Genomic DNA, 56,229 nt, shown 5'->3' on the forward strand with positions numbered 1-56,229 from the left:
CCGGATCAGGCGCCCGCAACAAGGCGAAGCCCAAGCTGCGGGACAAAAAACCCAATCCCGTCCCCCGCAAACCAATCTGCACCAAGCAACAGTCCCCCAGGCACCAGCCAGCGGGCCGTTCGCATTCGGGGGACTGCCGAAGCTTCTCGGAATACGCCGGATGGTCCGAAGGCTGCCGTAAGCCGACGCAGCAGCAGACTTCTTGGCTAAGCGACATGGAGAGCGTCACGCCGCGCCCGGAATAGATGCTATCAAAGACAAGATCGTGGCTTCACGCGATAAAGACGCGGCCGGCGGGAGGGCACCACGCGAGCTCCTGGGTGCCGATACTCTAACCACACTCTCCGCGGTTCGCGGCCAAAGGCCGGAAAGGCCCCGCCTACCCCGTACGGCACCTTGGCGGTCCGCGCCCAGCTTCGTCGATCGGAGCGTATAGGTCCCCGAAGGAGGTCGTGAAATATATTTCAATATGTGAATTATATTGACAACATGCGCCGAGGCTGTAATGTCCCGATCGTCGGCTTTCGGAGGAAGGTCGGCATCATCAAATCCATACGGCAGCGCTCGCCGAGTGCCTGCGACGGTCATTGAGGATGGCTTCGGCCAAGGGAGGAAACTTGCGCAAATTTCTGAGCACGCTCGCAATCGCGGCGGCTGCATCGACCTGCTTTGGGTCGATGCAGGTACGCGCCGAAACCCCCAACCCGTTCAAATGCGAGCCGGGTGAAAAATACGTCATGAACGTCATGGTCTCGGGCGTCGAATACTGGTTCCCGGTCTATGAAATGTTCAAGCAGGCCGGCCAGCAGTTCGGCTGCGAGACCGCCTATACGGGTACGCCGGAATACGACGTCAACAAGCAGATCGCGACCTTCGACCAGGCGCTGGCGCAGAAGCCCGCCGGCATACTGGTACACCCGATGAATTCCGATCCGTTCATCGAGCCGATCAACCGCGCCATTGAACAGGGCACCGCGGTGGTGACCTTCGCCGCCGACTCGCCGAATTCCAAGCGCGTCTCCTACATCACTTCCGACAACAATGCCGAAGGCACCTATGCCGCCGACGCCGTTGCCAAGGCGATGGACGGCAAGGGCGAATATGCGGTGCTGGAGAATCCCGGCCAGGACAACCACGACAAGCGCGTCAACGCGTTCGTTGCCCGCATGGAAGCCAAATGGCCTGACATGAAGCTCGTCGGCCGCGCCGCTTCGAACCAGGATCCCACCAAGGCCTATCAGGCGGTTCTGAGCCTGGCGCAGGCGCATCCTGATCTTGGCGCCGTGTTCATGCCGGAGGCCAACTCGGCCATCGGCGCTGCCCAGGCCGCCAAGGAAGGCGGTGGCAAGATCCGCGTCATGCTCGCCGACGTTAATGCCAAGATCCTCGACATGATCAAGGCCGGCGAGATCTTCGGCTCGGTCAATCCAAACCAGGGCATGCAGGGCTATATGGGCTTCATGCTGTTGTGGATGGCCAAGCATCCCGGCCTGATCGACCCGATGAACGACGCCAAGCGTTCGGGTTTCAACCCGATGAGCGTGCCCTTCGTCGACAATGGCTTCTCCATCGTCTCCAAGGACAATGCGGACGACTTCTACTGGGACAAGTACCTCAAGCGTCGCGGCACCAAGGGCATCGAGGAATAGTCTCGATCTCGCCGCCCGGCCTCGGCATGGCCGGATTAACCGGGAAGGAGGCTTCGGCCTCCTTCCTCCCCGCAGGTTCATCGCAGGAGCACGGCGTGACCCAGGCGCCCATTCTTGAAATCCGTGGCCTGTCCAAGGCGTTCGGCCCGGTCAAGGCGCTGAGCGACGTACGGTTCGAGCTGCGGCGCGGCGAAATCCATGCACTGTGCGGAGAGAACGGCGCCGGCAAGTCGACGCTGATGAACATGATCGCCGGTGTATTGCAGCCCGACGAGGGCGACATCCTGATCGATGGTGAGCGTATTTCGATCCACTCGCCCGCGGCCGCCCAACGCCTCGGCATTGCGCTTGTTCACCAGGAAATCGCGCTCTGTCAGGACGCGACGGTTGCCGAAAACATCTACATGGCCGCGATCAACAGCCGGCGCGCGCCGCTGATGAATTTCCAGAGGCTCTACGCCGATGCCCAGAAGGTCATGGATCTGCTCGCGCCCATTCCGGTGCGAACCAGGGTCGCCGACCTTTCCATTTCCAACCAGCAACTCGTCGAGATCGCCAAGGCGCTGACGCTCGACTGCAAGGTGCTGATGCTCGATGAGCCGACCGCGGCGCTGACCGAAAGCGAAGCGCAGCGGCTGTTCTCGATCGTGCGCGGGCTCAAGGAGCGTGGCATTTCGGTGGTCTATATCAGCCACCGCATGGCCGAGATATTCTCGCTGTGCGACCGAGTCACCGTCTTCCGCGACGGCCGCTACGTGGCGACCGATCAGGTCGCCGCCGTCTCACCGGACGATGTCGTGCGCAAGATGGTGGGCCGCGAAATCACCCAGCTCTATCCCGACAAGCTGGCGCCGCAGGTGCCTGGGCGCCTGCTCCTCTCGGTCGAGGGGCTTTCCGATGGGCGCCGCTTCGCCGACGTCGATCTGCAGCTTCGCGCCGGCGAAATTCTGGGCATTGGCGGCCTGATCGGCGCCGGCCGCAGCGAGATCGCACAGACGGTCTGTGGCCTCAGGCCAATGACGGCAGGAACCGTCGCGCTCGACGGAAAGCAGCTCCGGCTGCGCGGCTATGGCGATGCGGTCAAGGCGGGGCTGGTCTATCTCTCTGAGGATCGCAAAGGCTCCGGCGTGTTCCTCGATCTGCCGATCGCCGCGAACATCTCGGCGCTCGACCTCGGCCGGCTCACCGGGCGCCTCGGCCTGCTCGACCGCAAGGCCGAGGATCGTCAGGCGAGGGAACTGACCGGCAGGCTCGGCGTGCGCATGGCCGGCATCGAGGCCGCCGTCTCGACGCTGAGCGGTGGCAACCAGCAGAAGGTTGCCATCGCCAGGCAGCTGTCCGTCAGTCCCAAGGTCATCATCATGGACGAGCCGACGCGCGGGATCGATGTCGGCGCCAAGGTCGAGATCCACCGGCTGCTGCGCCAGCTTGCCGGCAGCGGTGTCGGCGTCATCGTTATCTCGTCGGAACTGCCGGAGCTGATTGGCTTGTGTGACCGCGTTCTCGTGGTGCGCGAAGGCAGGATCGCCGGCGAACTCACCGCCGACGAGCTCGGCGAGGAAGCCATCATCATGCTCGCCTCTGGCGTTCAGGATAGTTCAAATCAAAGGCAGGCCCAGAATGTCGCCTAGGGAATCAGGAGAAGCGCTCGTGCACGCCGAGATCAAGGCCGCCGGGCGGCGCATCAATCTCGCTCAGCTCGCCTCGATGCGCGAGGCCGGGCTGATCGTCATCATCCTGGCGCTGTGCATCGCCATGAGCTTCGCCTCGCCGCACTTCCTGACATGGGGCAATTTCCGCGCCATGCTGATGAGCTTCTCCATCGAAGGGATCGTCGTCGTCGGCATGACGATCCTGCTCATCGTCGGCGGCATCGACCTTTCCGTCGGCTCGGTCGTATGTTTCTCGATGGTGGTCTCGGGTGCGCTGTTCCTCGCCGGCCTCGACCCCTGGACGGCAAGCCTGATCGGCATCGGCGTCAGCGCGCTGATCGGCGCGGCGATGGGCTTCTTCGTGACCGTGATAGGCCTCAATCATTTCATCACGTCGCTGGCGGCCATGGTCATCGTGCGCGGCATGTGCCTGGTGGTCACCAAGGGCACGCCGCTGTCGCTGTTCACACTGCCGCCGGCTTTCAAGGCCATCGGCCAGGGCAGTTTCAACAACATTCCCTATGTCATCCTGATCTTCATCGTCGTGGTGGCCATCTTCGACTTCCTGCTGCGTCGCGCCACGGCCTTCCGCAAGGTTTTCTACACCGGCTCCAACGAGAAGGCCGCGCAGTTCTCCGGCATCAGAACCAATCAGGTGAAGTTCTGGGTCACGGTGCTGTGCTCGACCCTCGCTGGACTGGCCGGCGTCATCTACATGGCGCGCTTTGGCGCGGCGACGCCGACCTTCGGCGCCGGCATGGAGCTCAACATCATCGCCGCGGCCGTCATCGGCGGCGCCTCGCTGAATGGCGGCTCGGGCACCATCTTCGGGGCAATCCTCGGCATGGCGCTGCTCTCGGTGGTGACGAGCTCGCTTATCCTGCTCGATGTCTCGGTCTATTGGCAGGACATGATCAAGGGATGCATCCTGCTGGCGGCGGTGTCGATCGATCACTTCCTGCACCGCAAGAAGTCCTGAACCTCAAAGGCGGCGAAGCAAGACCATGGCCCCTCCCAACACCCGCGACGACATCGCCGCTGTCCGCCAGATGCACCAGGCGCTTGTCCTGCATTATGTCGAAGGAAAGACCCAGGCCGAGATCGCCGGGGAACTCGGCCTCTCGCACGCGACGGTCAACCGGCTGATCAAGCGCGGCCACCAGCTCGGCCTCGTCGAGATCAAGATCAAGTCGCCGATCGACCATCTGGTCGACCTGGAAGCGCGGCTGGTTGCGCTGGGCGGCATCGAGCGGGCGATGGTGGTTCCGTCGGTCTCCGAAAATCCGCACACGGCCCTGCAGCGCGTCGGCGAGGCGGCGGCTGGGCTGCTGCTCGACACCATCAAGGATGGCGACACGATTTCGATCACCGGCGGCAAGGGTGTCAGCGCGCTGGTCGCCGGTCTCAAGCCGGGGCGCCGCTACGACGTCGAAATCATTCCCGCAACCGGCCTGGTGCAGGGCAAGCACTACACCGACGTCAACCACGTCGCCTCGCTGATGGCCGACAAGCTCGGCGGCCGCGCCTATCAGATCCATGCGCCGCTGTTTGCCGATACCGCGCAGCAGCGCGAGATGCTGATGGGCATCAGCTCCGTCGCAGACGTGTTTCGCAAGGCGCGCGAGGCCGATGTCGCGGTGGTGGGTGTCGGCTCCATCCTGACCGACGATTCCAGCTACTACGACCTGCATCCATCCTCGAATGCCGATCGCCAGGCGATCGAAAAGTCCGGGGCGACAGGCGAGCTGCTCGCCCATCTCATCGACCGCCAGGGCAAGCTCTGCAATTATTCGCTCAACCGTTCGCTGGTCTCGTTGACGCTGGACGAGTTCGCGACCATCCCGCGCTCGATCGGCATTGCAAGCGGCCCCAGCAAGGTCGCACCGATTCTCGCCGCCCTGCGCGGCAACCATCTCGACACCATCGTCACGGACGAGGCCACGGGGCTCCAGATCCTCGAACTGGCCGAACAGGAGGCAGCATGAATTCTCGACAACTCCAGCGGCAGATCGGCAAGTCCGGCATATCGGCGTCGGCCGTGGGCTTGGGCACCTGGGCGATTGGCGGATGGATGTGGGGCGGCACCGACGAGAAGGAGTCGGTCAGGGCTATAGAAGCCTCGATCGATGCCGGCCTCAGCCTGATCGACACAGCGCCGGCCTACGGTCTTGGCCGCAGCGAGGCGATCGTCGGCACCGCCATCAAGGGCAAGCGCGACAAAGTGGTGATCGCGACCAAATGCGGGTTGAACTGGCATTCCGGCAAGGGCGGCCATTTCTTCGATCAGGACGGCAAGCCTGTGCATCGCTATCTCGGCGCCGCCGGCATCGCCTATGAGGTCGAGCAGAGCCTGCGCCGTCTGGGTACCGACTACATCGACCTCTACATCACCCATTGGCAGGACCCGACGACGCCGATCGCCGAGACGATGGCAGTGCTGGAAAGGCTGAAGGCGGACGGCAAGATCCGCGCCATTGGCGCCAGCAATATCAGCGCCGAGGATCTCGGCCGCTATATCGACGCCGGCCAGATCGATGCGATCCAGGAGCGCTATTCGATGATCGATCGCGAGATCGAAGGCAGCCTGCTGCCGATCACTCGCCGCCATGACATCGCCACCCTCAGCTACTCGTCGCTGGGGTTGGGACTGCTCACCGGCACGGTTGAACCCGGCCGCACATTCGGCGGCGACGACCAACGCAAGGACAACCCACGCTTCTCCACGGCCAACCGGCAGAAGGTGGCTAAGCTGAAAGAGGCCATCGCCCCGATCGCGGAAAGCCACCAGGCGTCGATGGCGCAGATCGTCATCGCCTGGACGCTCGCCCAGCCGGGCATCACCTTCGCCCTGTGCGGCGCGCGCAATCCTGAACAGGCGCTCGACAATGCGCGGGCCGGCGAGATCACGCTTGCGGCAAGCGAGCTAGCGGCAATCGACGCCGCGGCAGCCGCGCATCTCACCGCGATGGATGCCTGAGCAAAAAAGGCAACAGCCCCGATGAAGCGTAGTCATACAATCGCCGGTCTGCGCGACCGGCCGGACATCGCCGTGCTCGTCATTGGTGGCGGCATCAACGGCATCAGCGTCTTTCGCGAACTGGCCTTGCAAGGGGTCGATGTCGTGCTGGCGGAAAAGGGCGACTATTGCAGTGGTGCCAGTGCCGCCCTGTCGCGCATGGTGCATGGCGGCCTGCGCTACCTCGAAAACGGCGAATTCAAACTGGTGCGCGAATCGCTGCTCGAACGCGACCGGCTGCTGAGGAATGCGCCGCACTATGTGGCTCCGCTGCCGACGACGGTGCCGGTCTTCGACATTTTCTCCGGTCTCGCCAACGGTGCGGTGCGTTTCCTGGGGCTGACGCGGCGGCCCAGCCGGCGCGGGGCGCTGGTCATCAAAGCCGGGCTTGCCATGTATGACCTTTTCACCGCTGCACGGCGTTTGATGCCGACGCACCGGTTCAGGGGCCGCGCCGAAACCCTGAAGACATGGCCGGCGATCAACCCGGCGATCCGCAATTCGGCGACCTATTACGACGCCTGGGTGAGCCGGCCCGAGCGCCTCGGCCTGGAGATGCTGCTGGACGCCACGACGAGCGGGGCGAACGCGCGCGCCCTGAACTACGCTCAGGCGTCGTCGACCGGCGACGGCCTTGCCATTACCGACACGTTGACCGGCGAGAAGTTGCCGGTGCGGGCGCAACTGGTCATCAACGCCACCGGTGGCTGGATCGACCTGACCAACAAGGCCATCGGGGCGACGGCGCAGACGATGATGGGCGGTACCAAGGGCTCGCATCTGATCGTCGACAACAGCGAACTGTTCGACGCGCTCGGCGGCCACATGGTCTATTACGAAAACGAGGACGGTCGCATCTGCATCCTGTTTCCCTATCTGGGCAAGGTGCTGATTGGCTCGACCGACATCCGGGTCGATGATCCAGACCTAGTCCGTTGCGAGGAGGACGAGCAGCGCTACATCCTGCAGTCGCTCGCTTTCGTCTTTCCCTCGATCAAGGTTACCGAAAACCAGATCGTGTTCCGCTTCGCCGGCGTGCGTCCTTTGCCGGCCAGCGAGGACAGTTTTACGAGCCGCATACCGCGCGATCATTTTTGCGAGTTCGTGGAAGCGAGCGGGCATCTGCCGGCGACGTTGTGCATGATCGGCGGCAAGTGGACCACCTTCCGTTCGTTTGGAGCGCTGGCCGCCGACATGGCGCTGAAGCGGCTCGGCCTCGCGCGCAGCCAGGGAACGCAGGACATGGCCATCGGTGGCGGCCGCGATTTTCCCACCGATCCGGACGCCTGGTGCGCATCATTCGCTGCCGAGCATGGCCTGCCGGTCGAGCGCGCGCACACACTTCTGCAACGCTATGGCACGTCGGCCAGGGATTTCGTTTCGCACCCGGCGGGCGAACAGATGCTGCCGCGGTCGGACTATTCGGCAAGCGAGATAGGGCGCATCATCGAGCGCGAGCAGGTCGAGTGCCTCGCCGACCTGTTCCTGCGCCGCACCACCATCGCCATTTCGGGCGGTCTCAGCTTCGACCTCGTCAATGCCGTTCTCGACATGCTGGCGGCGCACAAGGGCTGGAGCGCCAGCGAGGCCGCCATTGAGCGCTCGACCTTCCTCACCTTGCTGGCCTACCGGCACGGCATCGATCTCCAGACGCATCAAAGGAGCGCCCTATGCGCGTAAACAAGAAAGTCCGCATGAACCGTCTGTTCGGCGGCGGCCGCTGTCTCGACGTCGCCATCGATCACGGCGTCTGCAACGAGCCGAGTTTCCTTGCCGGGCTGGAAGACATGGCCAGCGTCGTCAACCAACTGGTCAAGGCCGGCCCCGACGCCATCCAGATGAACTACGGCCAGGCCGACCTGCTGCAGGCCGTGCCTGGCAAGGACAAGCCGGCGCTCGTGATGCGCATCGACATGGGCAATCCCTACAACAGGATACGCCACCGAGCGATGTGGGCGGTGCTGCAGAACGAAGCCGAGCCCTTGCTTGGCGCCATCGAGATGGATGCGGCTTGCGTCGTGGTCAATCTGTTCATGCTGCCCGACGAGCCGGACCTGTTCCGGCAATGCGTGCAGAACATCGCCCGCGTGCGCGCCGATTGCGAGAAATACGGCCTGCCGCTGATGATCGAGCCGCTGGCCATGCTGCCGGTCGCAGAGCATGGCGGCTACATGGTCGACGGCGATGCCGAAAAGATCGTCACCTTGACCCGGCTTGCCCGCGAGATGGGTGCCGATATCGTCAAGGCCGATCCGACCACCGATCCCAACGACTTCCACCGCGTCGTCGAGGCGGCGCGCTGCCCGGTGCTGGTGCGCGGCGGCGGCAAGGAGGATCTGCGTGCCGTGTTCGACAAGTCGGCTGCCTTGATGGCACAGGGTGCGCTTGGCATGGTCTATGGCCGCAACATCTACCAGCATGCCAACCCGAGCGCCGTCGTGCGCGGGCTGATGGCGATCATTCATGACGATGCCAATGGCGGCGTGGCCTGGGATCTGTACAACCAGGCATAGGCTGCGGCCTCGGGAGGCGCCAATGGCAAGCTACATCCTCGGCCTCGATGCCGGCAACACCGTCATCAAGGCCATCCTCTTCGACTTGTCCGGCCGCGAGCTGGCATTCGCCGCCCGTGACGGCCGCTCGTCCATGCCAAAGCCCGGACATGTCGAACGCGACCTCGACGAACTCTGGCGCAACGCGGTTTCGGTCATCGGTCAATGCATTGCTGAAGCCGGTATCGACGCCGGCGAGATTGTTGCCATCGGCTGCGCCGGCCATGGAAACGGGCTCTACGCGCTCGATCGCGATGGTGCGCCATTGATCGGCATCCAGTCGCTCGATACACGCGCGGTCGGCATCGTTGCCGAATGGGCAAAAGAGAATGTCGGCGACCGCACTTATGCACACTGCCTGCAACGGCCGTGGGCGGCGCAGACGCCAACCCTGCTTGCCTGGCTCAAGCGCTTTTCGCCGGCCTTGTTCGCCAGCATCGGCACCGTCTTCCTGTGCAAGGATTTCGTCGTCAACCGCCTGACAGGTGCGCGCAGCAGCGATACCTCCGACATGTCGGGCTGCGGCCTGCTGCAGATGCGGGATCGGCGTTACGAGCCGGACCTGCTTGCCGCCTATGGGCTCGGCGACTGCGCGGACCTGCTGCCGCCAGTGCTGGAATCGGCCGACATTGCCGGTCATGTCAGCGAGGACGTGGCGGCCCTGACGGGACTGCGCGCCGGCACGCCTGTCGTCGCCGGGCTGTTCGATGTCGTCGCCAGCGCGGTCGGTTCGGGCGTGACCAGAACCGGTGCCGCCTCGGTCATCGCCGGAACCTGGAGCATCAACCAGGTCATCACCGACGAACCGATCCGCGACCCTTCGATCTTCATGCTGTCGACTTTCGATCGCCAGCGCTATCTGGCGATCGAATCCAGCGCGACCTCGGCCGCCAATCTCGAATGGATCGTTCGCGAATTCCTCGAACATGGCGGCGAAGCCGGCAAGTCGCCGTTCGAATTGTGCAGCGAACTGGTGGCGTCAGTCGATCCTAACAGTGACATCCCGATCTATCATCCCTTCCTGTACGGCTCGCAGCAGAATGGCCATGCGCGCGCCGGCTTCTACGGTATCGCCGGCTGGCACAGCCGAGCCCATCTGCTTCGTGCGCTGTTCGAGGGCGTCGCCTTCGAGCATAAGCGCCATGTCGAGACCTTGCACAAAGCGGGCGCCGATTTCGACCAGGTGGTGCTGTCTGGCGGCGGCTCGCGCAGCAGCGTCTGGCCGCAGATATTCGCCGATGTGCTCGGCGTGCCCGTCACTGTGGCGCGCAGCCGCGAAACCGGCGCGCTGGGAGCGGCGATCGCGGCGGGCACCGGGGTCGGCATCTTCGCGGACTACAGCGCAGGTGCCGCCGCCATGACTGCGGCCGCTCGACACTTTGTGCCTGACGAGGCGGTTGCCGACGCGTATGCACGGCGGTATCGACTGTACGGCGAGATCAACCAGGCGATGACCCCGATGTGGGAGCGCATCGCCGGACAGCAGGCGCGCACGTGACCGAAGCTCCACCGTCCCCGTTCGGCAGTTACGACTACGTCATCGTCGGGGCCGGCTCCGCCGGCTGCGTGCTCGCCAACCGGCTCTCCGCCGATCCGCGCAACAATGTGCTGCTGCTCGAGGCCGGGGGCAGCGACCGCTATCACTGGGTCGATATCCCGATCGGCTATCTCTTCTGCATGGGCAACCCGCGCACCGACTGGATGATGAAGACCGAGCCGGAAGCCGGTCTCAATGGACGCAGCCTCAACTATCCGCGCGGCAAGGTGCTCGGCGGCTGTTCATCGATCAACGGCATGATCTACATGCGAGGCCAGGCTGCCGACTATGATTGTTGGCGGCAGGCCGGCAATGCCGGCTGGGGCTGGGACGACGTGTTGCCCTATTTCCTCAAATCGGAAGACTATCACGGCGGCAAGAGTGCCATGCACGGCGGTGGCGGCGAGTGGCGGGTCGAACGGCAGCGGCTGTCGTGGCCGATCCTCGACGCCTTTCGGGACGCTGCCGAGGAACTCGGCATTCCGCGCACCGAAGACTTCAACACCGGCACCAATGAAGGCTCGGGTTATTTCGAGGTCAACCAAAGGAAGGGCGTGCGCTGGAACACGTCGAAGGCGTTTTTGCGCGGCATCGCGGGGCGCAAGAACCTGCGCGTGGTGCTCGGCGCGGAGACCGAACGGCTCGAATTCGACGGCCGGCGCGTCACCGGACTGGTTTTCCGCCAAGGCGGCCGCCTACACCAGATCCGCGCTGGACAGACGATCCTTGCGGCCGGTGCCATCAACTCGCCGAAGCTGCTCGAACTGTCGGGGGTGGGCCGCCCCGACCTGCTTTCGAGCATCGGCCTGGATGTTCGTCATGCCTTGCCGGGCGTTGGAGAAAACCTGCAGGACCATTTGCAGATTCGCACCGTCTTCAAGGTCGCCAACACCGCCACGCTCAACCAGCGCTACCACAATCTGGTCAGCCGTGCGTCGATGGGGCTGGAATACGCGCTCAAGCGCAGCGGGCCACTGTCGATGGCGCCGAGCCAGCTCGGCATCTTCGCCAGGAGCGATCCACGCCTCGCAACGCCCGATCTCGAATATCACGTGCAGCCGCTGAGCACCGACCGTCTGGGCGAGCCGCTGCATCGCTTTCCCGCGGTCACCGTCTCGGTCTGCAATCTGCGTCCGGAAAGCCGGGGCAGCGTGCACATGGGTTCAGCCGATGCGCGGGAGGCGGCGAAGATCCGCCCGAACTATCTTTCCACCGAGGGGGACCGCAGCGTGGCCGTCGCGTCGTTGCGCCATGTCCGCAGTCTGATGAAGGCAAAAGCGGTGGCGCGCTTTGCGCCGGAAGAGATGCTGCCCGGCACGCAGTATGACAGCAACGAAGAGCTCATCCGCAAGGCCGGCGATATCGGCACGACGATTTTCCACCCCGTCGGCACCTGCAAGATGGGTTCGGATACGATGGCGGTGGTCGACGAGGCCCTGCGTGTTCACGGGCTTGGCGGGCTGCGCGTGGTCGATGCCTCGATCATGCCGACAATCGTCTCGGGCAACACCAACTCGCCGGTCGTCATGATCGCGGAAAAGGCAGCCGAGATGATCCTGCAAGAGGCCCGCTGACCGCCATCGGCTTCAGGCCGCGGCAACACCGCGCGATCGCCGTCTCTCGGCCGCCGCGAGCAGATCGACGAAGGTGCGCACCTTGGCGGGCCGGAACCTGGCCGGCGGAAAGACCGCGTGGATGCCGCCTGACGGCAGGCTCCAGTCGGCAAACACCGGCACCAGTCGCCCCTCGGCGATATCGTCGCTGACGCTGTAGTCCGGAAAGACGCCGAGCCCGATGCCGGCGAGCACACAAGCCAGGGCGGCGGGGCTCTTGTCGCACATGACGACCGGATTGAGTTCGGTCAGCACCGTTTCGCCGTCCCTGGAAAACAGCCATTGGCCGATGCCGCGCAACTGGGTGTTGCCGACCCAGGCCAGCGATCTTGCCTGGCGCGGCGTCACGTCGGGCGGCAGGCTCGCCGCGAAGCCAGGGCTCGCCACCACGATCTGCCGGATCGTCCCCAGGCGCCGCGCCTGGTTCGAGGAATCGGTGAGCCAGCCGACGCGGATGCCGAGATCGATCTGCTCGTCCACCAGATTGCTGACGGCGTCGTCGAAGATCGCCTCGACGCGCATATGCGGATAGGTTCTGAGATAGGCCGCCATGACCGGAGCCACCATCTTGGTGCCGTAGTCGAGTGGCGCCGTGAGCCTCAGCGTTCCGCTCGGTTCGACGGCTCCGCGCGAGATTTCGCCATAGGCCGCCTCCGCTTCGCGCAGGATGATCATCGCGCGGTCATAAAAGAGGCGACCCTCTTCGGTCGGCGTGACACGCCGGGTCGTGCGCTGCAGCAGCGTTGCGCCCAGCTCCTCTTCGAGCTTGCCGATCTGATGGCTGACCACGGCCTTGGCGACGCCAAGCCGGTCGGCCGCGGCAGTGAACGAGCCGGTCTCCATCACCGTGGTGAAATAAGCCAGCCGATTGAGGTTCAGAAGTTCGGCCAAGCTGGCTGCCCTTTGTATGATCAGATCAGACAGTTTGTATAATTGGGCGCCATTTATCGCAAGGCCGCCGTCTGCCACATACGAGCGACGGCCTCGATGAGTCCGGTGGCCGGACAGGAATGGCAGCGACTATGAGCAATTCAGAAGTGACCTATCTTTTCGATCCGCTCTGCGGCTGGTGCTATGGCGCCACCCCGATGCTCGACCGGTTGCCGGCCGCCGGCCTGAACGTCGAACTGCTGCCGACCGGCCTGTTCTCCGGCGCCGGCGCGCGTCCGATGGATGAAGGTTTTGCCGCCCATGCCTGGGCGAACGACCAGCGCATCGAGCGCCTGACCGGACAAGTGTTCACACCGGCCTACCGGCACAATGTCCTTGGCGTCCGCGGAACCCTGCTCGACTCGCATGCCGCCACGCTCGGTATCAGTGCCGCCGGCCTGGAAGATCCCAGCCGCCGGCTTGCCGCGCTGAAGACGATCCAGCGGGCGCGCTACGTGGATGGACGCGATGTCGTGACGATCGGCGGTGTGGCCGAGGTGCTCGCCGCCGCCGGCATGGCGGACGCCGCCGAGATGCTCAAGGCGCCGACCGAAACATTGCTGACGGCCTACCGCGAGATGGTCGGCCGCGGCCGCGCGCTGTTACAGCGCCTGCATGCCGATGGCGTGCCTTCGCTGGCGGTCATCCGCAACGATGCGCCCCGGCTCATCGGTTCGAACGCACTGTTCGGCAGCTTCGACAATCTCGTCGCCCATATCGCGGCGGCGTGATCCCCAGCAAATCTTCAACAAGGGAACTGAAAGACATGGCAAAAGTCGCTCTCATTGGTGCATCCGGCGCAGTTGGTTCGCGCCTTCTCAAAGAACTCTCCGATCGCGGCCACACCGTCACCGGCATTGCGCGCAACCCGGAAAAGATCGCGGCGCTGCCACGCGTGACGGCCAGGAAGGGCGACGTCTTCGACGAGCAGGGTCTTGCCGATCTGATCCGCGGCCATGATGTGGTGATCAGCACGGTGCATTTTCTGGACAGCGACGCCGACACGCTGATTGCCGCTGTGCGGGCCTCCGGCGTGAAGCGCTATCTCGTCGTCGGCGGCGCCGGCAGTCTCGAAGCCGCACCGGGCAAGCGGCTGGTCGATAGCCCCGACTTCCCGGCGATCTACAAGGCAGAAGCGCAGAAGGGCGCCGACTTTCTCGACAGATTGAAGACGGTCAGCGACCTCGATTGGACGTTCCTGTCGCCATCCGCGATGTTCGTGCCGGGCGAGCGCACCGGCAAATTCCGCCTCGGCAAGGACACGCTTCTCGCCTCCGACAAGGGGAGCAGCATTTCCTTCGAGGACTACGCGATCGTCATGGTCGATGAGATCGAGAAGCCGGCCCACATCAGGCAGCGCTTCACCGTCGGCTATTGAGCGAACGGGTGGTGGCGGCCGGAACTCAATCGAGGCCGGCCGACGCCAGCCGCATCAAGATTTCGCGGGCGGCGACGCCCCGGTAGGTCATCGGTGCCGACGCCGTCCCGTCTCGGTGCCTTGGGCAAAGCAAATGCTGGGCTGTCATGCCTGCGATCTCACTTTTCGGGATCATGGTCCGGCCCGGTTCAATCTTGGCGCGGCCGCCACCAGCGCCTTGCCGATGGCTGATTGCGGCGCGCCGATGACGGTTTGGGCATCGCCGTTTTCGGCAATTCGGCCGGCGTCGAGAAGGATGACGCGGTGGGCGACCGACCTGATGACGCCGAGATCATGTGAAATGAAGAGATAGGCGATCTTTTCCTGGCGTTGCAGGTCGAGCAAAAGCTCGAGGATCTCCCCGCGCACGGAGACGTCAAGCGCCGACACCGCCTCGTCGAGCACGATCAGCGACGGCTTCGTGACGATGGCGCGGGCAATGGCGACACGCTGCCGCTGGCCGCCGGAGATTTCATGAATGGCGCGCGGCGCGAGATTAGCCGTCAGCCCGACGCGCTCCAGCAACGCGGCGATGCGGCGCGGGCGCTCGGCGCGGGAGGCGATGCCATGGATGCGCAAGGGATCGTCGAGCACACGCGCCACCGTGGCGCGAGGGTTGAAGGCGGCCAATGGATCCTGGAACACCATTTGCAGGCGTGCGCGGCGTGCTCGCAGCGCGGCGCCGCTCAAGGCCAGGAAATCGTCGCTTTCGAATTCGATGCGTCCGTCGTCCGGCTCGATCAATCGCAGCACCAACCGCGCGATCGTCGACTTGCCGCTGCCCGAAGGTCCGGCCAACGCCAGCGTCTCACCGGGGTCGATGTGAAAGGAGACATCGTCGACGGCAGCGATGGTCTTGCCGCCGCGACGGTAGCGCTTGGTGAGGTTGGACACCGCCAGCAGGCTCATGCGTGGAGCCTGGCTCGGTTCAGCAACGGCCTGGTGTCGAGGCCTATATGGGCGTCGAGCAATGCACGCGTATAGGGCTGGGCCGGGGCGCCGACAATCTGCGCCGTCATGCCAAGCTCGACCAACTGGCCATGACGGAAAACGGCGATGCGCTCGGCAAGCTCGGCCGCCAGCGCGATGTCATGGCTGATGAACAGCAGCGTCATGCCGTCCTCGTTCACCAGTCGTCTGATCAAGGCGACGATCTCGGCCTGCACGATGGTATCGAGCGCGCTGGTCGCTTCGTCGGCGATCAGCAACTTCGGACCGGCCGCAATGGCGGCGGCGATCGCCACACGCTGCTTCTGGCCGCCGGAGAGCTGATGCGGGAAGGCGCGCAAGGCCGAGTCCGGATCTGGCAGGCGGACGCGCTCGAGCAGGCTTTTGGCCCTGGCATAGGACTGGGACCAGGTGAGGCCGAGATGCGTGCGCGCCACTTCGGCGATTTGCTTGCCGATGGTCATCACCGGATCGAGGCTGGCGGACGGGTCCTGGAAGACGAAGCCGATGTCGCGGCCGAGGCGGGGGATTTTGTTGAGTTCGGGTTTGAAAGGCTGGCGTTCCGTCACACCCCCCTCTGTCCTGCCGGACATCTCCCCCGCAAGGGGGGAGATCAGCAGCTTCGCCGACCGCTCCCCTTCCGCGACATTGGTGATTGGCGAAGGCAGAGGTGAGAGCGTAATCTCCCCCCTTGCGGGGGAGATGTCCGGCAGGACAGAGGGGGGTGCCTTGGCGCCCGATGAGGACAAAAACCAATCGATGCGACCTCCAACCTTGGCAGAAGCCGGCAGCAGCCCGGCAATGGCCAGTGCCAGCGTGCTCTTGCCCGAGCCGCTTTCGCCGATGATGGCGAGGCGTTCGCCAGCGGCGATGTCGAGGCTGACGCTCTTCAGTGCCGCCACCTCGCTGCCGTCGCGGCGGTAGGTCACCGTCAGGTCGCGGATCGTAGCCAGGGCGGTCACGAAAGGCCTCTCCTGACTGCCGTCGTCTCGACGATGCCTTCACCAGCGAGATAGACGCCGAGCACGGTCAGAACCAACGCTATGCCCGGGACGATCGACAGGAAGGGCGCGGTGCGCAGCACGGCGCGGCCTTCTGCTATCATGCCGCCCCAGGTGACCCGGTTGGGGTCGCCCAAGCCGAGGAAAGACAAGGCCGCTTCGGTGAGGATCGCGGCGGCGACGATCACCGACGACATCGCCAGCACCGGTGGCAAGGCGTTGGGCAGCACCTCGCGAAAGGCGATCGCCAGCGGGTGCATGCCGATGACCCTGGCCCCGGCGACATAATCGCGTTCGCGAATGGAGAGGACTTCAGCGCGGGCTACTCTAGCCGGTCCGGTCCAGGTGCCGAGAGCGATGGCAATCACGACGACGCCGAGCGACGGTCCGACGACGCTGACGAAGGCCAGCGCCAACAGGAAGCTCGGCACGGTCTGAAAGGCGTCGGTGACGCGCATCAGCACCTCGTCGACGAGGCCGCCGGCAAAGCCGGCCAATGTGCCGACCACCGCGCCGACGACAAGTGCCGCCGCCGCGGCCGCGAGCCCGACGGCCAGCGACGTGCGGGCGCCATGAAAAAGCTCGGCCAGCACGTTGCGGCCAAGCCGGTCGGTGCCGAGCGGCAGCGACCAGTCCTGGAACGGCGGCAGCAGTGCGGGGCCGGCGATGGCTTGGGGATCGCCTGGGAACAGCAGCGACGCCGACAGCGCCATGGCAATCAGCGCCGCGAGGAGGATGGCACCGGCAACCGCCTCAGGCACGCGCAGAAAGCGGCGGAGCGGGCTCATGCGCGGGCCTCGCTCGCGCCGACGCGCGGATCGAGGAAGGCGTAGGCGATGTCGACGAGCAAATTGATAACGATGACCAGGACGGCGCTGGTGAGGATAATGCCGAGCAGAAGCGGGGTGTCGCGGGAGGCGACCGCCTCCTGCGCCAGCCGGCCGAGGCCGGGCACGGAAAAGACGCTCTCGATGACGACGCTGCCGCCGAGCATCTGCGCCGACTGCAGGCCGAGCATGGTGACCAGCGGCAGCAGCGCATTGCGGGCGACGTGGGCGAGCACGATGCGACGGCGTGACAACCCTTTGGCGCGTGCGGCCAGGACGAAATCCTGCCGCCAGACCTCGGCCATGCCGGCGCGCATCATGCGCAGATAGAGCGCCAGATAGATGAAGCCGAGGGCGGAAACGGGCAGGATAAGATGGACAGCGATGTCGGCGACGCGATCAAGGCCGGTCTTGTCAGAGGCCAACGTCTCGATGCCGCCGATCGGCAGCCAGCGCAGATCGACGGCAAAGACGACGATCAGCACCAGTCCGAGCCAGAACCCAGGCACGGCATAAAGCGCCAGCGAACCGATCGACAGGAAGCGATCGCGAAAACTGCCCGGCCGCGCGCCGGCATAGATGCCGAGTGCCGAGCCGAGCCCGAAGGAAAGCGCGGTGGCGCTGACCATCAACAGCAGCGTGTTGGGCAGGCGCTCGAGGATGACGTCGCGGATCGGCCGGGAGAAGGTCACCGACTGGCCGAGGTCGAGATGCAGCAGCGCCCAGAGGTAATTGGCGAGCCGCGTCAGCTCCGACTGGTCGAGACCCCAGCGATGACGCAACAGCTCGATCATGCCGGCGTCGCCGCCGGTCGAGACGATATAGGCGTCGACCGCGTCGCCGGGAGCTGCTTCGAGCAGCAGGAAGGTGCCTATGACGACGATCAGCAGCACGAAGATGCTGCCGACGAGGCGACGGCGGATGAGCGTGAGGGCGCGGGTCATGGGAAAAGGACGCCGGCCTGATCGTGAGAGGTGCGGTGTCTGGGCACCCCCCTCTGTCCTGCCGGACATCTCCCCCGCAAGGGGGGAGATTGGATGTCACCGACGGCTTCGCCAATTTTCGAGGTTGCATAATTGGCGGGGCGGACAAATAGCCGATCTCCCCCCTTGCGGGGGAGATGTCCGGCAGGACAGAGGGGGGTGTGAAGGAACTCGGCCTTCGGCCAAATTCCCCTTTTCTCGCGAACTTTCATCCGCGCAATTCTGTCACGATTCCAGATACGTGTCCGCCCAGTTCGACACCGCCCAGCGCGGGTTGTTTGCTATGTTGCCGACAGTGTCGCGCGCGACGCTGATAAAACTCCATTCGGCGACGTTGATCAGCGGCAGGTCGGTGGCCACCTCCTTCTGGAATTCCTTGTAGAGGTCGGTGCGGGCTGATGTGTCGAGCGTTTCTGATGCCTTGGCGATGAGCGCGTCGAGCGCGTCGTTCTTGTAGCCGCCCTGGTTGGAGAACGGCACGCCGTCCGGAATGCCGCTCTGCACCAGGATGGTGGTGGAGATCGCCGGGTCGCCGCGGAACACCGGCGGGCCGACCGCGAGGTCGAAGGCGTGGTCGGTGTAGACCGCCTTGATGTGCGCGGCCGAGTCGTTGTTGACCAGTTGGGCGTCGATGCCGATGGCGGCGAGCGCCTGGCGCAGATAGTCGCCGAACTGCTTGGTCTCGTTGAAATAGGGCGCAGGCAGCAGTTTTAGCGTGAAGCGCTTGCCGTCCGGACCTTTCTTGTAGCCGGCCTCGTCGAGCAGCGCGTTGGCCTTGGCGACGTCGAAGGCATAGGTCGGCACATCGGCGGTGTAGAATTGCGGATCGTTCTTCGGCACCGGACCGGTGGCCGTGGCGGCATAGCCGAGGAACACCGTCTTGACGACGAAATCCTTGTCGATGGCGTGCGCGATCGCCTGGCGCACTTTCAGGTCGGCCAGTTCCTTGCGGCGATGGTTGATCTCGACGACGAGCTGATAGGTCAGCCCTTCGTAACCCTTGGAGATCACCTTCAGGCCTGGCACCTTGGAGATGCGGTCGAGGTCGGCCAGCGGCACGGCGGAGAAGGCCGCCAGTTGGATCTCTTCAGCCTCCAGCGCGCTCGCCGCTGACGTGCGATCCGGCAGCACCTGATAGATGATCTCGTCGAGATAGGGCTCGTCCTTGCCCCAGTAGTCGGTGTTTTTGGTCAGCCGGTAATATTGGCCGGCCTTGTACTCGCCGAATTTGAACGGCCCGGTGCCGACGGGCGCGTTGTTGGCCGGGTTTTCCTCGATCTTGCCGACCTCGTAGATGTGCTTCGGCACCACGCTGCTCAGCGCCGGCAGCGCGTTGCGGATCAGCTGGAACGGCGTCGGCTTGGCGAATTTGAAGACGGCGGTGAGATCGTCAGGGGTGTCGACGTTGGCCAGATCCTTGAACACAGTGCGGCCGAGATTCTGCAGCGGCTTCCAGATCTGCAGCGCCGAAAAGGCGACGTCGGCCGAGGTGAACGGCTTGCCGTCATGCCATTTGACGCCGTCGCGCAGTTTGAACGTCGCCGAGAGCCCGTCGGCGGCACCTTCCCAGCTCAGCGCCAGCCGTGGCGCAAGCCCGTCCTTGCCGTCGAATGAGGCTTCGGCCAGCGTTTCGACGATCTTGCTGGAGATGAAGAACACGCCGTTGGAGGCGACGATCGCCGGGTTGAGGTTGCGCGGTTCGGAATCGGCGGCAAGCACCAGCCGCCCGCCCTTCTTCGGCGTCTGCGCCCAGCCCGATGTCGGCATGGCGGTGGAGGCCAGCAGCATTGCCGAGCCGGCAAGCATCGTGCGTCTGGAAATCGTGAAACCTGACATGATCGAACTCCGTCCTCTCCGCGACCCGGTCGGGTGCGCCAATACCCCTCGGACGCCGGCAAGCCCGCCAGCATCCCTTGCGGCGGTGATTATGAGCTTTGCCGAGGGTTTCGCCAGAGACGGAATTGGCGCATCCTCGCTTGGCTTTGAAATTTTCGTCCGCTGGACCAGTTTGGAGGGCGTGGCTCATTTGATCATTCTGGTAGGACCAGATTGATTGAATATGCGACGAATGACAACAAAGAGACATAGAGAGACGACATTTCATCTCTTTCTGGCTGGACCAGAACGGGCAAAATGGTGCAGATTTGACCACTGCCAAGGGATCGGGAGCGGAACAGCGGCGATCCGGCTATTCAGGGAGAGAGAGATGAACATTGCTCCGGGCAAGAATGCGGTCGGCAATATCCCGTTCGACCAGGCAAGGGTCGACCGGCTGATGGAGGACGCCGGCATCGATGTGCTGCTCGCCACCTCCAAGCACAACACGCAATACCTGCTGGGCGGCTACAAGTTCATCTTCTTCGCCGCCATGGATGCGATCGGCCACAGCCGGTATCTGCCGATCGTCGTGTACGAAAAGGGCGGGCCGGACCATGCCGCCTATATCGGCAACCGCATGGAAGGCGGCGAACATCAGAACAACCCGTTCTGGACGCCGACGCTGCACGCCGCCTGCTGGGGCACGCTCGACGCTGCCAATCTCGCCGTCGAACATCTGCAGAAGATCGGCAAGGCCGGCGCCCGCATCGGCATCGAGCCTGGCTTCCTGCCGTCGGATGCCTATACGCTGATCCGCAAGGCGTTGCCGGACGCCAGACTGATCGATGCGACCGATATGCTGGAGCGCATGCGCGCCATCAAGACCGATGCCGAACTGGAGAAGCTGCGCACGGCCTCCGAACTGATCACCGATTCCATGCTGGCGACCATTGCCTGGGCACGCGAAGGCACGACCAAGGCCGAGATCATCGAGCAGCTGCGGCGCGAGGAAACCAATCGCGGCATCCATTTCGAATATTGCCTGCTGACGCTGGGTTCCAGCCACAACCGCGCCGCTTCACCGCAGGCGTGGAAGCAAGGCGAGGTGCTGTCAATCGATTCCGGCGGCAACTATCACGGCTATATCGGCGACCTCTGCCGCATGGGCATCCTCGGCGAACCGGATGCCGAACTTAGAGATTTGCTGGCCGAGGTCGAGACGGTGCAGCAGGCGGCCTTCTCAAAAGTCAAAGCGGGCACGCTGGGCGGCGACATGATTTCCCATGCCGAGGGCGTGCTGAAGGCTTCGAAGGTCGCGCCCTACACGGATTTCTTCGCCCATGGCATGGGCCTGATCACACATGAGGCGCCGTTCCTGATGACCAACCACCCGGTGACCTATGAAGGCACCTATGCGGCCAAGCCGCTGGAAAGGAACATGGTGCTGTCGGTGGAGACAACCATGCTCCACCCGACGCGTGGCTTCATCAAGCTGGAGGACACGCTGGCGGTCACCGAAACCGGCTATGTGATGTTCGGCGACCGTGGCAGGGGCTGGAACAGGGGTGGTGCGGCCTAGCTGGTACTGAAGGGCGCTGCCCCCTCACCCGGATTGCTATCCGAATTGCGAAGAGCAATTCGGGGCAATCCTCCTCTCCCCGAGGGGAGAGGAGGATTGCCGGCGATGATGCTCGTCTCTTCTCTCCTCGGGGAGAAGGTGGCCGCGAAGCGGCCGGATGAGCGGGCCTCCCAGCAAACGCGGGAACGGAGGAAAGATCACTGCCCCGCCGGAATCAGCCTGAAATCCGGTAATTCCCGCAAAACCAGTTCGGGCCCTGCCGGCGAATAGACGACGAAAAGCTGCATCGGCCCGTCGCCGGTGTTGAGCGTCGAATGGAAGCGGCCTTCCGGGACATAGATGGTGCAGCCGGGGCCGACTTTTGCGACCACCGGATTGCCCTTTTCGTCCTCGACCATCTGCTCGCCATGACCTGATATGACGAAGATGATTTCCTCGGCGCCCGGATGGTTGTGGCGCGTGTGGCCCTTGCCGGAAGGCAGGTCGACGACACCGCCGGAAAAGCGCGTCGCGCCATTCACTTCGGGCGCCACCGTCAGCGCCAATTTTCCCCAGTCGAAGCCGAAGGCGCTGACGTCCTTCGGGTAGACAAACATTTTGCTCTTGTCGGTCATCTCTCTCATCCCTTCTTTTTCTTCGTGGTCTTCTGGCCACCAAGCGTCACCGATTTGAAATCAGCGGTCTGTCTGGCGATCGCAGCTTCCGCCGGCAGCCGTTCCATCGAGCTGGCGCCATAGAAGCCGTGCAGACCCTTGGCCTGGGAGAGGATGTAACGGGCGTCGTCGGGCATCGAAATCGGGCCGCCATGGCAAAGCAGGATGACATCCTTGCGCACCGAGCGCGCGGCATTGGCGATGGCGTCGATCTCCTGAACGCAGTCGTCGAGCGACTTGGCTGACGTGGCGCCGATCGAGCCGCCTGTCGTCACACCCATATGGGCGACGACGATGTCGGCACCGGCCTTGGTCATGGCGCGGGCCTCGTCGGGGTTGAAGACATAGGGCGTGGTCAAGAGATCGAGCTTGTGCGCCTCGGCGATCATGTCGACCTCGAGGCCGAAGCCCATGCCGGTTTCCTCGAAGCTTTGCCGCATGCTTCCGTCGAACAGACCGATGGTGGGAAAGTTCTGCACGCCGGAAAAGCCCATGGTCTTCAACTCGGCCAATAGCAGCGGCATGATGACGAACGGGTCGGTGCCGTTGACGCCGGCCAGCACAGGCGTGTGTCTGACCACCGGCAGCACCTCATAGGCCATTTCCTTGACGATCTCGTTGGCATTGCCATAGGCGAGCAGGCCGGCGGCCGAGCCGCGCCCGGCCATGCGGTAGCGGCCGGAATTGTAGATGATGATGAGGTCGATGCCGCCGGCTTCCTCGGCCTTCGCCGACAGGCCGGTGCCGGCGCCGCCACCGACGATCGGCACGCCCTTGTCGATCATTCCCCTGAATTTCTTCAATATGTCCTTGCGCGGTATGGCGGGCATCTTTGAGATCTCTCACTGTCTGGCGATGTCGAGGAAGGCTGATGTTGCAGCCTTTGCGAATTCCGGGTCGTTGATGTGCAGCGGCAGGCGCGTCACGCGGCGCTTGCTGTTGGGCTTGATGGTGCGCTCGATGGCATCGAACAGAACGGCGTCGGCTTCCGGGTCGAAGAAGGCGCCGCCTTCGATGTCGAGCGCCGAGACGCCTTTTCCCGGGATGAGAAAATGCACCGGCCCCCCGCAGCGGGCGAGCCTGGTGCCGATCCACTCGCCGATCGCACGGCATTCGTCCGCCGTGGTGCGCATCAGCGTGACATTGGGATTGTGTTCGTAGAACAGCCGATCGCGATAGTGCTCCGGGATGGTCGAAGGCGCCCAGAAGTTCACCATGTCGAGCGCGCCGACGGAGCCGACATAGGGCAGCCCCGTGCGAGCGATGGCGCCGAAACGATCGTCAGTCGCCGGCAGCACACCGCCGAATAGCAGGTCGCAGACTTCGGTCGTGGTGATGTCTACGACGCCGGACAGCAAGCCGCTGTCGGCCAGCTTTTCCATGCTGCGGCCGCCTGTGCCGGTGGCGTGGAAGACCATGCAGTCATATCTAGAACGGAGCTGGTCGGCGATGGCGGTCACGCAAGGTGTGGTGACGCCGAACATGGTGAGGCCGATCGACCGTCTGCCGTCGGGCGGCGGCGCTGGTCTGGCAGCCATACCCGATATCGCTTGAGCCGCATTATGCAGCACGACACGGGAGAGCCGGTTCAGTCCGGCCATGTCTGTCACCGCTGGCATCATGATGATGTCGGAGACATCGACGTAGGGTGCGGTATCGCCGGAGGCGAGCGTCGAGACCATGATCTTGGGCAAGCCGAGTGGCAGGGCGCGCATGCCCGACGTGATGATCGATGTGCCGCCACCGCCGCCGATGCCGATCATGGCTGCGATGTCGTTGCGCGATTGGGCAAAGCGGGCGAAGGCGATGCCCATCGCGGCGACCGCGGCGCCACGATCATTGCCGCCGAGCACGGCGTCACGGCCGCCGGGATGATGGTCGGCGATTTCCCTCGCGCTGATATCGACAGGTATGGTTGCGCCGCGCGTTCCGACATCGACACGGCTAACGAGGGCGCCCGCAGCAGCGATCGCATCGGCCAGGAAGGCGAGTTCCTCGCCCTTGGTGTCCGCGGTACCCACCACATAGATACGCTTCATTGCGCTCCCCCAATCCTGGCAGGCGCGATGCCGCCTCCATCGCTCATTGCCCGGGCCACTCGACGATGCGGACGCCATTGCAAATTTTTGAGACGAGCGTATCGTATTGGCATGAATGTCTCACGTCAACAATCCGCTGCGATCGACCACGCTGAACGGGCAACCGGTCCAGTGCCCGAACGTGGGCCGCGCGCGCGGACGAAACGGCTGATGCTGGAGACGGCAACAAGGCTGATGCAGGCGGGCGTCACACCCTCGGTCAGCGAGGTCGCCGAGGCCGCCGAGGTTTCCCGCGCCACCGCCTATCGTTACTTCCCGAGCCAGTCGGCACTGGTGCAGGCCGTCGTCGACGAGGGGCTGGGGCCAATCCTCACCTGGCAATCCACCTCCGCCGATGCCGAGCGCCGGGTCGCGGAGCTGTTCGACACGGCCATGCCGCGCATCGAGGCCTTCGAAGCCACGTTCAAGGCAGCACTGAAGCTGTCGCTCGATCAATGGGCGCGACGTCAGGCCGGCACGCTGGGCGGTGAGCCCGCCTTTACGCGCGGCCATCGCATCGACTTGCTGAAAGATGCGATCGCGCCGCTCAAGGGCCGTTTGCCGCCGCGCGACTTCAAGCGGCTGGCGCAGGCGCTGTCGCTGATCTTCGGCGTCGAGGTGCTGATCGTGCTCAAGGATATCTGGGGGCTGGACAGCCGCCGGACGAGGGCGGTCGCACAGTGGGCGGCCGGGGCGCTGGTGCGTGCGGCAGTCGCGGAATCGGTCGATGAAGGAGGCAGCCTCGATCCGAAGGCAGTCATGAAATAGAGCCTAACTGGTTCGACCAGATTGGCATGCACACTACCGATCTTAGCCGTTGGGTGGAGTATCGGACAATACCCAATCATATCACTGAGTAGGAAAATCTTGGTAAAACAGGCAGATAAAGCGGGAATCCCATGGCAATGGCCATGTCAAGCTGCCAAGAAAGGGCTTGACGTGCATGCAAAATTGGTAATACCAGATTGGATCAGAAAAGCGGATCGAAAGTGAGGGCTGCGATCCATTTTCCGGCGGGGCGAGGAGGCCCGAAACCGGAAAGGTGCGATCACGGGAGGAACTACCAGGGCCGGCCACGTCGCCGGCTCGCACGATAAGGTAGAACGCGCACAAGGGAGGAAATCATTATGCGCAAGTTAGTGACCAGCGTACTTGCTGGTATCGGCTTAACGCTTGCCTGCGGAACGTCCGTTTACGCGCAGGAAAAGTCACTCACCATCTTCTGGGCTGAATGGGATCCCGCAAACTATCTGCAGGAACTCGGCAACGAGTACGAGAAGCAAACCGGCGTCAAGATCACGGTGGAAACCACCCCGTGGGCCGATTTCCAGACCAAGGCCTTCACCGAGTTCAACGCCAAGGGCAGCGCCTATGACCTGGTCGTCGGCGACTCGCAATGGCTTGGTGCCGCCTCCGAGGGCGGTCACTATGTCGACCTCACGGACTTCGTCAAAGAGAACCAGGTTCTCGACAAGATGGCTCCGGCGACGGTCAAGTTCTACTCCGAATATCCCGGCAACAGCGGCAAATACTGGTCTATCCCGGCCGAGGGCGACGCAGTGGGCTGGGCCTACCGCAAGGACTGGTTCGAGGACCCGAAGGAAATGGAAGCGTTCAAGGCCAAGTATGGCTACGAACTTGCCGTTCCCAAGACCTTCAAGGAAATGACCGACATCGCGGAGTTCTTCAATAGGCCCGACCAGAACCGCTACGGCATCGCCATCTACACCCAGAACCAGTATGACGGCCTGGCGATGGGCTTCGAGAACGCGCTGTTCTCGTATGGCGGTGAGCTCGGCGACTTCGGCACTTACAAGGTCGACGGCATCATCAACTCGGACAAGGCGGTAGCCGCGGCAGAAAACTACCGCAAGCTGTTCGGCTTCACGCCTCCGGGCTGGACCAACGCCTTTTTCGTCGAGAACAACCAGGCCATCACCGAAGGCCTGGCGGCGATGAGCATGAACTACTTCGCCTTCTTCCCCTCGTTGATCAACGAGGCGTCGAACCCGCATGCCAAGAACACCGGCTTCTTCGCCAACCCGGCAGGTCCAGGTGGTGAGCAATTCGCCGCGCTCGGCGGCCAGGGCATTTCCGTCGTCTCCTATTCCAACAACAAGGAAGAGGCGATGAAATTCCTGAAGTGGTTCATCCAGGACGATACGCAGAAGAAGTGGGCAGCCCTCGGCGGCTACACCTGCAACAAGGCCGTGCTGGAATCGGCCGAGTTCCAGAACGCCACGCCCTACAACAAGGCCTTCTACGACACGATGTTCAAGGTCAAGGACTTCTGGGCGGTGCCGGAATATGCGGAACTGCTGCAGCAGCTCAACCAGCGTGTCTATCCGTACATCGTAAACGGCGATGGTACGGCCAAGGATATGCTGGATGCGCTGGCGAAGGATTGGGACGCCACGTTCAAGAAATACGGCCGCGGCCAATAACCGACATGTAGTGCGGAGGAGGCCTGTGCCTCCTCCGTTTTCTTTTTCAGGAATGGGAGCAGGTCTTGGCGACCACAATGATCACACCGCTGAATACCTCCTCCAGAGCCGCCTCTCGCGGCCTCAGCGACATTTCGATACGCAACCTCTTCATCATCCCGACGATCGTGTTCCTGATCGTCTTCAACATCTTTCCGTTGATCTATTCGCTCGGCTATTCCTTCACCGACTTCCGCGCATCGACCAATGCGCCGGCCAATTTCGTCGGACTGAAGAACTATCGCGAGCTCCTCAGCGACCCTTATATCTGGAACAATTTCGCGGTGACCGCGAAATACGTCATCGTCTCGGTCGTCGGTCAGGTTGTCGTCGGCTTTGGAACGGCGATGCTGCTCAATCGTACCATTCCGCTCAAGGGCCTGATCACGACATTGCTGCTCTTGCCGATGATGCTTTCGATGGCGGTGGTCGGCCTGTTCTGGAAACTGCTCTACGATCCGTCCTGGGGTGTCATCAACTACGTGCTCGACCTCGGCAAATTCCAATGGCTCGGCGATCCGAAGATGGCGCTCTACGCGGTCGCGTTCACAGACATCTGGATGTGGTCGCCCTTCGTCATGCTGTTGTCGCTCGCCGGGCTTTCGGCGGTGCCGAAGCATCTTTATGAAGCTGCCGCGATCGACCGCGCCGGGCCGTTCTATACCTTCTTCCGCATCACGCTGCCGCTGGTCGCGCCGATCCTGATGATCGCGGTCATCTTCCGCACCATGGAAGCCTTCAAGACTTTCGATCTTGCCTATGTGCTGTCGACGCAGCCGAGCACCGAGGTGATTTCCATCCGTCTCTACAAGATGGCTTTCCAGGAATGGCAGACAGGGCGCTCCTGCGCGCTTGCCTACATCGTGCTGATCATGGTGCTGGCGATCACCAACATCTATGTGAAATACCTCAACAAAGTTAAGGAGCGCTGAGATGGCGGCCGTCCAGACTTCGGGTGAACGGGCGCTCAACAAGGTCGCTATTGTCGCCGTCCTTTTGGTGACGATCATCTTCCTGGCGCCGATCTACTGGATCGTGGCGACCTCGTTCAAGCCACGCAACCTGGCCACGACGATCCCGCCGACCGTGATGTTCGAGCCGACCATCTCGCCTTTCGTCAAACTTTTCACAAAGCGCTCGCAGTTGCGCAGCCCGCCGTCGGCCGAAGAATATGCCGCCGCCCCATGGTGGGAGCGCGTCGTGTTCGACGGCGGCGAGAAGATCGTGCGCGACGGCAAGGGCCAGGTGCAATGGTCGGGATATCCGAGCCGCTTCCTGAACTCGCTCATCATCGCCATCACCTCGACGGTGTTGGCGGTCGGCATGGGGACATTCACCGCCTATGGCTTCTCGCGCTTCAAGGTGAAAGGGGAGGCGGACCTGCTCTTCTTCATCCTGTCGACGCGCATGTTGCCGGCGGTGGTGGTCGCCATTCCGATGTTCCTGATGTACCGGGCAGTCGGGCTCAACGACACGCATCTGGGCCTGATCATTCTCTACACCGCCTTCAACCTGTCCTTCTCCGTGTGGCTGATGAAGGGTTTCATGGACGAGATCCCGAAGGAGTATGAGGAGGCAGCGCTTGTCGACGGCTACACGCGCATGGAGGCGTTCTTCAAGATCGTGCTGCCGGAGGCCGCCACGGGCATCGCCGCCACCGCCGTGTTCTGTTTCATCACCGCGTGGAACGAATACGCCTTTGCGCTGATCATGACCAACCGCCGCGCCCAGACCGCGCCTCCCTTCATCCCGAGTCAGGTCGGTTCGGGCCTGCCGGACTGGACGGTGATCGCCTCCGGAACCTTCCTGTTCCTGCTGCCGGTCGCCATCTTCACCTTCCTGCTTCGCAACCATCTGTTGCGCGGCATGTCCTTCGGAGCGATCCGCAAATGAGTTTTCGCGCCATCAACCAGAAATACCTCGAGCCCGGATCGCAGATCCTGATGGTGCTCGGCATCATCGCGCTCTGCCAGCCCTGGAGCATGCTGCTGCACACCTATGGCCTGACCATCATCCTGATCGGACTCGTCGGCTTCAACGTAACCTCCAAGATCGCGCCCGAGGAAAAGGCCGGCACCGGCCAGGTGCGCAATCCGGGAGCACAGCATTGACCCAGATCGAGCTTCGCGGCGTCCAGAAATTCTTCGGCGCCGTCCAGGTCATCAAGGACCTGAACCTCAAGATCGCCGACAACGAGTTCATCGTGCTGCTGGGCCAGTCGGGCTGCGGCAAGACGACAACGCTGCGCGCCATCGCCGGGCTGGAAACCATCGACGAGGGCGACATCTTCATCGACGGCAAGCCGGTACAGCATTTGAAGGCCGCCGACCGCGACATCGCCATGGTGTTCCAGTCGTTCTCGCTCTATCCGCATATGAGCGTCTACGAGAACATCGCCTTCCCCTTGCGTGCCACGCGCAAGAGCAAGACGGAGATCGACAGCGAGGTTCGCTCCGTCGCCAAGACGCTGCAGATCACCGACCTGCTGGACAAGAAGCCGTCGGCGCTCTCGGGTGGCGACATGCAGCGCGTCGCCATCGGCCGGGCGCTGGTGCGGCGGCCGAAGGCCATGCTGATGGACGAGCCGATCGGCGCGCTCGACGCCAAGCTGCGCGAGGAGATGCGCGCGGAAATCAAGCGGCTGCACATCAAGCAGGGCTCGACCACCATCTATGTCACGCACGACCAGATCGAGGCCATGAGCCTGGCCGACCGCATCGTCATCATGCACGCAGGCGTCTTGCAGCAGGTCGGCACGCCCGACGAGGTCTATTCGCAGCCGGCAAATCTGTTCGTGGCGCAATTCGTCGGCAGCCCGGTGATGAATGTCACCGATGCCGCAGTCGCCGAGACCGGATCCGCGGTCTCGGTAACGGTCGGCGGCGCGGCTTCCGGCTTCGAATTTCCGCAGGCATTGCTGTCGAAGCTCAACGGCCATGCCGGGCGGCAGCTCGCGCTGGGCATCCGACCGGAGGGCGTGCTCATTCGGCGCGAGGCGACCGAGGGCTTCGTTGCTGTCGACACACATATCGTCGAGCCGCTCGGCTCCTTCGACATCGTCGATCTCAAGGTCGGAACCGAGTTGCTGCGGGCTCGCACCAAGAGCGGCTTTGTTGCCGGACCCGGTGAAAGGGTCTTCGCCAGGATCGACCCGACCCAGGCGCACTTCTTCGACAAGGCAAGCGGCAAGTCGCTTGAGGTGAGACTCTGATGGCCCATATCCAGCTCAAGAACATCTCGAAGACCTTCGGCAACCACACTGCGCTCACCGGGCTCGATCTCGATATTGCCGATGGCGAGTTCTTCGTGCTGCTGGGCGAGACGGGCGCCGGCAAGACGACGACGCTGCGGCTTATCGCCGGGCTGGAAAAGCCGAGCGAAGGCCAGGTCTTCATCGACGGCGTCGATGTCGCCGACTGGGGTGCGGCCGAGCGTGACGTGGCGCTGGTGCTGCAGCAATATTCGCTCTATCCGCGCTACACGGTGCGCGAAAATCTCGAATTCCCACTGAAGCCGAAAATTCGCCGGCTGCCCGACGCCGAGATCAAGGATCGCGTCGACCGTGCCGCCCGTACGCTGCGGATCGAGCATCTGCTCGACCGCAAGACGGATCGGCTGTCCGGCGGCGAGATGCAGCGCGTCTCGATCGGCCGCGCCATCGTGCGCAAGCCGCGTGTGTTCCTGATGGACGAGCCGCTGTCGGCACTCGACGCCAAGCTGCGCGAGGCGCTGCGGACTGAACTGAAGAACCTGCAGATGCAGCTCGGCGCCACCTTCCTGTTCGTCACCCACGACCAGATCGAGGCGATGTCGATGGGCGACAAGGTCGGCGTGCTCAACCATGGCCGCATCGTCCAGACGGGTACGCCGCACGAGATCTACAACAATCCGCGCGACACCTATGTGGCGAGCTTCGTCGGCTCGCCGCCGATGAACCTCATCGACGGCAAGCTTGTGAACGGCCGCGCGGTGATGGCTCCGTTGAATTTCGAACTGCCATTTTCAGGGGGAGCCAAGATTTTCGGGGGGCTAAAGGCGGGTGCGGCGACCGACGGTCGCCCGCTCGTCTTCGGCATTCGTCCCGAGGACGTCTATCTCGAGAGCGGCGCGCCGGTCGAGGCGCGCGTCCACGACGTCGAGAACCACGGCGTCGAAAAGATCCTGACGCTGCGCGTCGGCGACGCGACGCTGCGTGCCACCGTGCCGGCCAGGACCGACGTCGCCATCGAGCAGGCGGTGCGCTTTGCCTGGAACCCCGACAAGGTGGTGCTGTTCGACAAGGGCAGCGGCGTCAGCTTGCGACACGCCTCATAGGCTGCATCCCAGCCTATTTCTGGAAGTAGGTTTCGTAGGGCGTGTCGTTGATCAGCAGGATCACGCATTCCGTGTCGGAGACGCAGGCGTCGTCATGCATCTCATCGGCCTTCTGGGTCCAATAGGATCCAGGAGGCAGTTCGACCTTGGTCGCCTCGCCGCCATCCATCTGCCAGTGCGCCCACAGCCCCTTTATGACCACCGCGCGATAATCCGCGGTGTGCGCATGGACCGGTGCACGCCAGTTGCCGGGAACCTTCAGCAACGTGCCTGCCGGGCCCTTGGCCCGCTCGCCCCACAATGGGCCAAGACGATGCGGCTGGTCGGGTACTTCCGCCACATAGGGGATCTTGTCGGCCGGCAGGTAGCTGTCCTCGAGGGCAAAGGCGCGCCCGGGAACCGCAAGCATGACGGCGAGTGCGATGACCTTCGGATGATTTGGCATTGGTTCTCCTCTTCGGACCGACTGGCCGCCGGCCTCTCGCTGCTTGGTTCTGGCAAGCTATTGCATGCGGGTGGCCCGGCAATGGCATTGCGTCCGGAAGGCTTGGCAATTCATCCAGACCCGGCAATTCATCCAGACCCGGCAATCCGCGGCCGCGGATCCGGGATCGCCTCAGCGGTTTCCGGAGGTACCGTCGACAGTGCGCAGGTGGCTGGGCGCGATGCCTATGATGCGCTTGAACGCCCGGCTGAACGACGCTTCGGAATCGTAACCCAGTCTGGCGGCGACCACTGATACCCGCATCCGATCGTCGATCAGCCATTGCCGCGCCTGGTGCATGCGTATGCGGGCGACATATCTCGCCGGTGTTTCGCCGACGATGGCCGTGAAGCGTTCGGCGAAGGCCGATCGCGAGGCGCCCATTTCGCGCGCGAGCGCTTCGACGGTCCAGTTCCTGTCGGGTTGCAGATGAATGGCGGCAAGTACGCGGCCGATGTCGCGATCCTTGATCGCCGCGATCCAGCCTCTGGTGTCGCCGCCACTGTTTTCTACCCAGGAACGGATGATGCTTGCAGCCAGCACGTCGGCCAGTCGCGCCAGCATGCCGCCAGAGCCGGCCCGGTTCATGGTGATTTCGGCGGCCATGGCTTCCAGCAGATGCGGAATACCTGGCTCGCCAGCCATCAATTCCTTGGCGCGCATCATGTCCGGCATCATGCCCAGCAAGGGGTGCGACCCGTCCAGGTTGAAGTGCATGCTGCCGCAAAACAGCAAGGTTTTCGGGCCGTGGCCGCCGTTGGAGACATTGAAGACATTGTCCTGCAAAGGCTCGACAGTGTAGCTTTCGATCGGCACGGCCGGAATGCCAGGCGCGCTGGCAACGACATGCTCGGCACCGCGCGGCAAGAGCAATGCATCGCCGGGTGTCAGCTCAATCCATTCCCCGGCTGGCGAAAACAGCCAACATTGGCGGCGGCCGATAAAGTGAAACCTTGCTGCCTTCTGGGCAGGAAACAACACGGCCCATGGGTCTGAAAGTTCGCAGCGGCCATAGTCGACGCCATCAAGCCGCAATCCGCGCAAGATGTCGGTTAGCGGACCGTCCGAGGCCGGGAAGGCAGTCTTGGGCGAGGTGAAAACCATGCTGATTTCTCTAGCCTGGAATCACCAGTCCGTCACGGCCTCCATGCGTCAGCTCAGGGGCAACAAACTCGGGCCAACGGGTTCCTCCGCCGGGGCGTCGGCTGACGTAGCATCAAACGCAAAACCCACCTGTGCGGCGGGTCACTGGCGCAAATCAGCACCATGGGCAAAAATGTAGCATAGCTGAGGTCACCGAGTCAAGAAAAAATTCCTATCGCGAAAAGCTGCCGGCAAAAAAACTGCCGGGACCGCCGAACTGGGTGCTGCCTTTGTCAAGCTGAGTTCGGAACCCTGTGCGTCAGCTGGCCTGGCGGATATCGGCCTGTTCCTCGGCCCGGAGATGGCTGGGCGCCGAGCCGATGACGCGCTTGAAGGCGCGGCTGAAGGCGGCGTCCGATTCATAGCCGAGACGCGCCGCAACGACGGAGATCTTAATCCGGTCGCGGACCAGCCATTGCCGTGCCTGATGCATTCTGACCTGGGTGACATATTTTGCCGGGGTTTCGCCGACGATGGTGGCGAAGCGATCGGCAAATCCCGATCGCGAGGCGCCCATCATCCTGGCCAGCGACTCGACCGTCCAGTCATGGTTTGGCTCGAGATGGATGGCGGCCAGCACGCGGCCGATTTCCGGGTCCCTGACGGCGGCGATCCAGCCGGAGGCGTCGCCGCAGCCGCGCTCGACCCATGAGCGGATGACGGTGGCGGCCAGTACGTCGGCCAGCCGCGCCAGGATGCCGCCGGAGCCGACGCGCTCCATCGTCACCTCACGCTCCATCGATTCCAGCAGATGCGGAATGCCGGGCTCATAGGCTTCCAACTCATGCGTGCGCATCACATCCGGCATCATGCCGAGCAGGGGGTGCAGGCCATCGAGATTGAAGTACATGCTGCCGCAAAACAACAGGGTTCCCGGCCGGCAGCATTCCGACATGCCTTCGTTCGACGTGCAGTAGACGTCCTTGCAGACCTCCTCGACTTCGTAGCCGTGGATCGGCCAAGCCTGGGCGCCGGGCTCGCTGGCCAGCACGTGCGCCGCACCGCGCGGCAGCAGCACCGCGTCGCCTGCCTTGAGTTCCACCCATTCGCCGGATGGCTGCTTCAGCCAGCAGCCTTTGCGGCCGATGAAATGAAACCGCGCCGCTGGCTGGGCTGGAAACTGAATGCCCCAGGGTTCCTTCAGTTCGAAGCGGCCGTATTCGACGCCATCGAGGCGCAAGCCACGCAAAATGTCGGTGAGCGGGTCGCCAGTGATCGGAATTTTGGACGAATTGTCAAGCATGATGGGGTTTCTAGCATGGAAGCTCCAGGTGGTCACTCCCTATGTTGCGTTGCAGCCAAATGCTGCGCTGCAAAACAACTCGGAGACTGACCATGGCCGAACAGGCGACAGGCGTCATCGACGCCACACTTTTGAACCCTGCGGACTCCGACGAACGAACCGAGCCGGCCTGGGGCGCCGTTGTTTCGCTGGCACTTGGTGTTTTTGGCCTCGTCACCGCTGAATTTCTCCCCGCCAGCCTGCTGACGCCGATGGCGCGTGATCTCGGCGTCAGCGAAGGCGTGGCCGGACAGGCGGTGACGGCAACCGCGATCGTCGGAGCCATTGCCGCACCCACCATGGCCATCATCACCAGGCGTATGGATCGCAGGCTGGTGATGTGGATGCTGACCGTATTCCTGATCCTGTCCAATCTTCTGGCCACCTTTGCCTCATCGCTGCCCGTGCTTCTGCTTGCCCGTGTCGTGCTCGGCGTAGCACTTGGCGGCTTCTGGGCGATGTCGGCAGCGATGGCGCTGCGGCTGGTGCCGATGCGATTGATGCCGCGCGCCATGTCGATCATCCTGACCGGCGTCTCGCTGGCGACCGTCTGCGCGGCGCCGGTCGGCGCTTACGTTGGTGACATCTGGGGCTGGCGCACGGCATTCATGATTGCGACCGTCGTCGCCGCCCTGGCGCTGCTGGTGCAGCTGGCCACCATTCCGAAATTGCCCCCCGTGGGTGTTGCAAGCTTCCGCACCTTGCTCGACGTGCTGAAGCGTCCGTCGATCAGGGTGGCGCTGCTGGTCGTGCTGCTGGTCGCTTCTGGACACTTTGCCGGCTTCACCTATGTCCGTCCCTTCCTCGAGAAGGTCCCCGTGCTCGACATCGAGACGATCTCGCTGGTGCTGCTGGCCTATGGCATTGGCGGTTTCTTCGGCAATGTCGCCGGCGGTATCCTGGCCGAGCGCAGCCTCAAGGCAGCCGTTGCGCTGGCGCCGTTGCTGATCGCACTGGCCGCCGCCTCGATGCTGGGTTTCAGGGCTTCGCCGACGATCGCCGCTGCCGCCGTCGCGGTCTGGGGCTTTGCTTTCGGCGCGGTGCCGGTCGGGCTGCAGAGCTGGCTGGTGCGGGCAGCACCCGACCAGGCCGAAAGCGCCGGCGGGCTGATGGTGGCGACGTTCCAGGTGGCGATCGCGCTCGGCGCCGTCTTCGGTGGCCTGCTGGTCGACCACACCGGCGTCGCCAGTGCCTTCGCCTATTGCGGCGCCGCGACATTGCTGGCGGCCATCGTTGTGTTCCTGCGCGGCCCGAAGCAGGCCGAGTAGCCTGGCCGCAATCAGGCTTCCCTGACACTGCGCGTCGGCCCGAGAACCATCACGGCTTTCGGGCCGGCGCCGTTGTGATGGCAGGGGCGAACAAACTCAGGCCGACCGCCCGTCGAAATCGAAAACCGACAGGGTCGAGGGGTCGAGATCGGCCACGCAGTTGATGTTGATGTAGGCACTGCGTTCGCTGCCTTCGCGGACATCCTCCGCAAAGGGATGGATGCCGCAGGCCCGGCAGAACCGGTGCGCGATGGCATGATTGCCGAATGTGTAGGTGCCGAGATCGTCGCCCCAGGCCAGGACCTGCAAGGTCCCGTGCGGGATGGCACACAACAGGGCGCCCTTGCGCGAGCAGATCGAGCAATTGCACCGCAAGGCGCCCGTCAGTTCGGCCTTGAATTCGAAGGCGACCTTGCCGCAGTGGCAGCTGCCTTTGTAGAGCATCGGATTTTCCTCGCATTAGACAGGGTGCAAAACCGCCTGCGCCGGGTTAAGTCTCGGCAAGCCATGCCCCAAGGACGTTCAAGGCGTTCGGAGTCCGACACCGAAAATGCAATCCGTTCGTGATCATCTGGAAACCATTCTCGCGCGCCTCGCCGCCCGTGCCGGCGAAGAGCGCGTGTTCACGAAGCTCTATGCCGAAGCCGCACGGGCCGCGGCTGATGCCAGCGATGCCCGCAAGCGGGCAAGTGTGACGCTAGGGCCGCTCGACGGCACCATCGTCTCGATCAAGGATTTGTTCGATGTCGCCGGCGAGCCAACCACGGCTGGCTCGCTGATGCTTAGGACCGCAGCACCTCCGCTGCGCGATGCCGTGATCGTCAGCCGGCTGCGGCAAGCCGGCGCGGTCATTATCGGCAAGACCAACATGACCGAATTCGCCTTCACCGCGATCGGCGACAACCAGCACTATGGCACGCCCGGCAATGCCGTGGACGCCAGCCGCATTCCGGGCGGATCTTCCTCAGGCGCCGGCGTCTCGGTCGGTGAGGCGACGAGCGAAATATCGATCGGTTCCGACACCGGCGGTTCGATACGCATTCCGGCTTCACTCAACGGTGTCGTCGGCTTCAAGCCGACTGCGCGGCGCGTGCCTCTTGCCGGCGCGTTCCCGCTGTCCGCCACGCTGGACTCGATCGGTCCGCTTGCCCGAACCGTCGCCCAATGTGCCGCCGCCGACGCCGTAATGGCCGGTGAAGTGCCGACCGCGCTGACGCCGATTGCCCTTGCAGGGCTTCGCGTCGGCATTCCACGCGGCGTTCTTTTCGAAGAGACGGAAGACGAGGTGGCGACCGCGTTCGACCGCTGCCTTGGCAAGATCGAACAGACGGGCGCGCGGATCGCCGACCTGTCGATCGACGATCTGCTTGCCGATATGCGGGCTGCCACCAAGCGGGGTTCGATCGCTGCGATGGAAGGGGCCGAAGTGCATGCCGACTGGCTGGCGACAGGGGCTTCGGTGCCGGTCGACCCGCATGTCAGCGGACCTTTGTCGCGGGCGGCAATGCTGCCGACGCCTGTCTACATCAGGGCAATGCGCCGCCGCACAGCGCTCGTCGCCGCCATGGACGAGCGGCTGGCATCGGTCGATGTGCTGGCTCTGCCGACCACGCCGGTGACGGCGCCGACCATCGTTTCGATGTCTGACGATGCCGAGTTGCGCGACCGCACCGAAGGCCTGCTGCTGCGCAACACGCAGGTCGCCAACCAGTTCGATCTCTGCGCAATCTCGCTGCCGATGCCGGGCACGGCGCTGCCCGCCGGATTGATGCTGGTGGCGCGCAACGGGCACGACCGGCGCCTGCTGCGGATTGCTGCTGAAATAGAACAGCTGCTTGGCGCGTGACCAGGGCTGACCTGCCTATCAGCGCGACGAACAGTGCTTGCGTTCGCTGTCCTTGGCGGTCCGCACAATATGGGTCGCGACCAGCCAGGGGAGATTGTGCTCCTTGCCGGTGATCGTCTGGGTGCGGTGCTCGATCGAGCCTCTGACGACGATCTTGCCGGCATAAAGCGCGTCGGAAAGATCGGTTATCGCCTTGTCGGCCTGCGGCAATCCGCTGGGGTCGATCGACACGCCCTTGATGATCGTGCCGGTGCCAAGGTCGAGCGCGCTGTTCGATGGGCAGGGCGCCTTGAAGCAGCGCAGCCCGTTGTCACAATAGACATAGCTGCTTTCGGCCGCGAATGACGGCATGGCGCAGAGCGAACACACGACGGCTACCAGGGATGCGAGGCGTGGATCGGACATGGCTCTCAACGTCGCGGAGAATTGGGGCGAAACCGCGATGTGTTACAGGCTCTCCGGAAACCGCCGCCGGTAGTGATCGACCACTTCCGGATTGCGCAGATTGACCGGCAGCTTGTTGGCCAGCACCAGCAAGGCTTCACCCGCCGCGCCGACGCCCATGCGCATCATCGATTCTTCGGTGATCCCGGCCATGTGCGGCGTGATGATGACAGTGTCGAAGCCGAAATAGGGATGATTCGACGGCAGCGGCTGCGTCGCAAACACGTCGAGCGCGGCGCCGCCGATACGGCGTTTCTGCAACGCCTCGATCAGCGCGTCGTCGTCGATGACCGGTCCGCGCGACACGTTGATCAGCAGCGCATTGGGCTTCATTCGGGCGATCCGCTCACGGTTGATCAGGCCGCGCGTTTCCGGCGTCAGCGGGCAGCAGAGCACGATGATGTCGCTCTGCTCGACCAGCGCGTCGATCGACAGGAAGCCGACCTTGTCCGGCGCCGGCTGCATGCTGCGCGTCGTTGCCACCACCTTCAAGTCGAAGCCGTGCGCGGCGATATGGCCGACCGCCTGGCCGACGGCACCGAGGCCGACGATGCCGATCGTCTTGCCGGCAAGCTCGATGTTGGAATTGGCGTGCTCGCGGCCGGCGAGCCAGCCTTTGGTGCGCAGGTCGCGGTCGACGGCGCGGAAATTGCGCAGCAAAGCAAGCGCCGCAAACATGACGTGCTCGGCAACCGAGCGGGCATTGACCGCCGGCACGTTCGCCACCAGCACGCCGGCGACGGTCGCTGCTTCCATGGGGATCATGTCGAGCCCGGCGCCATGGCGGATTGCCGCCTTCAGCAGCTTTGCGCCGTCGAAAAGCTGTGGTGGCAGCGGCGCGCGCACGATGACGATCTCGGCATTTTTAGCCTCGGCGGCCAGCGTGGCCGGATCGATGGCGGAGGCGACGACGAGTTCGCCGGCGCCTGAGAGCATGGCCGAGGCGCGCGGGTGCAGGGCGTGGGTCGTGAGGATACGGGCCATGTCGATCAGGCTCTTTCGAGCGCCGGGCTTTGCGGCTCCTCGCCATGGCCCTCGATCAGGCCTTTCCAGTAGCTCTCAGCCCCTTGAAGATGGGCGCTCATCAGCGCCTGGGCGAGATTGCCGTCGCGGCGCAGCAGCGCCTCATAGATCTGGATATGCTCGGCATGCGAGCGCAGGTTGCGCTCGGGGTCGTTGAAATAGATCGGCAGGCGCTGCTCGCCCATCATGTAGTAGACGCTGCAGACATTGTGGAAGACGCTGTTCTTGGTGGCGCGCACGATTTCGAGGTGGAATTCGCGGTCTTCCCTGGCAAGCCCTTCGCCGGCGGCGATGCGCTCTTCCGAAGCCTTCAGGATTTCGCGCAGCCGCTCGAAATTCTCCTCGGTGGCGCGCGAACAGGCAAGTTCGGCCGCCTTGATCTCGTGGATCTTGCGCAGTTCGACCGTCTCGTAGATCTGGATCGGGTCGAGCGGCAGGCCTGCGCGGGCAAAAAGCGCCATGGCCTCCACACTGGCCTGCTTGGTGTCGATGTAGATACCGGACTTGGCTCGACGCTCGACGATGCGCATGGCCTCCAGGATGGCCAGCGCCTCGCGGATCTGACCGCGGCTGACGGCGAAATGCTCCGCCAGTTCGCGTTCCGAAGGCGTTCGGCCGCTCTCCTTGTCCGAATGGGAGAACAGGTAGGCAGCGAGTTCTGCGAGGAGGTTCTTTTCTTTCATCGTCAACCGCGTTGCGCGTGCGCCTCCAGGAACCGCTCCGAAATGGTGAATCCCAGACCCGGTTTTTCCGGGATCGCTATCATACCGTCCCTGGCTTCGACAGTCTCTTCGACCAGATCATGGATCATCGGGTTGGCGCCAAGCGAATATTCGACGGTGAAACTCGACGGCGAGGCGGCGCAGACATGCAAGCCTGCGAAAAAACAGGGCGCGCCGGCCCACAAATGGGGTGCAAAGCGCAAATTGAAGGCGCTGGCGATGGTGCCGATCTTCATCGCCTCGCTGATGCCGCCGCAGAAAGCGGGATCAGGCTGGAAGATGTCGGCGGCTTTGAGCACGGCAAGGTCGCGGAAGGCATAGCGTGTCGCCTCGCTTTCGCCGGTGGCGATCGGGACGGCACCTGACGCCCGCACTTCAGCCATGCCGGGCTTGTCGTCAGCGATAATAGGTTCCTCGAACCAGGCGAGGTCCAAATCGTTGACAAGGTGGATGAAGCGCTTGGCCTCGGCCACCGTGTAGGTGCCGTGCGCGTCGACCATCAGTTCGACATCGGGGCCGAGCGCCTGCCGTGCGGCCCGCACGCGGGTGGCGGAAATGTGCGCCGCGCCATCCATGGCGCCAACCCGCATCTTCAGCGCCTTGAAGCCGCCCTTGGCGATATAGGACTTCAACTGCTCGCCGATGGCGTCGGCGGCCGCCCAGCCGCCGGAGGCATAGGCCGGCATGCGATCGAGCTTGCGGCCGCCGAGCAGCCGCCAGACCGGAACGCCAAGCGATTTGCCAAGAATGTCCCACAGCGCGATGTCGACGGCGCTGATGGCGGCGATGCTCATGCCGCGCCGCGCCAGTTGCGGCATGGCGTGGCCGCCACGCGCGGCGCTGTCGTGGCGCACGCCATTGTAGAGCATCTCCCATATGACGCCGATGTCGGCCGGATCGCGGCCGACCAGTTGCGGCCCGACCTCATGGTTCAGCATGTGGACGAGCGCACCGTAGCTGCCGGCACTGCCAGCGGCGTTCTTGCCTTCGCCCCAGCCGACCAGCCCGTCATCGGTCTCGATGCGCAGGATGGCGGCGTCGAAGGTCGTCACCTGACCGAAGTCGCTGCGGTGCTGCCGAGCGGCTTCGATCGGAACGCGGATCCACCAGGCTTGGACGGACTTGATGCGCATATTCTTCCCCAGCCCCGCCGCCGGTCAGGGCGGAAGGGCGAATTTCCCAGAGGCAGTCGGCTACTTGATCAGCGGCAGCAACGTCTCGGCGTTGATGCGCATCTGGTCGGTGTAGAATTTCTCGGTGAGCACGCTGGAGCCGTGGTCCTGGATGAACTTCAGCTGCTCGGGCGAGATGTCGACCGGATTGCGCTCGACCATGTCGGGATAGGGGGCTGCCGGCGTCCGGTCGACGGGCGCGACGAACTCATTGGTCAGCGCGCCGTCGTAGCCGATCTCGCGCAAGGTGGCGACGATCTTCGGCCAGTCGATCTGGCCGAGGCCGGCGGCAAACCGGTTGTTGTCGGCGACATGGAAGTCGAACAAGCGCTTTCCGGCCTGCCGGATCGCGTCATAGACGTTAAATTCTTCCATGTGGATGTGATAGGCATCGAGGCAGACGCCGCATTCGGGGCTGACCGCATCGGCCAGCGCCAGCGCCTGGGCGCCGCGATTGAACAGATAGGTCTCGAAGCGGTTGAGCGGTTCGACAGCGATCTTGACGCCGACCTTCTTGGCGTGGGTGAAGCACTCGCGGGTGGCGTCGACCACCCACTTCCATTCCTCTTCCTCGGTCCCGTCAGGCACAACCTTGCCGACGGTCGCCGGAACCAGCGTGATGATCTCGCCATCGAGTTCGCTGACCATGGTCAGCACATCCTTGACATATTGAACGGAACGCTCGCGCTGGCCCTGGTTCCTGGCGGCAAGGTTGCGCTCGCCCAGCATCAGGGTCACCGCGCCCCAGCAGCGAATACCATGCTCCTTCAGCAACGCCCGGGTCTCCTTGGTCTTGTACTGCTCGGGCTCGCCGGAAATCTCGATCGACTCATAGCCGAATTTCTTGATGCGCTTGAGCGTCGTCTCCAAGGGTTCCGCGCGCATCCAGTTGTGCGTCGAAAGATGCATGGTCTGTCCTTCCCAACTCGTCTCTATGGTTCGCCTGCGACATGCATCGCCAAAAGGCGACACAAAGGTTCCTCCCCAAGGCGTTCCCAGCCTTTTCTCGCAAACTGGTTCGACCAATTGGGCCTGAAGCGAGGTCTACAGCAAATTCTCCAGATCGGCAAGAAGCGCTGGGATGCAACTTTCTCTGGGGATTATTTGCTTGATTATATTGAGATATATAGGCCTGCACCGGGTGATTTTAGGGTCTTGGTGGCGCATTGCATGGCTTGACCAAATTTCCACATTTGGTAATACCAGAATGGCGGTGCGTGCAAGCACCCGTTGAGAAAAGACCAAAGTGGCTGGCCCTGTTTCCAATCGGCGCTATGCTCGGTCGAGAGAAATGAGGGAGGATGCCGATGCCGACGACAATGAAGGGCCCTGGGCTGTTTCTGGCGCAGTTCGCGGGCGACGCCGCGCCGTTCAACTCACTGGCGTCGATCACCAAATGGGCGGCCGGTCTCGGCTACAAGGGCGTGCAGATCCCGACCTGGGACGCGCGGCTGTTCGACCTCAAGAAGGCGGCTTCTTCCAAGGCCTATTGCGATGAGGTGAAGGGCATCTGCGCGGATGCCGGCGTCGAGATCACCGAGCTGTCGACGCATCTGCAGGGGCAACTGGTGGCGGTGCATCCTGCCTATGACGCGCAGTTCGACGGCTTTGCGCCGGCTTCAGTGCACAACAATCCCAAGGCACGGCAAAAATGGGCGGTCGAACAGATGGAGTTCGGGGCCAAGGCCTCGAAGAACCTTGGCCTCAAGGCCTCGGTCAGCTTCTCGGGAGCGCTGGCCTTTCCCTACCTCTACCCCTGGCCGCAGCGGCCGGCCGGGCTGATCGAGGAAGCGTTCGCTGAGCTCGGCAAGCGCTGGAAGCCGATCCTCGATGTCTATGAGGATAATGGCGTCGATATAGGCTACGAGATTCATCCCGGGGAAGACGTGTTCGACGGCGCCACCTTCGAGATGTTCCTCGATGCGGTCGGCGGCCACAAGCGCTGCAACATCAATTACGATCCGTCGCATTTCCTGCTGCAGCAGCTCGACTATCTCGAATTCATCGACATCTATCACGAGCGCATCAAGGCGTTTCACGTCAAGGACGCAGAGTTCAACCCGACCGGCCGGCAAGGCGTCTATTCCGGCTATCAGAGCTGGACCAACCGTGCCGGCCGCTTCCGTTCGCTGGGCGACGGACAGGTGGATTTCGGCGGCATCTTCTCCAAGCTGACACAGTATAATTATGATTCCTGGGCGGTGCTGGAGTGGGAGTGCTGCCTGAAGCATCCGGAGGACGGCGCGGCCGAGGGCGCGCCTTTCATCGAGCATCACATCATCCGAGTGACCGAAAAGGCATTCGACGATTTCGCCGGTGGCACCACCGACAAGAAGTTGCTGCGCGCCATGATGGGAATCTGACGCGGTTTCCCCTCCCCTCGAGGGGAGGGTGGCCCGAAGGGCCGGGAGGGGTCGGTTCATGCCGAACTCTGCCTCAACGACCCCACCCGATCCGCTGCGCGGATCGACCTCCCCTCAAGGGGAGGTGAGCAACAGCGAGGAGCAAGATATGGTCGGCGCATCGAAGTCGGAAACGGGAGGCGGCCCGATCCGCTATGGCATGGTCGGCGGCGGGCAAGGCGCTTTCATCGGCGCAGTGCACCGGATCGCGGCGCGGCTGGACAATGATTTCGTGCTGGTTGCCGGTGCTTTGTCAGCCGACCCGGCCCGTGCCAAGGCCTCGGCCGCCGAACTGGGGCTCGACCCCGCACGCAGCTATGCATCCTATGCCGAGATGGCCAAGGCCGAGGCGAAGCGCCCCGATGGCATTGAGGCGGTGGCCATCGTCACGCCCAACAATGTCCATGTGCCAGCGGCAAAAGCTTTCCTCGAGGCCGGCATCCACGTCATCTGCGACAAGCCGCTGGCGACGACGCTCGCCGAAGCAAAAAAGCTTGCGGCGATAGTCGAGAAGACCGGCAAGGTGTTCGTGCTGACGCACAACTACACCGCCTATCCGATGATCCGCCAGGCGCGCGAGATGGTCGCCAAGGGTGTGCTCGGCGACATCCGCATCGTGCAGTCCGAATATCCGCAGGACTGGTTGACCGAGGACCTTGCCGCGACAGGCCAGAAGCAGGCGGCGTGGCGCTCCGACCCCAAGCAGGCAGGCGCCGGCGGCGCGCTGGGCGATATCGGCACGCATGCCTACAACCTCGCCCGCTTTGTCTCGGGGCTGGAACTGGACTCCCTGTCGGCCGATCTCGACGCCTTCGTGCCGGGCCGGCTACTCGATGACAACGTCAACGTCATGCTGCGCTTCAAGCCGGTCGGCAAGACGCACCCGGCCAAGGGCATGATCTGGGCAAGCCAGGTGGCGCCCGGCCATGAGAACGGGCTGAAGCTGCGCATCTATGGCTCGAAGGGTGGGCTGGAATGGGTGCAGGCCGACCCGAACTATCTCTGGTACACGCCGTTCGGCCAGCCGAAACAACTGATCACCCGCAATGGCGCCGGCGCGCTGCCGGTGGCGGGCCGTGTCAGCCGCGTGCCGTCAGGCCATCCCGAGGGCTATCTCGAAGGTTTCGCCAACATCTACCAGGAGGCCGCGCGCGCTATCCGCGCGGCACGCCGCAAGGGCGGCAAGCCGGCCAAGGACGTCGTCTTCCCGACCATCCAGGACGGCGTCGAGGGCATGGCCTTCATCGAGGCCTGCGTGAAGTCATCGAAGAAGAATGGGGCGTGGACGAAGCTCTGAAATAGAGGCGGTCCGGGGGATCCAAGGGGAGGGGGGCGTCGATGAAAATCGGCATGTGCATGTTCTTATGGACGACGGCCGTGTCCAAGACACACGAGCCGCTGTTGCGCGACATCAAGGCAACCGGTTTCGATGGCGTTGAGATACCGATCTTCGCCGGCACGCCCGACGACTACAAAAAACTCGGCGAACTGCTCGACCGCATCGGACTGGAGCGGACCGCGGTTTCAGCGATGGGCGATCCGGCGATGAACCTGATCTCGGCCGATGCGGCAACGCGCAAGGCCGGTGTCGATTATATGAAATGGGCGATCGACTGCGCCGATGCGCTTGGCGCCAGCACGCTGAGCGGCCCGCTGCATTCGACGCTCGGCGCCTTTTCCGGCGCTGGGCCGACGGCGGCCGAGAAGAAGCGCTCGGTCGCCTCGCAACGCGCCATCGGTGACCATGCCGGCAAGAGGAACGTCACCATCGGGCTCGAGGCGCTCAACCGCTTCGAATGCTATCTCCTCAACACGATGGCGGACCTGTCGGAGCATATCGACGCCATCGACCGGCCGCACATCAAGGCGATGTACGACACCTTCCACGCCAATATCGAGGAGGCCGACCCGATCGGTGCCTACACAAAACACTGCCGGAATGTCGTGCATATCCACATCTCCGAGAACGATCGCGGCGTGCCCGGCCGCGGCAACATTCCGTGGAAGGAGACATTCTCGGCCATCCGCAAGAGCGGCTATGACGACTGGCTGACGATCGAAGCCTTCGGCCGTTCGCTCAAGGATTTGGCGGCGGCGACCAAGGTGTGGCGCGACTTTTCCGAGAGCCCGGAAGCGGTTTATCGAGATGGGTATAGGCATATCAGGAACGGGTGGAGGAAAGCCGCTTAGGCACCCTTCGTCATGGTGGGACGGAGCAAAGCCTTCCAACACACCTGCCGCCGCGTTCCTTCACACCCCCCTCTGTCCTGCCGGACATCTCCCCCGCAAGGGGGGAGATCGGATGTCCGTCGGCCTTCGCTAATCTTCGGCGTTGGAAGGACGGCGCCGTCAGCGGAACCGCCCAATCTCCCCCCTTGCGGGGGAGATGGCCGGCAGGCCAGAGGGGGGTGCTGTCCCGCCGACTTTTCGCCCAATTGTGCACCACAGGACGATCACCCCTGCTCGGCCTGGATCCTGTTGTAGTCGTGGATCGTCTGGCTCAGCCGGCGGCGCAGGAAGTTGGAGATGTTGTCGAAGATGAAGACAACGGCCAGGATCAGCAGCACCATGTAGAAGACGTTGGCCCAGTTGGAGTTGGTGCGCATCGCTTCCCACAGTTTCAGGCCGATGCCGCCGGCGCCGACGGCGCCGATGATGGTCGCGCCGCGGGTGTTGGATTCCCACTGGTAGAGCGTCTGGCTGATGAACACCGGCACCACTTCCGGCAGCACGCCGTAGCGCTGCACCAGAAGGCCGTTGGCACCGGTCGAGATGATGCCCTCGCGCGGCTTGTCGTCGATGTTCTCCAGCGCCTCGGAATAGGTTTTGCCGAGCGTGCCGATCTCGGTGAAGAAGATGGCCGCACTACCAGCCAGTGGTCCCGGCCCGAAGGCGCGGGTGAAGAACAGCGCCCAGATCAGCATGTCGATGGAACGCATGAAGTCGAAGAAGCGCTTCAGCACCTGGTTGACCAGCCGGCTTGGCGTGATGTTGCGAGCGGCGAAGAAGGCCAGCGGAAAGGCGACGATGCCGCCCAGCATGGTGCCGAGAAAGGCCATGACGATGGTCTGCAAGAGCTTGGTCCAGACGTCGCCATGTTGCCACTGGGCGTTGTTCCAGATGTTGTCGCCGGCCAGTGCCAGGTTGGAGGTACCGGGTTTGAGTTCGGGCCCTGACACGATCAGCGAGGCGACTTCGCCTGCCGACTTGCCGAAGAACGGCGAGCGCGTGTCGAAGACGAAGTTTGCCCAACCGAGAAAACGCTTGCGTATCCTGACGCGGTCAACGGCGACGCGGGCCTCGCCGGCAAAGCCCATGTCGGCGACCACCTCGTCTTCATGCGCGGTGATCCAGCCGGGAACCGGTCCGGAGATCAGCGGCTTGCCGGTGCCTAGTCCGACCGCAACAGTCTCACCGTTGGCAATTATCGTCGCTTGCGTCTTGTTGAAGGTGATCGACTTGGCTGTGCCGTCGATCAGGATCGTCACAGAACCATCGGCATTGGTCTTGACCCAGTCCGGATTTGGATTCGGGCCGAGCACCGAGAAGCGTGGATATTTGGCGGTGATCTGCGGCTCATCGAGGCGGAAGATCGGCTGCACGTCGTAGCTGATCCACTGGGTCAGAAACAGCGGCAGGCGCTCCCAGTGCGATTCCCGCATGACCTGCGGCAGATTGAAGAACCACAGTGCGTAGAGAAGGTAGAAAAAGATGCCACCAAGCAACAGCAGCGGCCCGAAGCGTTTTTGGAACGGCCGCTTGAACACCTGCGGAAAGCGCTCCTCGATCGACTGGATTTCATCGGCGGTCATCGTCGTCATTCACGGGCTCATAGCAAAAGCCTGCTCGCCGACCAGCTTGCGGCGCAGCCAGGCGGAAAACTGGTCGACGATGAAGATCGTCGTGAACAGGAGCAGCACCAAGGCTATCGTCTTGGCGCCGAAGCCGCGCGATATCGACAGCTTCAGTTCCTCGCCGATGCCGCCGCCGCCGACCGCGCCCATGATGGTGGAAATGCGGACGTTTATTTCAACGCGCAGCAGCGTGTAGGACATGAAGTTGGGCAGCACCTGCGGCAGGCCGGCAAAGCGCACCCGCTCGAACCAGTTGGCGCCGACCGCCCTCAGGCCCTCCTCGGCGCGCATGTCGATATTCTCGTTGATCTCGTAGAACAGCTTGCCCAGCGCACCGATCGAATGCAGGCCGATGGCGATGATGGCGGCGATCGGCCCGATCGAGACAATGGCCGCGAACAGGCCGGCGATGACGATCTCGGGAAAAGCGCGCAGCAATTCCATGAAGCGCTTGACGATCAGCCTCAGCACCGGATGCGGCGTCAGATTGCGTGCCGCGATGAAGGAAAACGGCACGGCAAAGACGAAGCCGATGAAGGTCGAGACCAGCGCCACGTTCAACGTGGTCAGCATCAGTTCGAAATATTCAGGGATATAGAAACTGCCCCAGACATAGGCGCGGCCAAGCGGGAAGTTGAATTCCTGGGTGCCGGTGTCATGCGGGGATGCGATGTCGAACATTGCCCGCCAGACATCGTTCCAGTCCTTGGGGACGAGCCAGCTCAGGAAATCCAGCAAATGCGGCAGCCGGTCGAAGAAATGTCCGGCATTGGCCTCGTCGGCGAACCACATGGTGCCGCCGAGCGCGACAAAGAGCAGGCCGACACCGATGGCGGTGTAGAGTCGGCGCAAGGACGTCTGGCGACGCCAGGCGTCGGCCATCTGGTGAGTGGCGCCGGAGGGAGCTGTCACGGAAAGGGTCATGATCGGACATGCAAGAAGGGCGGCGTTTTCTCGACGCCGCCCTTCCTGATTTTTGCCGTTAGCCGCCGATGGCTGCCTTACGGGCTTCGACGATGACGTTGTAGAAGTCCGCTTTGACCGGGACGTAGCCGGTGAAATCGCCGCCTTCGACGCCTTCGAAGCAAGCCTTGTCCTTCTTGGGCAGCTGCGTGAAGAAGTCGGCGAGCTTGGCGGTCATGTCGTCGCCGAGCGCGGTGCGCACGACCAGCGGGCCGTTCGGGATCAGGCCCGAGCGCCAGACTTCGACGAAGTCGTTGGGGTCGACGGCTCCCTTGGCGACTTCCTTGTGGAAGGTGCCGGAGGTGTAGCCGTCCTTGAAGTCGCCGATGCCGGAGGAATCATCCACCGCCACGTCGACCTTGCCGTCACGCACGGCCAGGACGTTGTTCTCGTGGCCGCCGTTGAACTGGGTCGAAGCGAAGAAGGTTTCGTTCGAAGCGCCGGTGTCCTTCGGGATCTGGGTCAGCGGGATCAGATAGCCGGAGGTCGAATCCGGATCGGCGTAGCCGAGCTTCTTGCCCTTGGCCGACTTGATGTCGGTGATGCCGGAGGACTTCAGCGCCAGGCCAATCGAATAGTAGCCGGTGGCGCCGTCGGTCTGCTGGGTGGTGAGGATCGGGGTGACAGCCTTCGGGTCCTTGAGAGCGACGCTGGCATAACCGGAAGCGCCGAGTTCGGCGAAGTCGAGCGTGCCGCCGAGCAGACCCTGGATCACGCCGTCATAGTCGGCGGCGGGGAACAGCGAAACCTTTTCGAAGCCGAATTCGGCCTTCAGATGATCGGCCAGGCACTGGTAGTTGCGCAGCCGGTCGGTTTCGTTTTCACCGCCGAGAATGCCGACGCGAAATTCCTTCATATCGGCGGCGTGGGCCATGCTGGTCGCCGTGGCGAGCACCGAAACGGCGCCAAAAACCATTTTCCTGAACATTGGATATCTCTCCTGTAGGTTCCGGCCCCGCGCCGGCAGCGTTCTTGAGTTTGACTGGCGCCCTTGACGTGGGCCGGCGATCCCAACCGCTCTCAGTACCCTGGGAATGCGGGTTCGAGCGGTCCGGCGGATGCGGCGAACTTTGGCTTGAAGGCAACGCTGGTCGAGGTGATGGCCTCGGAGATGTCCTGGCCATTGCTATCGGCGCCATAGACGAGACGCACGGCCTCGCGGTTGAGCTCTTCCGGCGGTCCGTCGAACACGACCTTGCCGGCGGCCATGCCGATGATGCGGTTGCAATAGGTGCGGGCGGTATCCAGCGTGTGCAGATTGGTGACAACCGTGATGCCTTCGCGCAAATTGATGTCCTGCAGCGAATCCATCACCACCTTGGCGTTGAGCGGGTCGAGCGACGCGATCGGCTCGTCGGCAAGGATCACCCTGGGCTGTTGCATCATGGCGCGGGCAATGGCGACCCGCTGCTGCTGGCCGCCAGACAAGGTGCCGGCGGGCTGAAGTGCTGTACGGGCGATGTCGAGCCGTTCGAGTGCTGCGACCGCCTCGGCGCATTCGGCGCGGGAAAACATGCCGAACAGGTTGGTGATGGTCGAACGGTGGTTCAGTTTGCCGAGCAGCACATTGGTCAGCACGTCGAGGCGCGGCACCAGGTTGAACTGCTGGAAGATCATGGCGCAGTCGCGCTGCCAGCGCCGCAGCGGCGAGCCGCGCAACTGGGAAACCTCGGCGCCGTCAAAAAAGATCGACCCCTGGCTGGGATCGATGAGGCGATTGATCATGCGCAAAAGGGTCGATTTGCCGGCGCCCGAACGGCCGATAATGCCAACCATCTGACCCTGCGGGATCGCGATGTTGATGTCGCTGACGGCGGTGTTCTTGCCAAATCGTCGGGTGACACCGCGGATTTCGAGCGTGGCAGAGGTTGCTGGCATGGGGCAGGTTCCAGTCCGGACCATATTGATCGTCAGGCTCTCGCCTAACGCAGCCACATGAACCTGCCGTGTCGCGGTGATGTCAGTTTTGTTACGCTCCACAGGTGTGGAGTTACGGCCGGCCCAGGACCAGCAGGTCCTCGAAGTGCTCCATGTCCCTGAAACTGCAGAAGGCCGGAGCTTTGATTTCGATGACGGGAGCCTGCTGTTCGAAGAGCTTGAGAGAGTCGTCGAACAGATCCTGCCATGCGGCCACCCGATCGTCCGCAAGACGCTGGATCTGATAGGCGAAAGTGATGTGGAAGACGTATGCGTCGTGATCGGGATGCCGGTAACCGAAAGGTACCGCCAGCGCGTCGCGCCAGGCGCGCATGATGCGCAAATCGTCGTCAGTCGCACCGGCAACGGTGAGGCCGGTCGGCAGAACTTCGACCACCTTGATGTTGAACGGGCCGAAGCCCTCGAAGCCCTTCAGCCGCTCCAGATAAAGGCGGGTCATGGCGTCGATGCTGGTGTCGAGAGGCACGTCCTGCGGCCAGTAGGGCAGTCGCCGGCGATATTCGATGATGCCCTGGAACAGCGTCATGTGCAGGCTGGAGACGGGCGTAAAGGCGAGCTGGTCGGCGTCTTGCATGGCCAGCATCCGGTCGCGCACGGCAAGCACGACAGCCTCGGACGGCGAACCGCTGACGAGATGACTGACGACCGTGTTGCCGGGCTCGATCAGGAAATTGCCCGACGTGTCGTAGCGCGTGCCGAGATGAACCGGTGGCTTCGGATTGGAGCCGGCAAAGAATCCGGCGAGCGACGGTTTGACGGAAACAGACATTGCGATCTCCAGGGAAAGGCCGCGTCCCGCCCGGGCGATGTGTCAGGGATATGAAACCGGTCGCCCATGACGATGATGTGATGGCCTACCCGCCGTATTTCTCCAGGAACGCCTCGGCCGAAAGTTCCCGGAAATCGTCGAGCGAAGCGCGCAGCCTGGCATGGTCCCAGTCCCACCAGGCAAGCGCCTGATAGCGCTCTGCCGTGCGGCGATCGAATCGCTCACGGATCGGTTTTGCCGGCACGCCGGCGACGATGGTGTAGGGGGCGACATCCTTCGACACGACAGCGCCGGCGCCGACCACGGCGCCATCGCCGACGGTGACGCCGGGCAGGATGGTCGAGCCATGGCCAAGCCAGGTGTCGTGGCCGATGGTGACGCGCCTGGCACGGCGCTGGGCGAAGAACTCGCTCTCGTGCTCGGCGTCGTCCCAATAGTCCGAGGCGCGATAGGTGAAATGGTGCAGCGTCGGCCGCCAGGTCGGATGATTGGTGGCGTTGATGCGCACGCTGGCGGCGATGTTGGCGAACTTGCCGATCGTCGCGCACCAGACGGCGCAGTCCTGCATCATGTAGGAATAGTCGCCGAGTTCGCTCTCCGACACCCGGCTGCGGTCGGCGATCTCGGTCCAGCGGCCGAGCGTCGAGTTCTGCACGTTCGCCGTCGGGTGAACCAACGGCGTTTCCGAAAGCTTTCTCGTCATGCTGCGATTTTTCCGGGAGCGAAAGCGGTGACGTCGATGATGCGGTCGGCAACCGCCTCGCGCACGTCGTGGTCGTGGAAGATGCCAAGCAGGGCGACATCAGCCGCCTTCTTGGCGGCGATGAGTTCGATCACCACGTCGCGGTTCTTGGCATCGAGCGAAGCTGTCGGCTCGTCGAGCAGCAGGATCGGGTGCTCGGTGATGAAGCCGCGTGCGATGTTGACGCGCTGCTGCTCACCGCCGGAGAAGGTCGCCGGCGGCAATGCCCAGAGTTTCTCCGGCAGGTTGAGCTGCGCCAGCAAGGCGCGTGCCTTGCCTCTAGCTACTTCGCGGTCCTCGCCGCGCTCGACCAGCGGTTCGGCGACGACATCGAGCGCCGAGATGCGCGGCACCGTGCGCAGGAACTGACTGACATAGCCGATCGTTTGCCGGCGTATGGCAAGCACGGTGCGCGGGCTGGCGGTGGCAAGGTCGATCAGCCCGTCATCATGGCTGACGATGATCTGGCCCTCGTCAACGGCATAGTTGCCGTAGAGCATCTTCAGGATCGAGCTCTTGCCGGCGCCGGACGGGCCGCCGAGCACGGTGCATTCGCCGGCCCTGATCGAGAACGAGACACCGGCGATAACAGGCAATTTGATGCCGTCGCGCAGATGCATGGTGAAGCTCTTGGCGACGTCTGAGACAACGAGGGGCGTCGGCATCAGAAGGTCCTCCAATCGCTGTTGGTTTGCGGGCCAGCACCCCCCTCTGGCCAATGCAATTGCATGTGCGGAATAACGGTGAAATCTCGAAGCGGGTGTTTGCGAGGTGTCGGCGCGAGGCACCCCCCTCTGTCCTGCCGGACATCTCCCCCGCAAGGGTGGAGATTGGCAGCTTCACCCGCAGCGCTTTTCTTGCAGCCTTGGTAATTGGTGAACGCAGCAGGGACAGCCGATCTCCCTCCTTGCGGGGGAGATGGCCGGCAGGCCAGAGGGGGGTGCCTCGCGCCAAGGTTTCGCGAACACGCGCTTTGAGACTTCATCGTCAAACCTGCAGAATCGAGGAAACGAGCAACTGCGTGTAAGGCGCGCGCGGGTCGTCGAGCACGCGGTCGGTGAGACCGCTTTCGACGACGCGGCCGTCCTTCATCACCATCATGCGCTGCGACAGAAGCCGCGCCACGGCAAGGTCGTGGGTGACTACGATGGCCGCGAGACCAAGGTCGGTGACCAGCCCGCGCAGCAGGTCGAGCAGGCGCGCCTGGACCGAGACGTCGAGGCCGCCGGTCGGCTCATCCATGAACACCAGCCGTGGCCCGGTGACGAGGTTGCGGGCGATCTGCAGGCGCTGGCGCATGCCGCCGGAGAAGGCGCGCGGCTCGTCGTCGATGCGGTCCTCGTCGATCTCGACACGCGACAGCCAGTCGACGGCGGTGGCGCGGATCTTGCCATAGTGGCGGTCGCCGACCGCCATCAGCCGCTCGCCGACATTGGCGCCGGCCGACACCGTCATGCGCAGGCCGTCGGCCGGGTTCTGGTGAACAAAACCCCAGTCGGTGCGCATCAGGAAGCGGCGCTCGGCCTCGCTCATGCGGTAGAGTTCGCGGAACTGGCCGTCGCGCATGCGGTAGCTGGCGGTGCCGGAACTGGGCAACAGCCGGGTCGACAGGCAGTTGAGCAATGTCGTCTTGCCGGAGCCGGACTCGCCGACGACAGCCAGGACTTCACCCGGCCACAGGTCGAAGGAGACGTTGTCGCAGCCAACGCGCGAGCCGTAGAATTTGGAGAGCGCCGAGACGCGCAGCAGCGGTTCGTCGGTCATTGCGCCGGCTCCATGTTTCCTGGGGCAAGATGGGTTTCCGGGGCGAGGTGGCCGTGATGGCCGTCCGCCCGCCGCTTCTCGCAATGGTCGGTGTCGGAGCAGACGAACATGTGACCGCCATGGTCGTCGAGGATGACCTCGTCGAGATAGACATTCTCGGCCGCGCACAGCGCGCAGGGCTGGTCGAAAGTCTGCACCTCGAACGGATGATCCTCGAAGTCGAGGCTGACCACTTCGGTGAAGGGTGGCACCGCATAGATGCGCTTTTCGCGCCCGGCGCCGAACAGCTGCAAGGCCGGCGAGCGGTGCATCTTGGGATTGTCGAATTTCGGCGTCGGCGACGGGTCCATCACATAGCGGCCCTCGACCTTGACCGGATAGGCATAGGTGGTGGCGATGCGGCCGTGCTTGGCGATGTCCTCGTAGAGCTTCACATGCATGAGGCCATATTCCTCCAGCGCATGCATTTTTCGCGTTTCGGTCTCGCGCGGTTCGAGGAAGCGCAGGGGCTCCGGGATCGGCACCTGGTAGACCAGCACCTGGCCCGCAGTCAGCGGATGCTCGGGGATGCGGTGGCGGGTCTGGATGATGGTGGCGCTGGCAGTATCGGTGGTCACCGCAACATTGGCGACCTTCTTGAAGAAGGCACGGATCGACACCGCGTTGGTGGTGTCGTCGGCGCCCTGATCGATGACCTTCAGCATATCGTCGGGGCCGATGATCGAAGCGGTGACCTGGACGCCGCCGGTGCCCCAGCCATAGGGCATCGGCATTTCGCGCGAGGCAAACGGCACCTGGTAGCCGGGAATGGCGATGCCCTTGAGGATCGCCCGGCGGATCATCCTTTTGGTCTGCTCGTCGAGATAGGCGAAGTTGTAGGTGGCGATGTCGGTCATGGCGATCACATCCACATTGTGCTATTGAATTGGCGTCCAGGACGCGGAAACAGGGGCGAAATCGGATGACCCAGACCGCTTGGCTGCATATCGGAATTCTGCTGCTGGCGTTCGTCGGCGTGGTCGCGTTTATCCTCCGAAGAATGGTTTTTCCCGCAGCCAGGGAAGGCGCGCATGGCGAGAGCGTTGGCATCGGCGGCGGCTACAGTGGCGGGCATGGCGACCATTCGCACGACAGCGGTGGCGGTGATGGCGGGTCGGGCGACTAGGCTCATTCCGCCGCCTCCTTCTTGTCTTCCAGCATGTCGGCATTTCCGCGGGCGTCGTATTCGGCGCGCATACGGCGCACGAGGTCGAGTTCGGCCTGGAAGTCGACATAGTGCGGCAGCTTCAGATGTTCGACGAAGCCGGTCGCCTGGACGTTGTCGGAATGCGAAATGACGAACTCCTCGTCCTGGGCCGCGGCGACGACATCCTCGCCGAGCTCCTTCGCGCGCAGCGCCCGGTCGCACAGCGCCATCGCCATCGCCTTGCGCTCGCTCTGGCCGAAGACCAGGCCGTAGCCGCGGGTGAATTGCGGCGGCGCCTTGGCCGAGCCTTTGAACTGGTTGACCATCTGGCATTCGGTGACGCGGACAGTGCCGAGCGGCACCGCGAAGGGCAGCTCGGGCACGTCGAGCTCGAGCTCGACCTCGCCCATGCGGATCTCGCCGACGAAGGGATGGTTGCGGGCATAGCCGCGCTGGGTGGAATAGCCGAGCGCCAGCAGAAACCCTTCATCGCCGCGTGACAGCGCCTGCAGGCGGATGTCGCGCGCCATCGGGAATTCGAGCGGCTCGCGGGTGATGTCGCCGGGGACGTGATCCTGCGGCATGTCGCCGTCGGGTTCGATCAGGCCTTCGCGGTCGAGGATCGCCGATACGCGCGGCATGGCTTGCGCTTCCGTCTCGCGCAGCAAGGGCTGGGCGACGTCAGCGCCGGCGGCAAGCTCGGGATCGAGCAGCCGGTGGGTGTAGTCGAAAGTGGGCCCGAGCAACTGGCCGCCGGGCAGATCCTTGTAGGTCGCCGACACACGTCGCTCGACCAGCATCCCGGCGGTGTCGATGGGCCTGGAGTAGCCGAAGCGTGGCAGCGTGGTGCGATAGGCGCGCACCAGGAAGATCGCCTCGATCATGTCGCCGCGCGCCTGGACGATGGCGAGTGCGGCCAGTTCACGATCATAGAGCGAGCCTTCGCTCATCACCCGATCGACGCCGAGCGCCAGCTGCTCGACGATCTGGTCGAGACGTAGTGCCGGCAGCGAACGGTCGCCGCGGCGGCGGTCGGCAAGCAGGCTGTGGGCGTTGGCGATTGCGGCTTCGCCACCTTTCACCGCGACATACATCTTACGCCTCCATCGTCTTGATGCGCGTCGTGCGCGGCAGGCAGGCAATGCCATCAGCGGTGGCGAGTATGATGTCGACGCCTCTGGGAAAGCGCTTGATGTTCTGTTTCCACTGCTCGACGAAATGGCGCGGCATCTGTGCCGGCGCGATCGTGGCGCTGGTTTCGATGCCGGGACCTTCAAGCAACAGCGGCGTGCCGGAGACGAGATCGCCGACTTGCAGGATCAGCGTGGTCGAACGGTCGGGATAATCCTGCGTGCCCTGCGAAAAACCATCGAGCGACATCATCTCGGCCGGGGCCGCGATGAAGGCGAAATGCGCATCGGCCGGTGTGTTGGCCACGGGCGCGCCGGTGTGGAACCCAAGCCAGGATCTGATCGCGGTGGAAGCTTGCAGGGCCGGGTCGAGCCAGAGCGGGGTGTCGTTATCGCACAGCGCCAGTGCGATGGCGCCGGCGGCCGCCGAGAGCGGCGCCGGCGGGCGGGCGAAGGCCGGCAGCGGCTGCACGCTGCCTGGCCGCGCCATTGCGTCCATGACGGCGCGGAACACCGTCTGGGCATTGAAGACCGGATCGGCGAAACCGCCCTCTATCGATTGCGCTGCAATGTCCATCAGTCTTCTCCGCGAACCATGGTGAAGAAATCCACCTTCGTTGCCGCCGTCTCGGCGCGGCGTTTTTCATGCGCTGCGGTCAGAGCCGACCGCAGGGGCGCTATCAGTCCGGTCTCGACTTCATTGCGGCGGGCAGGGTCCTGCCACAGCGCGTCGGCGATGGCCGCCAGCTTCGCCTTCTGCTTGTCGCGGCCAAGCGCATAGCAATGTCCGACCTGCCCGGAGGGCAGCCGGACGGTGGCGCGGGTGACGGTCGCCTCGCCGACGTTGAAGGGCGCGCCGCCGCCGCCGATGCGGCCGCGCACGGTGACCAGCCCGGTCTCGGGGCCGCGCAGCAGTTCTGCTTCCGAAGGCAATCCGGCTTCATTCCAGAGCCGGACGATGTCATCGCCGCTGGATTGCGCCAGTGTCGCCATGGCGGCCTTGCGCTCGGCCTGGTCGCGGGCTTCCTGTCCTCGCATCAGCAGCAT

The 56,229-nt window shown here is 63.6% G+C and carries 55 protein-coding genes; 25 read left to right on the plus strand and 30 right to left on the minus strand.

Features of this window, described 5'->3' with window-relative positions:
* The first annotated feature begins 617 nt into the window (after positions 1–617).
* The 9 genes from NKI99_RS28055 (at position 618) to NKI99_RS28095 (ending at position 11,980) form a co-directional block, all read left to right on the plus strand.
* Positions 618–1,649 (plus strand): substrate-binding domain-containing protein, encoded by a 1,032-nt coding sequence (locus NKI99_RS28055; protein WP_013529471.1) that lies wholly within the window; start codon positions 618–620, stop codon positions 1,647–1,649.
* A 95-nt stretch (positions 1,650–1,744) separates the two neighbouring features.
* The gene (locus NKI99_RS28060; RefSeq protein ID WP_352612860.1) at positions 1,745–3,280 is read left to right on the plus strand and encodes a sugar ABC transporter ATP-binding protein; all 1,536 of its coding nucleotides are present in this window, start codon (positions 1,745–1,747) and stop codon (positions 3,278–3,280) included.
* 76 nt (positions 3,281–3,356) lie between these two features.
* A complete protein-coding gene (locus tag NKI99_RS28065) occupies positions 3,357–4,280 on the plus strand; it encodes an ABC transporter permease (protein ID WP_236383556.1) in 924 nt (307 codons plus the stop codon).
* A 25-nt stretch (positions 4,281–4,305) separates the two neighbouring features.
* The gene (locus tag NKI99_RS28070) at positions 4,306–5,286 is read left to right on the plus strand and encodes a sugar-binding transcriptional regulator (RefSeq protein WP_352612862.1); all 981 of its coding nucleotides are present in this window, start codon (positions 4,306–4,308) and stop codon (positions 5,284–5,286) included.
* Complete coding sequence (locus NKI99_RS28075) at positions 5,283–6,278, plus strand: aldo/keto reductase (RefSeq protein ID WP_352612863.1); 996 nt, start codon at positions 5,283–5,285, stop codon at positions 6,276–6,278. Before NKI99_RS28070 ends, NKI99_RS28075 begins: the two co-directional genes overlap by 4 nt.
* A gap of 21 nt (positions 6,279–6,299) precedes the next feature.
* Positions 6,300–7,997: a glycerol-3-phosphate dehydrogenase/oxidase gene (locus tag NKI99_RS28080; RefSeq protein ID WP_352612865.1), complete on the plus strand. Its 1,698-nt coding sequence runs from the start codon at positions 6,300–6,302 to the stop codon at positions 7,995–7,997.
* Complete coding sequence (locus tag NKI99_RS28085; protein ID WP_023812428.1) at positions 7,988–8,830, plus strand: class I fructose-bisphosphate aldolase; 843 nt, start codon at positions 7,988–7,990, stop codon at positions 8,828–8,830. The genes NKI99_RS28080 and NKI99_RS28085 overlap by 10 nt, the downstream gene beginning before the upstream one ends.
* 22 nt (positions 8,831–8,852) lie before the next feature.
* Entirely contained in the window at positions 8,853–10,367 is a 1,515-nt protein-coding gene (locus tag NKI99_RS28090; RefSeq protein ID WP_352612867.1) for an FGGY-family carbohydrate kinase, read from the plus strand.
* Entirely contained in the window at positions 10,364–11,980 is a 1,617-nt protein-coding gene (locus NKI99_RS28095; protein WP_352612869.1) for a GMC family oxidoreductase, read from the plus strand. The genes NKI99_RS28090 and NKI99_RS28095 overlap by 4 nt, the downstream gene beginning before the upstream one ends.
* A gap of 12 nt (positions 11,981–11,992) precedes the next feature.
* Here the strand turns inward: NKI99_RS28095 and NKI99_RS28100 are convergent, their stop codons facing one another.
* On the minus strand, positions 11,993–12,910 hold the full coding sequence (locus NKI99_RS28100) for a LysR family transcriptional regulator (protein ID WP_352440802.1): 918 nt from the start codon (positions 12,908–12,910) through the stop codon (positions 11,993–11,995).
* Between the two features lie 131 nt (positions 12,911–13,041).
* Between NKI99_RS28100 and NKI99_RS28105 the strand changes: the two genes are divergently transcribed.
* Together NKI99_RS28105 and NKI99_RS28110 are read left to right on the plus strand one after the other, a co-directional pair.
* Positions 13,042–13,680, plus strand: a complete 639-nt coding sequence (locus tag NKI99_RS28105; protein ID WP_352440803.1) for a DsbA family protein — start codon at positions 13,042–13,044, stop codon at positions 13,678–13,680.
* A gap of 35 nt (positions 13,681–13,715) precedes the next feature.
* Positions 13,716–14,327, plus strand: a complete 612-nt coding sequence (locus NKI99_RS28110) for an NAD(P)-dependent oxidoreductase (RefSeq protein ID WP_352440804.1) — start codon at positions 13,716–13,718, stop codon at positions 14,325–14,327.
* Positions 14,328–14,498: 171 nt separating this feature from the next.
* Here NKI99_RS28110 and NKI99_RS28115 read toward each other — a convergent pair whose 3' ends face one another.
* From NKI99_RS28115 to NKI99_RS28135, 5 genes are all read right to left on the minus strand, one after another.
* Entirely contained in the window at positions 14,499–15,275 is a 777-nt protein-coding gene (locus NKI99_RS28115) for an ABC transporter ATP-binding protein (RefSeq protein WP_352440805.1), read from the minus strand.
* Positions 15,272–16,276 carry an ABC transporter ATP-binding protein gene (locus NKI99_RS28120; RefSeq protein WP_352440806.1) on the minus strand — a complete coding sequence of 335 codons (1,005 nt, stop codon included), beginning with the start codon at positions 16,274–16,276 and terminating at the stop codon, positions 15,272–15,274. The genes NKI99_RS28115 and NKI99_RS28120 overlap by 4 nt, the downstream gene beginning before the upstream one ends.
* A complete protein-coding gene (locus NKI99_RS28125; RefSeq protein WP_352440807.1) occupies positions 16,273–17,103 on the minus strand; it encodes an ABC transporter permease in 831 nt (276 codons plus the stop codon). The genes NKI99_RS28120 and NKI99_RS28125 overlap by 4 nt, the downstream gene beginning before the upstream one ends.
* A complete protein-coding gene (locus NKI99_RS28130; RefSeq protein ID WP_352612873.1) occupies positions 17,100–18,086 on the minus strand; it encodes an ABC transporter permease in 987 nt (328 codons plus the stop codon). The genes NKI99_RS28125 and NKI99_RS28130 overlap by 4 nt, the downstream gene beginning before the upstream one ends.
* A gap of 264 nt (positions 18,087–18,350) precedes the next feature.
* A complete protein-coding gene (locus NKI99_RS28135; RefSeq protein WP_352440809.1) occupies positions 18,351–19,961 on the minus strand; it encodes an ABC transporter substrate-binding protein in 1,611 nt (536 codons plus the stop codon).
* 370 nt (positions 19,962–20,331) lie between these two features.
* On the opposite strand from NKI99_RS28135, the gene NKI99_RS28140 reads away from it, so the two are divergent.
* The gene (locus NKI99_RS28140) at positions 20,332–21,522 is read left to right on the plus strand and encodes a M24 family metallopeptidase (protein ID WP_352612875.1); all 1,191 of its coding nucleotides are present in this window, start codon (positions 20,332–20,334) and stop codon (positions 21,520–21,522) included.
* A gap of 197 nt (positions 21,523–21,719) precedes the next feature.
* On the opposite strand, the gene NKI99_RS28145 is transcribed toward NKI99_RS28140, so the two are convergent.
* From NKI99_RS28145 to NKI99_RS28155, 3 genes are read right to left on the minus strand one after another with little or no spacing between them, the layout of a single operon-like run.
* Positions 21,720–22,136 carry a cupin domain-containing protein gene (locus NKI99_RS28145; RefSeq protein ID WP_352612877.1) on the minus strand — a complete coding sequence of 139 codons (417 nt, stop codon included), beginning with the start codon at positions 22,134–22,136 and terminating at the stop codon, positions 21,720–21,722.
* 5 nt (positions 22,137–22,141) lie between these two features.
* On the minus strand, positions 22,142–23,005 hold the full coding sequence (locus NKI99_RS28150) for a phosphoenolpyruvate hydrolase family protein (protein WP_352612879.1): 864 nt from the start codon (positions 23,003–23,005) through the stop codon (positions 22,142–22,144).
* Between the two features lie 12 nt (positions 23,006–23,017).
* Complete coding sequence (locus NKI99_RS28155) at positions 23,018–24,214, minus strand: Tm-1-like ATP-binding domain-containing protein (protein ID WP_352612881.1); 1,197 nt, start codon at positions 24,212–24,214, stop codon at positions 23,018–23,020.
* Positions 24,215–24,325: 111 nt separating this feature from the next.
* On the opposite strand from NKI99_RS28155, the gene NKI99_RS28160 reads away from it, so the two are divergent.
* The 7 genes from NKI99_RS28160 to NKI99_RS28190 all read left to right on the plus strand — a co-directional run bounded on the left by NKI99_RS28160 (position 24,326) and on the right by NKI99_RS28190 (position 31,050).
* Positions 24,326–25,021 (plus strand): TetR/AcrR family transcriptional regulator, encoded by a 696-nt coding sequence (locus NKI99_RS28160; protein ID WP_352612882.1) that lies wholly within the window; start codon positions 24,326–24,328, stop codon positions 25,019–25,021.
* 359 nt (positions 25,022–25,380) lie between these two features.
* Positions 25,381–26,697, plus strand: coding sequence for an ABC transporter substrate-binding protein (locus NKI99_RS28165; RefSeq protein ID WP_352612884.1), 1,317 nt, complete (start codon positions 25,381–25,383; stop codon positions 26,695–26,697).
* 65 nt (positions 26,698–26,762) lie between these two features.
* Complete coding sequence (locus NKI99_RS28170) at positions 26,763–27,668, plus strand: carbohydrate ABC transporter permease (protein WP_013529495.1); 906 nt, start codon at positions 26,763–26,765, stop codon at positions 27,666–27,668.
* A 1-nt stretch (position 27,669) separates the two neighbouring features.
* Positions 27,670–28,629: a carbohydrate ABC transporter permease gene (locus tag NKI99_RS28175; protein WP_013529496.1), complete on the plus strand. Its 960-nt coding sequence runs from the start codon at positions 27,670–27,672 to the stop codon at positions 28,627–28,629.
* Positions 28,626–28,847: a hypothetical protein gene (locus tag NKI99_RS28180; RefSeq protein WP_127293505.1), complete on the plus strand. Its 222-nt coding sequence runs from the start codon at positions 28,626–28,628 to the stop codon at positions 28,845–28,847. The genes NKI99_RS28175 and NKI99_RS28180 overlap by 4 nt, the downstream gene beginning before the upstream one ends.
* Positions 28,844–29,947, plus strand: coding sequence for an ABC transporter ATP-binding protein (locus NKI99_RS28185; RefSeq protein WP_352440816.1), 1,104 nt, complete (start codon positions 28,844–28,846; stop codon positions 29,945–29,947). The genes NKI99_RS28180 and NKI99_RS28185 overlap by 4 nt, the downstream gene beginning before the upstream one ends.
* Positions 29,947–31,050, plus strand: coding sequence for an ABC transporter ATP-binding protein (locus tag NKI99_RS28190; RefSeq protein ID WP_352612886.1), 1,104 nt, complete (start codon positions 29,947–29,949; stop codon positions 31,048–31,050). Before NKI99_RS28185 ends, NKI99_RS28190 begins: the two co-directional genes overlap by 1 nt.
* Before the next feature lie 13 nt (positions 31,051–31,063).
* On the opposite strand, the gene NKI99_RS28195 is transcribed toward NKI99_RS28190, so the two are convergent.
* From NKI99_RS28195 to NKI99_RS28205, 3 genes are all read right to left on the minus strand, one after another.
* Positions 31,064–31,495, minus strand: coding sequence for a DUF4437 domain-containing protein (locus NKI99_RS28195; RefSeq protein WP_127293503.1), 432 nt, complete (start codon positions 31,493–31,495; stop codon positions 31,064–31,066).
* Between the two features lie 171 nt (positions 31,496–31,666).
* Positions 31,667–32,638, minus strand: coding sequence for an AraC family transcriptional regulator (locus tag NKI99_RS28200; protein WP_352612888.1), 972 nt, complete (start codon positions 32,636–32,638; stop codon positions 31,667–31,669).
* 298 nt (positions 32,639–32,936) lie between these two features.
* Positions 32,937–33,920: an AraC family transcriptional regulator gene (locus NKI99_RS28205; RefSeq protein ID WP_352612890.1), complete on the minus strand. Its 984-nt coding sequence runs from the start codon at positions 33,918–33,920 to the stop codon at positions 32,937–32,939.
* 92 nt (positions 33,921–34,012) lie between these two features.
* Between NKI99_RS28205 and NKI99_RS28210 the strand changes: the two genes are divergently transcribed.
* On the plus strand, positions 34,013–35,227 hold the full coding sequence (locus tag NKI99_RS28210) for an MFS transporter (protein WP_352612892.1): 1,215 nt from the start codon (positions 34,013–34,015) through the stop codon (positions 35,225–35,227).
* 96 nt (positions 35,228–35,323) lie between these two features.
* On the opposite strand, the gene NKI99_RS28215 is transcribed toward NKI99_RS28210, so the two are convergent.
* Entirely contained in the window at positions 35,324–35,671 is a 348-nt protein-coding gene (locus tag NKI99_RS28215) for a GFA family protein (protein ID WP_023812455.1), read from the minus strand.
* Between the two features lie 106 nt (positions 35,672–35,777).
* On the opposite strand from NKI99_RS28215, the gene NKI99_RS28220 reads away from it, so the two are divergent.
* A complete protein-coding gene (locus NKI99_RS28220) occupies positions 35,778–37,073 on the plus strand; it encodes an amidase (RefSeq protein WP_128304521.1) in 1,296 nt (431 codons plus the stop codon).
* Positions 37,074–37,091: 18 nt separating this feature from the next.
* Here the strand turns inward: NKI99_RS28220 and NKI99_RS28225 are convergent, their stop codons facing one another.
* From NKI99_RS28225 to NKI99_RS28245, 5 genes are read right to left on the minus strand one after another with little or no spacing between them, the layout of a single operon-like run.
* The gene (locus tag NKI99_RS28225; RefSeq protein ID WP_128304520.1) at positions 37,092–37,478 is read right to left on the minus strand and encodes a hypothetical protein; all 387 of its coding nucleotides are present in this window, start codon (positions 37,476–37,478) and stop codon (positions 37,092–37,094) included.
* Positions 37,479–37,520: 42 nt separating this feature from the next.
* Complete coding sequence (locus NKI99_RS28230; protein ID WP_128304519.1) at positions 37,521–38,501, minus strand: hydroxyacid dehydrogenase; 981 nt, start codon at positions 38,499–38,501, stop codon at positions 37,521–37,523.
* Between the two features lie 5 nt (positions 38,502–38,506).
* Complete coding sequence (locus NKI99_RS28235) at positions 38,507–39,223, minus strand: FadR/GntR family transcriptional regulator (RefSeq protein WP_023812459.1); 717 nt, start codon at positions 39,221–39,223, stop codon at positions 38,507–38,509.
* 2 nt (positions 39,224–39,225) lie between these two features.
* On the minus strand, positions 39,226–40,395 hold the full coding sequence (locus NKI99_RS28240; protein ID WP_023812460.1) for a mandelate racemase/muconate lactonizing enzyme family protein: 1,170 nt from the start codon (positions 40,393–40,395) through the stop codon (positions 39,226–39,228).
* 60 nt (positions 40,396–40,455) lie between these two features.
* Positions 40,456–41,343, minus strand: coding sequence for a sugar phosphate isomerase/epimerase family protein (locus tag NKI99_RS28245; protein WP_023812461.1), 888 nt, complete (start codon positions 41,341–41,343; stop codon positions 40,456–40,458).
* A gap of 398 nt (positions 41,344–41,741) precedes the next feature.
* Here NKI99_RS28245 and NKI99_RS28250 point away from each other — a divergent pair, with 398 nt between their 5' ends.
* From NKI99_RS28250 to NKI99_RS28260, 3 genes are all read left to right on the plus strand, one after another.
* On the plus strand, positions 41,742–42,797 hold the full coding sequence (locus tag NKI99_RS28250; protein WP_128304518.1) for a sugar phosphate isomerase/epimerase family protein: 1,056 nt from the start codon (positions 41,742–41,744) through the stop codon (positions 42,795–42,797).
* 148 nt (positions 42,798–42,945) lie between these two features.
* The gene (locus NKI99_RS28255) at positions 42,946–44,133 is read left to right on the plus strand and encodes a Gfo/Idh/MocA family protein (protein ID WP_127295124.1); all 1,188 of its coding nucleotides are present in this window, start codon (positions 42,946–42,948) and stop codon (positions 44,131–44,133) included.
* A 41-nt stretch (positions 44,134–44,174) separates the two neighbouring features.
* On the plus strand, positions 44,175–45,026 hold the full coding sequence (locus NKI99_RS28260) for a sugar phosphate isomerase/epimerase family protein (RefSeq protein ID WP_352612894.1): 852 nt from the start codon (positions 44,175–44,177) through the stop codon (positions 45,024–45,026).
* Positions 45,027–45,289: 263 nt separating this feature from the next.
* Here NKI99_RS28260 and phnE (NKI99_RS28265) read toward each other — a convergent pair whose 3' ends face one another.
* From phnE (NKI99_RS28265) to NKI99_RS28305, 9 genes are all read right to left on the minus strand, one after another.
* Positions 45,290–46,657, minus strand: coding sequence for a phosphonate ABC transporter, permease protein PhnE (phnE, locus tag NKI99_RS28265; RefSeq protein ID WP_352612895.1), 1,368 nt, complete (start codon positions 46,655–46,657; stop codon positions 45,290–45,292).
* Positions 46,658–47,614, minus strand: coding sequence for a phosphonate ABC transporter, permease protein PhnE (gene phnE / locus NKI99_RS28270; RefSeq protein ID WP_352612897.1), 957 nt, complete (start codon positions 47,612–47,614; stop codon positions 46,658–46,660).
* A gap of 58 nt (positions 47,615–47,672) precedes the next feature.
* A complete protein-coding gene (gene phnD / locus NKI99_RS28275) occupies positions 47,673–48,581 on the minus strand; it encodes a phosphonate ABC transporter substrate-binding protein (RefSeq protein ID WP_352612899.1) in 909 nt (302 codons plus the stop codon).
* Positions 48,582–48,673: 92 nt separating this feature from the next.
* Entirely contained in the window at positions 48,674–49,531 is an 858-nt protein-coding gene (phnC, locus tag NKI99_RS28280) for a phosphonate ABC transporter ATP-binding protein (protein WP_352612900.1), read from the minus strand.
* Between the two features lie 112 nt (positions 49,532–49,643).
* The gene (locus NKI99_RS28285; protein WP_352612902.1) at positions 49,644–50,360 is read right to left on the minus strand and encodes a DUF1868 domain-containing protein; all 717 of its coding nucleotides are present in this window, start codon (positions 50,358–50,360) and stop codon (positions 49,644–49,646) included.
* Between the two features lie 85 nt (positions 50,361–50,445).
* Positions 50,446–51,063, minus strand: coding sequence for a DapH/DapD/GlmU-related protein (locus NKI99_RS28290; protein ID WP_352612904.1), 618 nt, complete (start codon positions 51,061–51,063; stop codon positions 50,446–50,448).
* Complete coding sequence (gene phnL / locus NKI99_RS28295) at positions 51,060–51,767, minus strand: phosphonate C-P lyase system protein PhnL (protein WP_352612905.1); 708 nt, start codon at positions 51,765–51,767, stop codon at positions 51,060–51,062. The genes NKI99_RS28290 and phnL overlap by 4 nt, the downstream gene beginning before the upstream one ends.
* 322 nt (positions 51,768–52,089) lie before the next feature.
* Entirely contained in the window at positions 52,090–52,866 is a 777-nt protein-coding gene (gene phnK, locus NKI99_RS28300) for a phosphonate C-P lyase system protein PhnK (RefSeq protein ID WP_023760811.1), read from the minus strand.
* A complete protein-coding gene (locus NKI99_RS28305) occupies positions 52,863–53,762 on the minus strand; it encodes an alpha-D-ribose 1-methylphosphonate 5-phosphate C-P-lyase PhnJ (RefSeq protein WP_352612907.1) in 900 nt (299 codons plus the stop codon). Before NKI99_RS28305 ends, phnK begins: the two co-directional genes overlap by 4 nt.
* A 65-nt stretch (positions 53,763–53,827) precedes the next feature.
* Here NKI99_RS28305 and NKI99_RS28310 point away from each other — a divergent pair, with 65 nt between their 5' ends.
* Positions 53,828–54,031 carry a hypothetical protein gene (locus NKI99_RS28310; protein ID WP_023812473.1) on the plus strand — a complete coding sequence of 68 codons (204 nt, stop codon included), beginning with the start codon at positions 53,828–53,830 and terminating at the stop codon, positions 54,029–54,031.
* 2 nt (positions 54,032–54,033) lie between these two features.
* On the opposite strand, the gene NKI99_RS28315 is transcribed toward NKI99_RS28310, so the two are convergent.
* Genes NKI99_RS28315 through phnG form a run of 3 tightly spaced genes read right to left on the minus strand, consistent with a single transcriptional unit; the run spans position 54,034 to position 56,220 of the window.
* Positions 54,034–55,146 (minus strand): carbon-phosphorus lyase complex subunit, encoded by a 1,113-nt coding sequence (locus NKI99_RS28315; RefSeq protein ID WP_023812474.1) that lies wholly within the window; start codon positions 55,144–55,146, stop codon positions 54,034–54,036.
* A gap of 1 nt (position 55,147) precedes the next feature.
* The gene (gene phnH / locus NKI99_RS28320) at positions 55,148–55,759 is read right to left on the minus strand and encodes a phosphonate C-P lyase system protein PhnH (RefSeq protein WP_023812475.1); all 612 of its coding nucleotides are present in this window, start codon (positions 55,757–55,759) and stop codon (positions 55,148–55,150) included.
* Positions 55,759–56,220, minus strand: coding sequence for a phosphonate C-P lyase system protein PhnG (gene phnG, locus NKI99_RS28325; protein WP_023812476.1), 462 nt, complete (start codon positions 56,218–56,220; stop codon positions 55,759–55,761). Before phnG ends, phnH begins: the two co-directional genes overlap by 1 nt.
* Between the last annotated feature and the right edge of the window lie 9 nt (positions 56,221–56,229).

The sequence above is a fragment of the Mesorhizobium sp. M0239 genome (genome assembly GCF_040321815.1).
Classification (GTDB): Bacteria; Pseudomonadota; Alphaproteobacteria; order Rhizobiales; family Rhizobiaceae; genus Mesorhizobium.

Bases quoted from the DNA above. Each gene is read 5' to 3' on its own strand.
- NKI99_RS28255 (WP_127295124.1), top strand. From the start codon at position 42,946: ATGGTCGGCGCATCGAAGTCGGAAACGGGAGGCGGCCCGATCCGCTAT.
- NKI99_RS28135 (WP_352440809.1), bottom strand. From the start codon at position 19,961: ATGTCAGGTTTCACGATTTCCAGACGCACGATGCTTGCCGGCTCGGCA.
- NKI99_RS28155 (WP_352612881.1), bottom strand. From the start codon at position 24,214: ATGAAGCGTATCTATGTGGTGGGTACCGCGGACACCAAGGGCGAGGAA.
- phnH (WP_023812475.1), bottom strand. From the start codon at position 55,759: ATGGACATTGCAGCGCAATCGATAGAGGGCGGTTTCGCCGATCCGGTC.
- NKI99_RS28130 (WP_352612873.1), bottom strand. From the start codon at position 18,086: ATGACCCGCGCCCTCACGCTCATCCGCCGTCGCCTCGTCGGCAGCATC.
- NKI99_RS28205 (WP_352612890.1), bottom strand. From the start codon at position 33,920: ATGCTTGACAATTCGTCCAAAATTCCGATCACTGGCGACCCGCTCACC.
- NKI99_RS28105 (WP_352440803.1), top strand. From the start codon at position 13,042: ATGAGCAATTCAGAAGTGACCTATCTTTTCGATCCGCTCTGCGGCTGG.
- NKI99_RS28195 (WP_127293503.1), bottom strand. From the start codon at position 31,495: ATGCCAAATCATCCGAAGGTCATCGCACTCGCCGTCATGCTTGCGGTT.
- NKI99_RS28190 (WP_352612886.1), top strand. From the start codon at position 29,947: ATGGCCCATATCCAGCTCAAGAACATCTCGAAGACCTTCGGCAACCAC.
- NKI99_RS28145 (WP_352612877.1), bottom strand. From the start codon at position 22,136: ATGACCGACAAGAGCAAAATGTTTGTCTACCCGAAGGACGTCAGCGCC.
- phnG (WP_023812476.1), bottom strand. From the start codon at position 56,220: ATGCGAGGACAGGAAGCCCGCGACCAGGCCGAGCGCAAGGCCGCCATG.
- phnC (WP_352612900.1), bottom strand. From the start codon at position 49,531: ATGCCAGCAACCTCTGCCACGCTCGAAATCCGCGGTGTCACCCGACGA.
- NKI99_RS28070 (WP_352612862.1), top strand. From the start codon at position 4,306: ATGGCCCCTCCCAACACCCGCGACGACATCGCCGCTGTCCGCCAGATG.
- NKI99_RS28175 (WP_013529496.1), top strand. From the start codon at position 27,670: ATGGCGGCCGTCCAGACTTCGGGTGAACGGGCGCTCAACAAGGTCGCT.
- NKI99_RS28225 (WP_128304520.1), bottom strand. From the start codon at position 37,478: ATGTCCGATCCACGCCTCGCATCCCTGGTAGCCGTCGTGTGTTCGCTC.
- NKI99_RS28305 (WP_352612907.1), bottom strand. From the start codon at position 53,762: ATGACCGACATCGCCACCTACAACTTCGCCTATCTCGACGAGCAGACC.
- phnE (WP_352612895.1), bottom strand. From the start codon at position 46,657: ATGACGACGATGACCGCCGATGAAATCCAGTCGATCGAGGAGCGCTTT.
- NKI99_RS28215 (WP_023812455.1), bottom strand. From the start codon at position 35,671: ATGCTCTACAAAGGCAGCTGCCACTGCGGCAAGGTCGCCTTCGAATTC.
- NKI99_RS28150 (WP_352612879.1), bottom strand. From the start codon at position 23,005: ATGCCCGCCATACCGCGCAAGGACATATTGAAGAAATTCAGGGGAATG.
- NKI99_RS28085 (WP_023812428.1), top strand. From the start codon at position 7,988: ATGCGCGTAAACAAGAAAGTCCGCATGAACCGTCTGTTCGGCGGCGGC.
- NKI99_RS28250 (WP_128304518.1), top strand. From the start codon at position 41,742: ATGCCGACGACAATGAAGGGCCCTGGGCTGTTTCTGGCGCAGTTCGCG.
- NKI99_RS28110 (WP_352440804.1), top strand. From the start codon at position 13,716: ATGGCAAAAGTCGCTCTCATTGGTGCATCCGGCGCAGTTGGTTCGCGC.
- NKI99_RS28080 (WP_352612865.1), top strand. From the start codon at position 6,300: ATGAAGCGTAGTCATACAATCGCCGGTCTGCGCGACCGGCCGGACATC.
- NKI99_RS28290 (WP_352612904.1), bottom strand. From the start codon at position 51,063: ATGACGAGAAAGCTTTCGGAAACGCCGTTGGTTCACCCGACGGCGAAC.
- phnD (WP_352612899.1), bottom strand. From the start codon at position 48,581: ATGTTCAGGAAAATGGTTTTTGGCGCCGTTTCGGTGCTCGCCACGGCG.
- phnE (WP_352612897.1), bottom strand. From the start codon at position 47,614: ATGACCCTTTCCGTGACAGCTCCCTCCGGCGCCACTCACCAGATGGCC.
- NKI99_RS28240 (WP_023812460.1), bottom strand. From the start codon at position 40,395: ATGCGCATCAAGTCCGTCCAAGCCTGGTGGATCCGCGTTCCGATCGAA.
- phnK (WP_023760811.1), bottom strand. From the start codon at position 52,866: ATGACCGACGAACCGCTGCTGCGCGTCTCGGCGCTCTCCAAATTCTAC.
- NKI99_RS28165 (WP_352612884.1), top strand. From the start codon at position 25,381: ATGCGCAAGTTAGTGACCAGCGTACTTGCTGGTATCGGCTTAACGCTT.
- NKI99_RS28115 (WP_352440805.1), bottom strand. From the start codon at position 15,275: ATGAGCCTGCTGGCGGTGTCCAACCTCACCAAGCGCTACCGTCGCGGC.
- NKI99_RS28245 (WP_023812461.1), bottom strand. From the start codon at position 41,343: ATGCATCTTTCGACGCACAACTGGATGCGCGCGGAACCCTTGGAGACG.
- NKI99_RS28090 (WP_352612867.1), top strand. From the start codon at position 8,853: ATGGCAAGCTACATCCTCGGCCTCGATGCCGGCAACACCGTCATCAAG.
- NKI99_RS28260 (WP_352612894.1), top strand. From the start codon at position 44,175: ATGAAAATCGGCATGTGCATGTTCTTATGGACGACGGCCGTGTCCAAG.
- NKI99_RS28075 (WP_352612863.1), top strand. From the start codon at position 5,283: ATGAATTCTCGACAACTCCAGCGGCAGATCGGCAAGTCCGGCATATCG.
- NKI99_RS28230 (WP_128304519.1), bottom strand. From the start codon at position 38,501: ATGGCCCGTATCCTCACGACCCACGCCCTGCACCCGCGCGCCTCGGCC.
- NKI99_RS28285 (WP_352612902.1), bottom strand. From the start codon at position 50,360: ATGTCTGTTTCCGTCAAACCGTCGCTCGCCGGATTCTTTGCCGGCTCC.
- NKI99_RS28125 (WP_352440807.1), bottom strand. From the start codon at position 17,103: ATGAGCCCGCTCCGCCGCTTTCTGCGCGTGCCTGAGGCGGTTGCCGGT.
- NKI99_RS28065 (WP_236383556.1), top strand. From the start codon at position 3,357: ATGCGCGAGGCCGGGCTGATCGTCATCATCCTGGCGCTGTGCATCGCC.
- NKI99_RS28220 (WP_128304521.1), top strand. From the start codon at position 35,778: ATGCAATCCGTTCGTGATCATCTGGAAACCATTCTCGCGCGCCTCGCC.
- NKI99_RS28310 (WP_023812473.1), top strand. From the start codon at position 53,828: ATGACCCAGACCGCTTGGCTGCATATCGGAATTCTGCTGCTGGCGTTC.
- NKI99_RS28180 (WP_127293505.1), top strand. From the start codon at position 28,626: ATGAGTTTTCGCGCCATCAACCAGAAATACCTCGAGCCCGGATCGCAG.
- NKI99_RS28235 (WP_023812459.1), bottom strand. From the start codon at position 39,223: ATGAAAGAAAAGAACCTCCTCGCAGAACTCGCTGCCTACCTGTTCTCC.
- NKI99_RS28160 (WP_352612882.1), top strand. From the start codon at position 24,326: ATGAATGTCTCACGTCAACAATCCGCTGCGATCGACCACGCTGAACGG.
- NKI99_RS28200 (WP_352612888.1), bottom strand. From the start codon at position 32,638: ATGGTTTTCACCTCGCCCAAGACTGCCTTCCCGGCCTCGGACGGTCCG.
- phnL (WP_352612905.1), bottom strand. From the start codon at position 51,767: ATGCCGACGCCCCTCGTTGTCTCAGACGTCGCCAAGAGCTTCACCATG.
- NKI99_RS28210 (WP_352612892.1), top strand. From the start codon at position 34,013: ATGGCCGAACAGGCGACAGGCGTCATCGACGCCACACTTTTGAACCCT.
- NKI99_RS28140 (WP_352612875.1), top strand. From the start codon at position 20,332: ATGAACATTGCTCCGGGCAAGAATGCGGTCGGCAATATCCCGTTCGAC.
- NKI99_RS28315 (WP_023812474.1), bottom strand. From the start codon at position 55,146: ATGTATGTCGCGGTGAAAGGTGGCGAAGCCGCAATCGCCAACGCCCAC.